Origin of the sequence: Arthrobacter sp. U41, assembly GCF_001750145.1 — a bacterium.
GTDB lineage: Bacteria > Actinomycetota > Actinomycetes > Actinomycetales > Micrococcaceae > Arthrobacter.
Map to the genome: position 1 here is coordinate 4,276,128 of NZ_CP015732.1, position 57,671 is coordinate 4,333,798.

A 57,671-nucleotide genomic window follows, 5' to 3' on the forward strand; every position below is an offset into this window, starting at 1 on the left:
CGCCTGCTTCCCCGACCGGCCGGCTGTGCCTCGGGGTCGGCGGCGACGAGATTCTCCCGGCGGGCACCCCAATGCCTCCCGGCGCAGTTCTTGCCGTCCTCGGCGGCCCGGCATCCGGGAAGACTTCGCTGTTGTCAGCCCTGCCTGGTCTTAACCCGGCCGTCAGCTGTCTCCGGGCCCCTGCGACAGGTCCGGAACGGTACTGGTCCCGGTACCACGAGGCCGCACTGGCCGGTGCACTGGATCCGGCGGCACTCCTCCTGGTGGACGACCTCGACCTTCAGCCGCCCGAAGCCAACGGCCGCCTGCTCCTGTTGAACAACCTCGGCTGGCGGGTGGTCCTAACCGCCGGCTTCGGGCCGGGCATTCGACAGCGGGTGCCGCTGGTACAGCATGCAGTAGACCAGGGACGGGCTGTCCTGATCGCGCCGCGGGGGTTAATGGATGGAGAACACTTCGGAGTCAGGTTCGAACTTGAACCGAGCCCTCCCCCGGGCCGCGCGGTCTTGATTTCGGACGGGCGGGCGCGGGCGGTGCAGCTGGCGGTCGATCCCGCCGCCGGCCGCAGCGGCAGCGGACCTAGGCCGTGAGCACCTGGCTACAGGGCGGGCGGTGCCCCGCCGGCGCGGGAAGCAAACGCAATGACACGCTTGTCGAACAGCAGAACGATGGCGAGAACCGCCGGCACGAGCATCGCCAGGCCTGCCACGGTGTATCCGCCCGTCACCGTGGGAAAGCCGATGGTGAGCACAAAGAGCTGCGCCACCAGCGCACCGGCACGCGGCCAGCGGTATCCGCGGAACAGGAAGAGGGCCACAGCATAGAGCCAGGAAGAGAACGCCAGCAGCAGGCCCAGCGTGAACACCGCGCCCCAGAAGGAGAGCACCGGGGCGCCGGTCAGCAGCTGGCTTCCGTACCAGATGGCTGCCACGAGGAGCGCCGTCGCTTCCAGTGCCACGATGACCGCAATGACCATGATTCCGGCGGGCCGGAGGGGGGCTCCGGCGGGCTTTCCCGGAGGGGGCCCTATGCCGTCGCGGTCGGGTCCGCTGGCAGCTTCGGAGGAGTTTTCAGGGTCTCTTGACACACTGGCACAATACCGGACATAGTCGTTCAGATGTGGGGACGCCGCCAGCCATTGTGATGCATCGCTCATGATCCCAAGGCATTTTGCAGCGAATTACCCCTTGTTTACGCAGCGTTAACATGACACGCTTAATCCAGATGACCGAGGGGGCCCCAGAGGGCCCCTTTCTTATGAAGCCTCTAGTGAATAATTTCACAAAGGCCATTGACGAGTGCCCAGGAAATGGAGTGACTGATCAGCATGGATTGGCGTAACCGCGCAGCGTGCCTTGACAAGGACCCGGAGCTATTCTTCCCCGTAGGAAACACCGGTCCTGCCCTTCTGCAGATCGAGGAAGCCAAGAGTGTTTGCCGTCGATGCCCAGTCGTCGACACCTGCCTCCAGTGGGCCCTCGAGTCCGGGCAGGACGCCGGCGTCTGGGGCGGCATGAGCGAGGACGAGCGCCGCGCCCTCAAACGCCGCGCAGCCCGCGCCCGCCGCGCCTCCTGACACCAATTTCCTGACGCCGGCCAAGCCGGCGATCCGCTCTCCGTGGCAGGACAGCAATGGCCGCAGACCTCCGTCTGCGGCCATTGCCCGTTAAACGCCCCCGGCTAGCGTGGGGCCAGGCTCAAAACAATCTGCACAGCGGTTCCGCCGCCCTCCCGGGCGCTCCACTGGATACTTCCTCCCAGTTCACTCGTCACCAGGGTGCGCACGATTTGCAGGCCGAGCCCCTCCACATAGGGGGTGGCCGGGATGCCGACACCGTCGTCCGCCACGGTCACGGTGAGGAGCTCATCGCCGTCCTCGCTTTCGGAGCGGTCCGCGATCAGCCACACGGTTCCGGTCCGGCCCTCCAGCCCGTGCTCGACGGCGTTCGCCACCAGTTCGTTGATCACCAGGGCCAGCGGGGTGGCAAAGTCGCTCGGCAGCTCGCCGAAGAGCCCGGAGCGCGCCGTCTTCACCTGCTGCGACGGGGAAGCCACCTCGGCGGAGAGCCGGAACTGGCGGCCGATGAGCTCATCGAAGTCAACGCTCTGGGTCAGGCCCTGCGACAGCGTCTCATGCACGAGGGCGATGGTGGCCACCCGCCGCATCGCCTGCTCGAGTCCCTGCTTGGCCTCATCGCTGACCATGCGCCGTGACTGCATCCGCAGCAGCGCAGCGACGGTCTGCAGGTTATTCTTCACCCGGTGGTGGATCTCCCGGATCGTGGCGTCCTTCGTGACGAGTTCCATCTCCCGCCGCCGCAGCTCCGAGACGTCCCGGCAGAGCACCAGGGCGCCAAAGCGCTGCTGTTCATCGCGCAGTGGAATGGCCCGCAGTGACAGGCTGACACCGCGGGACTCGATCTCACTGCGCCACGGCATCCGTCCTGTGACAACCAGCGGCAGGGTCTCATCCACGAGTCGGCGGTCCTTCAACAGGCCCGCGGTCACCTCGGCCAGGCTCCGGCCCTCCAGTGACTCGCCGTCGCCGAGCCGGCGGAACGCGGAGACGCCGTTGGGGCTCGCGTACTGGACGATGCCCTCGGCGTCGAGCCTGATCAGTCCGTCACCGACTCGGGGCGCGCCGCGGCGGGAACCGGTGGGTGAGGCGAAGTCCGGCCACAGTCCCAGCGTCCCCATCCGCAGCAGATCGTAGGCGCACTGCCGGTACGTCAGCTCCAGCCGCGACGGCATCCGGGAGCTGGAGAGGTCCATGTGGGTCGTGACGATGGCAAGTGTCCGGCCGTTGCGGACCATCGGCACGGCCTCGACCCGAAGGGCCATGTCGCTGCTCCAGTTGGTCTCGTTGGAGCGCTCGATCGTGCGGCTCTCCCACGCCTTGTCGACCAGCGGCTGCAGGTCGGACCGGATCCCCTCCCCCACAAAGTCGGCGTGAAACACCGTGTGCGTGGTGGAGGGGCGGACGTGGGCCAGCGCCACATAGCCGAACTCGGGGTGTGGAAACCACAGTGCCAGGTCCGCGAACGCCAGGTCCGCGACCATCTGCCAGTCGCCTACAAGCAGGTGCAGCCACTCGGCATCCCCCGGCCCAAAATCAGCATGCTCCCTGATGGGGTCCGTAAAGATTGCCACAGCACCTCCATTTGCGACGCCGGCAGTTCAGGTTGCCTAGCGTCGAACGATTGACCTCAAGAGCCTCAATGCTACCGACAGCGAGGCCATGTCATCGGCCTCGAGTGCGTTCACCTCGTCAAACATGCTCTTGGCCCGGTCCAGCTGCTCAACATTCTGGCCCTCCCAGGCCACCAGCCGTTCCTCCGCCGGCATTTCCGGAGACGTTGCCTCCAGCACCGCCGTCGTCATATCCGAAACGGTCGAGTAGAGATCGTCACGGAGGGCCGCCCTGGCCAGGGCCTGCCAGCGGTCCTTCCGGGGCAGCTTCGTGATGCGCTCGAGCAGGGAGTCGGCATGGAAGCGGTTGAACACTGTGTAGTAGACATGCGCGATGTTCTCCACGGGTTCCGGGCTGACGTGGACAATCTTGGCGATGTCGAGCAGCACGAAGCTCTCGAACAGCTCCGCCCAACGGTGGGCCAGGTCCTCCGGCAGTTCCCAGTTGCGCGCCTTTTCGAGCCATTCGGCCACCCGGGCACGGTCATCGCCGCGCAGGTAGTCCAGCAGCCGTGCCCGCATCGGGTCCATCAGCGGCTTGAACTCGCCAACGATCTCGGCAATGGGCCGGGAGGCGTTGCCCTGGCTCAGGACCCAGCGCACGGCCCGGTCCAGCAGCCGGCGGATGTCCAGGTGGACGGTGCTCCAGTGTTCCGTCGGGAAGGACGCGGGCAGTTCGTTGAGTTCCCCGACCATAATGTCCAGTTCGTAGACTTCACGGAGCGCCACGAAGGCCTTGGCGACAGCGGCCTCGGTGGCCGAGGTCTCCTCCATGGCACGGAAGACGAACGTGATGCCGCCCATGTTGATCATGTCGTTCGCCACGACTGTGGCGATGATTTCGCGCCGCAGCGGGTGGGTGTCGAGTTCGGCGTCGAACCTGTCCCGCAGCTGCTGCGGGAAGTAGGACCGCAGGGTGTCCCGGAACCATGGGTCCTCGGCCAAGTTGCTGTCCCGCAGTGCCGAGGCGAGTTCGATCTTGGCGTACGCTGCCAGGACCGACAGCTCCGGCGAGGTCAGGCCCTGGCCCTGGTCGAGCCGCTCGCGCAGCGTCTCCGTCGTCGGCAGCGCCTCCAGATCGCGCTTCAGATCGGCGGATTTTTCCAGCCAGTCCATCAGGCGTTCATAGCTGGGACTCCACTCGGAGACCCGCATCCGGTCATTGAGCAGCAGGATGTTCTGGTCGATATTGTCCTCCAGCACGAGCCGGCCGACTTCGTCGGTCATCGATGCCAGGAACTCCGAGCGTTCCGCAGGATCCAGCTTCCCCGCGGCCACCATCCGGTCCACGAAGATTTTGATGTTGACCTCGTGGTCCGAGCAGTCAACGCCGGCGGAGTTGTCGATCGCATCGGTGTTCAGGATGACGCCCTGGAGGGCAGCCTCAATACGGCCACGCTGGGTCATGCCCAGGTTTCCGCCTTCACCGATGACCTTCACGCGCAGGTCGCGGCCGTCGACGCGGATGGAGTCATTGGCCTTGTCACCGACCTCGGCGTTGGTTTCCGTGCTGGCCTTGACGTAGGTGCCGATTCCGCCGTTGTACAGCAGGTCGGCCGGGGCGAGCAGGATCGCGCGCAGCAGTTCCGGCGGGCTGAGCCGGGTGGTCCCGTCGGGCAGCCCCAGTGCGGACCTGACCTGCTCCGAGACCGGGATCGACTTCGCCTGACGGGCAAACACCCCGCCGCCGTCGCTGATCAGCGCCTTGTTGTAGTCGTCCCAGGAGGAACGCGGCAGCTTGAAGAGCCGCTGGCGCTCGGCGAAGGACACGGCCTCGTCCGGGGTGGGATCGAGGAAGATGTGCCGGTGGTCGAACGCCGCGAGCAGCCGGATGTGCCGGGACAGCAGCATGCCGTTGCCGAACACGTCACCTGACATGTCGCCGACGCCGACCACCGTGAACGGCTCGGACTGGGTGTCCAGGTCGAGTTCGCTGAAGTGGCGCTTGACGGACTCCCAGGCACCGCGGGCGGTGATGCCCATGGCCTTGTGGTCGTAGCCGACCGAGCCTCCGGAGGCGAAGGCATCGCCGAGCCAGAATCCGTATTCCGCGGCAAGGCCGTTGGCGATGTCGGAGAACGTGGCCGTTCCCTTATCGGCCGCGACGACGAGGTAGGAATCGTCGTCGTCGTGCCGCACGACGTCGGCCGGCGGCACCAGCTGCTCGCCGTCCTGCGCCGTGACGAGGTTGTCGGTGACGTCGAGGAGGCCGCGGATGAACGTCTTGTAGCTTTCCACGCCCTCCGCCATCCACGCGGTGCGGTCCGCTGCCGGGTCCGGGAGCTGCTTGGCGTAGAACCCGCCCTTGGCGCCGGTGGGAACAATCACGGCGTTCTTGACGGTCTGGGCCTTGACCAGGCCCAGGATTTCGGTGCGGAAGTCCTCACGCCGGTCCGACCAGCGCAGCCCGCCGCGGGCGACCTTGCCGAAGCGCAGGTGCACCCCCTCGACCCGGGGCGAGTAGACCCAGATCTCGAACATCGGCCGGGGGAACGGCAGTCCCTCAATGGCCGACGGGTTCAGCTTGAAGCTGAGGTGCGGCTTGTTCTGGTAGTAGTTGGTCCGCAGCGTCGCCTGGATCAGGTTCTTGAAGGTGCGCAGCACGCGGTCGGCATCGAGGGTCGCGACCTGTTCGATCGCTGCGTCCAGTCCGACGAGGACCTCGTCCTGCCGGCTCCGGCGTGCCTCCTCGCCGAGCGAGGGATCGAAGCGGGCCTCGAACAGGGCGCTAAGTCCGCGGTTGACATCAGGGTTGGCCAGCAGGGTGTCGGCCAGGAAGCCGTAGGAGTTGGTGTTGCCCATCTGCCGCATGTATTTGGCGTAGGCGCGCAGCACAACGATCTGGCGCCAGTGCATCCCCTCGCGCAGCACCAGCCGGTCGAAGCTGTCCGATTCCACTTCACCGGACACCGCGGCGCCAAAGGAGTCCGCGAGCAGGTGCCCCGTTTTAAGGGGGTCCACCCCTGCCGGGTACTTCAGGCCCAGGTCGTAGAGGAAGAAGTCACGGTGGTCCGCGGTTTCGATCTCGAACGGCCGTTCGTCCAGAACCTCCAGGCCCAGGTTGTGGAAGTACGGCAGGATCTGGCTGAGGCTTTTGGGCTCGAGCATGTAGAGCTTGACGCGGGCGTCCTCTTCAAGCGTCGCTCCGGCGCCGTCGGGGAGGTAGACGTGGACACCGGGATGTTCCCTGGCGGTTTCGCCGGCGGCCCCGCCGGCCGGCACGGCGCCGTACTTCTCAAAGCGGGCGATGTCTTCCAGGGCATCTTCGACCTCGTAGTCGACGCGGTAGCTGGCCGGGAAAGCCTCGGCCCACAAGGCGGCAAGTTCCTTGGCGCCGTCCTCCTTGAGTCCTCCGGCGCCGGCGGCGCGGGCGTGCAGGACCTCGGCGATGCCTTCGCTCCAGGAGCGGGCAGCGCGGACGAGGCGCTTCTCGAGGTCGTCGCTGTTGACGCCGCTGACGTCGGCGTTCTTCGGGAGCCTGATCCGGAAGAAGAGCCGGGCCAGGGCGGATTCGGTCATCCGCGCCTCGAAGTCGATGGAAACGGCGTCGAATGTCTGACGGAGTTCTTCCTCGATGCGCAGGCGAACGTTCGTGGTGTACCGGTCGCGCGGAAGGTAGACGAGCGCTGACATGAAGCGGCCGTAAATGTCCGGACGGAGGAACAGCCGGGTCCGGCGTCGTTCCTGCAGCCGCTGGATGCCGGTCGCGATGGCGGCCAGATCGGGGATTTCGATCTGGAAGAGCTCGTCGCGCGGGTAGGTTTCGAGGATACCCAGGAGGTCCTTGCCGGAGTGGGAGTCCGGCGGGAAGCCGGCCTGGCCCAGTACGGCGGCGACCTTCTCGCGGACCACCGGGATGTCGCGCACGGAGCCGGCGTAGGCCGTGGTGGCGAAGAGCCCGATGAAGCGGCGTTCGCCGTTGACGTTGCCGGCTGCATCGAAGCTCTTGACGCCGATGTAGTCCAGGTAGGCGGAGCGGTGGACGGTGGAACGGGAGTTGGCCTTGGTGATGACGAGCGCGCGCTTTTCGCGCGCTTTCTTCCGTCCGGTCTCGGTGAGGTGCTGGATCTGGTGCGGGGTGTCGGCGGCGCCGCGCAGCAGCCCGAGGCCGCTCTCTTCCCGGGGTTCCAGGACATCCTCGCCGGATTCGTTCTTGAGGTCATATTCTCGATAGCCGAGGAAGGTGAAGTTCCCGTCATCCATCCAGCGGAGCAGCTCCTGGGCCTGGCGGAGTTCGGCGATCTGCGCGGCATTGGCCAGTGTTTCCAGTTCCTGCGAGATCTGCAGCGCCCGGTTCCGCATTTTCGGCCAGTCTTCGACGGCGGCACGCACGTCGGAAAGCACCCGCCCGATGCCTTCCAGCAGCGCCGCGCGTTTCGTGTCGTCGACACGGTCGATTTCGACGGCGATCCAGGATTCCATGTGGGAGGCGTTGTCACCCTGGGCGATCAGGTGCGAAAGGTTGGGCATCGCGGCCGTGTCTCCGCTCGAGATGCCCAGGTGTGAGGGGACCCGTGCGACCCTGACGAGTTCCCCGCTCTCACGGTTGCGCGTCACCACGAACAGCGGATGCATGACCAGGTGGATGGGGGCGTTCTGCCGGACCAGTTCCGCGTTGACCGAGTCCACGAGGAAGGGCATATCGTCGGTGACGATGTAGACGACGCTGCGGTCCGCCTCGTCGGCGATGGTGATGCTGGCGATGCCGGGGAAACGGTTCGTCGCCGTCTGGCGGTGCGTCTGCGCCCGCGCAGCGAGCAACTCCTGCGGATACGCCCGCGCATCTTCTTCGGCGAGGTGCTCGTAGTAGTCCTTCAGGTAGCCTTCTTCGGCACCGATCGAAACGGGTTGATCCTCCACGCTGGACCCAGACGACATCGACAAACGCCTCCATCAAAAAGTTCATGGCCGCTTCGTTGCGGCCCTCACAGCGAGCCTAACCCTTTAGCCGGCGCTTCGCTGTGGAAGAAAAGACAGAGGATCGGCGGTTTCGCTGGACGGGTGCACAAACCAGGGCGGCGATGCCCTTCCGGAGCGCTGAATCGGGTGCTGCCTCCAACAGGAGGGATCCCGAGAGCAGGGCCGCATCGCTGGAGGCCGGATCCGCCGGGAGGAACGCCCACAGCGGGGCGGCGGGCCCGAAGCGCTCCCAGGCATCGCGCAGCTGGCGCTCCGGAGAGCGTCCCACTGCGGACTGCCGGACCTTGTTGAGCACCACCCGCGGGGAGGCGCTCGGGACGGCCGATTCCAGTTCGGCCAGGCCCCGGACCAGCCTCGGGACACCGATCGAGTCCGCCGCCCCGACGGCGAACACCGTGTCCGCCAGTTCCAGGCTCCTCAGCGTCGCGGCGTTCCGGCGCGGCGCCATGGTGTCGAAGCTCAGCTCTTCGTCGCTTTCCAGGCAGAAACCTGTGTCGATGACGGTGACCTCAACGGTTTGCCGGGCCCGGGCCAGCACCAGGGAAAGTGCCGCGGCGCGGAGTTCAGTCCAGCGGTCCGCCCGGGTGATTCCGGTCAGCACGTGGAAGGTTCCCGTTTTCGTGGCGACCGGAGCCGCGATCCTGAGCAGCGCCTCCGGGTCGAGGAGGCCCTGATCCGCCAGACGGCAGGCCTGTGCGAGCCCTGCCGATTCGTCCAGCAGGCCCAGCATGGCCGCGACGCTGGCACCGTAGCTGTCAGCGTCCACCAACAGCACCGATTTTCCCTCCGCCGCGAGCTCCGCCGCCATATTGGCCGCCAGCATGGTCCGGCCCGGTGAACCGGCAGGCCCCCAGACCGCAATAATCTGTCCCGTGCCGGACCGTTCGATCCCCTCCGCGGCACTGCCGCCGGAGGGGCCGGGCGCAGGGCCGGCCTCGGCAAAGCCGCGGTTGGCTCCCGGCCGGAGCCCCGGGTCGGCTCCTGCCAACTGCGCGACGGCCCCCGTGATGCGGCTGGCAAGGGCGGCGGCGTCGACTCCGGTCAGTTCGGCCGCCACGCCGATCCCCTGCAGCCGTGCCATTTCCTCAGGACTGTCGGTCAGGGCCAGGACGGCGACACCGACGGCGGACAGCCGGTCCACCAGCGAGGCCGTCAGCTCCCCGCTGCCTTCGGCCACGACCGCTGCGCGCGCCAGACCGCCCTGGCAGGCGGCCAGCAGTTCCGCCAGTTCGGTGCACCTCCGGACGACGGACACCGGCCCGTGGAGGCGCTCGAGCCTGCCGACCAGGTCTTCGCGCGAGTCCCCCACCGTGACGACCGGGATGCTCATCGGCCCGCACCGCCCGGATTCCAGACCACGGAGATCTTTGCCTTATTGGCCTGCGCCCCCAGCAGGTGCGGCATCTGCTCGTCCGTCACCAGGACCATCACCACGGTGGACCGGGCGGACCCCAACGCGGTGCTGCCCGGAGAGATCTGGGCGATTTCCGCGCCGGGCAGCAGCAGGGTCGGCTGACTGAATCCGTTCCGGGTATCGGGCAGTGCCACCCAGACATCCACCCGGGAGCCGGCAACTGCCTGGCCCGGCAGGACCTCATCGATGGTGACCGCGACCGGTTTCCGGTCCAGGGCGTCCAGCTGCCCGAGGCTCTCACGCGGCACCAGCTGGTCCTTGCCAATTCTCTGGACGGCAACAAGTCCGTCCTCCACACCGGCCGCGGGCGTCAGATAGTGCTGCTCGACGTCGCCCAGCCGGACCTTGACCCGGTTCAGTTTGTCCACGGACAGCTTTTCCCCCACCGCGATCGCTTCCCGCGCGGTGTAGGCCTCCGCGGTCTGGTCTGCGGCCCCAACCAAGGAGACAACACCCACCACCGACGCCAGAACCAGCAGGATGCCAACGAGGAGCCGGGGATCTTTCCAGGATGGTTTCTTCAGCCGCGCCCCGCCGGCCCCCGTGCTCATACTCATGCGCCTGCTCCCCCGTAGTCGCGGCCCGGCACTGGCCGGGCACCATCATTGTTACGCCTTCTGCCCCGGACGGGAAGACGCCGGACCAAAGAAGTACAAACTGTGGATAACAGCCTCAGATGGGGTCATCGGTGGCAAAATGGAAACATGCCCCGATTCCTGACCCTTGCCGACGTCGCAGAGCAGCTCCAGATCAACGCCCCGGCTGCTTACGCGCTCGTGCGCAGCGGTGAACTCAAGGCCATTCAGGTCGGCGGGCGCGGGCAGTGGCGCGTCGAGGAGAAGATGCTCGAGCAGTACATCGAGGAACGGTACGCCGAAGCAAGCCGGATGATCGAAGAGGCGAAGTCCAAGACCCGCTGAACCCGGCCTGCCAGGTCCACATGTGCCTGTCACTGGCGCCCCTGCACCGAAGACCGGCGCCTAGCAGCCCGGGGTCCGGGCCGACTTGATCCCGGCCAGCGCGGCAAAGGGAATGGTCGCCAGCTGCCGGACATTTGCCGCCCGGCGCTCCTCACCTTCCCCGGTGACCGCCAGGTCAAGGTAGTCTCGGCCCACCCTGTCGATCACCCCGTGGAGCGTCGATTCCCCCGCTGATCCCCCGGAAATCAGGACGCCCAGGCTGGCACGGTCCCGAGCCAGCCCGCGCAGGGCACTGGCGAGGCCAAGTCTTTGCCGGACCCTTGACGGCTCCGGGACGGCGACCCTGGAGAGACCGCGGTAACGTACCGCCGAAGCATAGGGAACCAGCACCTGGTGTCTGGATTCATCCAGCACAAGCGCCTGGCTTCCCGCATGGCTCAGGGTCCCCTCGAACGTCGATCCAGACGCGAGCTGCACCATAATCAGCAACCCCAGCGAGCCTCGCAGCCGATCAGCGAGCTCCACCGCTGCCGCCTCCGCACGCGTCCGTTCAGTGATCTCCGCATCGAGATCCAGCCGCTCGGTGGCGGCCATTTGGGTCTCCAGATCCGAAAAGAGGTCATCCCAGCGCATGGCGTCAGCGTAGGCGCGTGATCCCCCGCGGTCAATCCGCAGTCCCTCGACTACGGCCCTAGACAAAAGCCACACAATGGGATCAAACTATTTGTAAACTATCCAAAATAGATCAAACAACATCAAACACTATCAAGAGGCCTCGGATGGCCGGGAAGCGGCGGGGCGGAGATCATGGCGAACGCAGAATTCCCGAAGCGTGGTTCCCGGTCCGCGGCTACCGCCGACGCGGCCATGGCCGCCGGTATCCTGGCGCTGGGGGTGTTCCTGGCAGGAACCGGGAGCAGCATCGTCCGGCGCTGGCAGTCCTCCTCGGCACGGCACCAGTCCCTGGGGTTCGAAGACCAGCTCGGCATGGTGGCGAATACAGCCGGGCTGATCGTGATCGTGTGGTGGGCCCTGTCCCTTGTTATTGCCGTCGCGGCGGCACTGCTCGAACGCTGCGGGAAATCCCGCGCGGCATCGGCTGCAGCAAAGTTCACCCCCGCGTTCATGCGCCGCCTGGCCCTGGCCACAGTCGGACTTCAGCTGCTCGCCGCCTCGCTCGCCACAGCTTCCACCCCGCCGGACCGCCCGGGCACCGCCTCCGCCGCGCCCGAAGCCTCCGCCGCATGGACTCCGACCCCGGTCCCCGCCGCGTCCGGAGCTCCGCCACCAGCCGTCGATTCGGGGTCAGGGTCGGCGCCAGCGCACTCCGCTGCCACCCCGGCAGTCGCGGATCCGCACTGGCGGCCGCTCGGCCCCGTTGTCGAACCCGGCCCGCTGGCGGGACGCCCGTTACGACACCAGCAACCCGGGGGCCAGGCACCTGAGGTGACAGTACGTCCCGGGGATTCCCTGTGGAGCCTGTCCGCCGCCCGGCTGGGTCGTTACGCCTCCGACGTCGACATCGCCCTGGACTGGCCGCGGATCTACCAGGCCAACAGGGACGTCATTGGCGGTAACCCCCACCTGCCGCGGCCCGGGCAGGTGCTCAGGCTCCCGCCCGGACCATGACTTTGACGATCTGAATCCGCGGGCGCCGCGTGCTGCGGCGCCCGCTCCCCCGGAAAGCACCGGCACCGACACGAACCACCCGAACGCCCGCCCCGACAGCATCCGGCTCGACAGCAAGGAAAGGAAGCACCATGAGCGCCATGACCAGCCCCCGCGCAGCCGCAGAGGCCCCCGTCTCCACTGCCCCGCCACTGCGTCTGGTCCCGGGAGGCGCGGAACCGCCCGGCCGGCCGGCTGGTTCTCCTGCTCCGCCGGCGCAGCTGCTGGGGTTGGCCGACGAGGAACGGCAAATCTGTGCGATCTCCCGCAGCACCGTTCAGGCCGCCATCGAAGTACTGGCCGGCACCCGGCCTGCGCAGCAGCTAGCCCGGCGGCTCGACGAGCGCTGCCTCTGCGCACTTCAGCACCGGGCTGCCCTGACCCGGAGGGTCCCGTGCGGAGCCTCCCCGACGGCGGGACGGCTGCACCGAAACGCCTCCGTCCGCTCGGTCCGGGCCTGCCGGGTGTCTGCGGACGTCTACGAGGCCAGCGCCGTCGTGGTCGAGGAGTTGCGGGTCCGTGCGGTCGCTCTGAGGCTGGAACGCAGCAGGCTCACGTGGCGGGTGACCGTGCTGGAAATTGGCTGACGGCGACGCCTGTTGCCAGGGGAAACCTGCCGGGGGGCTGACTGACAGGAACGGCGGAAGGAGGAGAGCGAAACGACGAAAGAGGACCGGAACATGGTGTTCCGGTCCTCTTTCACTGTCCTGTTTCACGGCGGCGCCCTGAGGCCCGGCCGCGGCGGGGCAGCGGGCGGCCGATCCGCTAGCGGCGCTTCTTCTTGTTCGCCCGGCGCGGGCTGTCCTGCGCGGCGGCTTTCGCCGGGTTGCCGGACCGGGCGGAGCCCTTGGCTTCCACACGGGTGTGGGCCGAACCGTCCTCGCCGGGGGCCGTGTACTGCAGCTGGGCCGGCTTTTCAGGCGCCTCCAGCCCGGCAGCCCGGATCTGCGGCTCGTGATGTTCGGTGTGCTGGCCCGCGGCGTCGGCCACGACGACGTCCTCGGCGGGCGTCACCTCAACCTCAAGGTTGAACAGGAATCCGACGCTTTCCTCCCGGATGGCCTCCATCATGGCCTGGAACATAATAAAACCCTCGCGCTGGTATTCCACCAGGGGATCACGCTGGGCCATCGCGCGCAGGCCGATGCCTTCCTTCAGGTAGTCCATCTCATAGAGGTGTTCCTGCCATTTGCGGCCGATCACCGACAGCACAACGCGGCGCTCGAGTTCTCGCATGCTTTCGTGCCCGATGGCTTCTTCGCGCGCCTGGTAGACCAGGCGTGCGTCGGAGAGGATCTCTTCCCTTAGGAAGTCCACCGTGATCCGCGATTTTCCGCCGGCCTCGTCGATGAGGTCACGCGGGGTGACACTCACCGGGTAGAGGGTCTTGAGGTTGGACCAGAGGAGGTTGAAGTCCCAGTCGTCACCGGTGCCCTCGGCCGTGGCTGCGTCGATGAACGCGTTGATCGTATCTTCCAGGAAGAACTGGACCTTTTCGTGCAGGTCGTCGCCTTCAAGGATGCGGCGGCGGTCGCCGTAGATGGCTTCGCGCTGGCGGTTCAGGACGTCGTCGTACTTGAGGACGTTTTTCCGCTGTTCGGCATTGCGCCCCTCGACCTGGCCCTGGGCCGAGGCGATGGCCCGCGAGACGAGCTTGGATTCGAGGGCGACGTCGTCCGGCACCGCGCTGTTCATCAGCCGTTCAGCCGCGCCGGAGTTGAACAGGCGCATCAGGTCATCGGTCAGCGACAGGTAGAACCGCGACTCCCCGGGGTCGCCCTGGCGGCCCGAGCGGCCTCGCAGCTGGTTGTCGATCCGGCGTGATTCGTGCCGTTCGGTGCCCAGCACGTACAGGCCGCCGAGTTCGAGGACCTGCTCGTGCTCGTCCTTGACCGATTGTTTGGCCGCCTCGAAGGCAGCGGGCCAGGCAGCCTCGTATTCCTCGGAGTTTTCTTCCGGGTCCAGGCCGCGCTTGGCAAGTTCGGCGACGGCGGTGAACTCGGCGTTGCCGCCGAGCATGATGTCGGTACCGCGCCCGGCCATGTTGGTCGCAACCGTCACGGCACCCTTGCGCCCGGCCTGGGCAACGATCGCGGCCTCACGGGCGTGGTTCTTGGCGTTCAGGACCTCGTGCCGGACGCCTTCCTTGGCCAGCAGCCGGGAGAGATATTCGCTCTTCTCGACGCTTGTGGTGCCGACCAGGATCGGCTGGCCCTTTTCGTGCCGTTCGGCAATGTCCTTGACGACGGCGTCGAACTTCACGGCCTCGTTCTTATAGACAAGGTCCGGCTGGTCAATCCTCGTCATGTCCCGGTTGGTGGGGATGGCGACGACACCGAGTTTGTAGGTGCTCATGAACTCGGCCGCTTCGGTCTCGGCGGTACCGGTCATGCCAGAAAGCTTGTCGTACATCCGGAAGTAGTTCTGCAGCGTGACCGTGGCGAGCGTCTGGTTCTCGGCCTTGATCTCGACGCCTTCCTTCGCCTCAATTGCCTGGTGCATGCCTTCGTTGTAGCGGCGGCCCGCGAGGATGCGGCCGGTGTGCTCGTCAACGATCAGCACCTCGCCGTCGAGGATCACGTAGTCCTTGTCGCGCTTGAACAGTTCCTTGGCCTTGATGGCGTTATTTAGGAAGCCGATCAACGGGGTGTTGGCGGACTCGTAGAGATTGTGGATGCCGAGGTAGTCCTCGACCTTTTCGATGCCGGTCTCAAGCACACCGACCGTGCGCTTCTTTTCGTCGACCTCGTAGTCCTCTTCGGGCTTGAGCCGGGTGACGACCTTGGCGAACTCGCTGTACCAGCGGTTGGTGTCGCCCTGCGCCGGGCCGGAGATGATGAGCGGGGTGCGTGCCTCGTCGATGAGGATGGAGTCCACTTCGTCGACGATGGCGAAGTGGTGGCCGCGCTGAACGAGTTCGGACTTGTCCCAGGCCATGTTGTCGCGCAGGTAATCGAAGCCGAATTCGTTGTTGGTGCCGTAGGTGATATCGGCGGCGTACTGCTCGCGGCGCAGCGCGGGGTCCTGGTTGGAGAGGATGCAGCCGCTGGTCAGGCCAAGGAAGCGGTAGACACGGCCCATGAGGTCGGACTGGTATTCGGCCAGGTAGTCGTTCACCGTGATGACGTGCACGCCGTTGCCGGTGAGGGCGTTGAGGTAGGCCGGTGCGGTGGCCACGAGGGTCTTGCCTTCACCGGTTTTCATTTCGGCGATGTTGCCCAGGTGCAGCGCGGCGCCGCCCATCAGCTGGACGTCGAAGTGGCGCATGCCAAGGGTGCGGGCGGAGGCTTCGCGGACGGCGGCGAACGCTTCGGGCAGGAGGTCATCGAGCGTCTCACCGTCGAGGTGGCGTGCGCGGAGACGGTCGGTCTCTTCGCGCAGTTCAGCGTCGGTGAAGGTCTTGAAGGAGCTTTCGAGGGCATTAATGGAATCGGCATAGTTCCGCAGGTGCCTCAGGGTTTTTTTGTCACCTGTGCGGAGAAGTTTTTCGATAAGTGATGCCACGTGAAGTTGCTCCCAGTCTCAAGCTGCCGAATTCTGGCGTATTCAGTCTACGGGAGAGACGCAGGGCAGGTTACGCCCGTTCCCTCTGAGCGGATACACCGCTTCCCGGCCCGGACACAGCGTCCGCGAGCGCCGGCGCCAGGTCCCCCTTCGGGGAGACTATAACCCGGTCCAGTTCCAACCACTCTGCCATGAGCTGCAGTTCCGCGGCGAGTTCGACGGCGGTGTCGGCGGGAGCGCCGGGCTCCGCGTGGGAAGCCCGTGCCAGCAGGAGGCCGTTGGTCCGGTCGGCTTTGAGGTCGACCCGGGCCACGATCCCGTCGCGCAGCAGGAACGGCAGCACGTAATAGCCGAAGCGGCGCTTCGGCTCCGGGGTGTAGATCTCGATGCGGTAGTGGAAACCGAACAGGGACTCCAGGCGCTGGCGTTCAAAGACCAGCGAGTCGAAGGGGCTCAGCAGTGCCCGGCCGGTGGCTGCGCGCGGAAGTTTCGCCTCGGCGTGCCGGTAAACGGGCTTGTTCCAGCCGGACACCGTGACCGGCAGGAGCCTGCCCGCTTCAACGAGGTGTTCCACGGCCAGGGCCGACGCCCGCAGGGGCGTCCGGAAGTAGTCCGCAAAGCACCGCAGCGTGCCGACCCCGTGGGCCTGGGCGGCGGCGTCGATCAGCCGCACCAGCGCGGCCGCGGGGTCCGAGTTCGCGGCGCCAGGATCAGCCGCCGGCCGTTCGGGCAGGACCTTGGCGGTGAGGGTGTAGCGCCGTTCAAAGGAGTCCGTGCGGGATGCGGCCGAGATGAGGCCTGCTTCGAAGAGATGTTCCAAAACCCGCTTCACGGCGTTCCAGTTCCAGCCCCAGTTGTCCTGCTGCCGGTCCTCCACGTGCCCCAGCCGCGCGGTGAGTTCGGCGGCGGTCGTCGGCCGGCCGGCGGCGAGCTCCTCGAGTATCCGGGAGGCGACACCGCTCCGCAGCTCGGGGTCCATGGAATGCGCCCCCACCCATTTACGGCTCTGCCACAGGACCAGGTCCTCGAAATGGTCGGGACGGATGAAGCTGGCCTCGTGGGCCCAGTACTCCATCATCCGGCGCGGGTGGGTTCCTGCCATGCGCTGGAGGATGCCGCGGTCGTAGTTGCCCAGGCGGGAACGGCAGGTAGTGGCTTCGGGACAGCACATTGACGGAGTCGATCTGGACCAGCTGCAGGCGGGCAAAAGTACGGCCCACCGCCCGTGCGCTCACGGGTCCGGCGGGCCGCACCTTGTCCAATCCCTGGGCTGCCAGTGCGATCCGCCGGGCCTGCTTGAGGCTCAGCACGTCCTGCACGTCAGTCCCTTCGATGGGTGGTCAGGACCAGCTTATGCGCTGGCCGGCTCATCCTCGGAGCGGTAGGCGATGATCTTCTCTTCCAGCGGAGCCGGAACCGCACCGGGTTCGCAGGTCTGGTCCAGGGAGATCACCCCGTAGGTCCATCCGTCCCGGCGGTACACGACGGAGGGCGCCTTGGTCTCCTTGTCCACGAAGAGGTAGAAGTCGTGGCCCACGAGTTCCATGTTGTCGACCGCGTCGTCGAGCGTCAGGGATGCCGCGGGAAACACCTTGCGGCGGATCAGCACGGGCGAGTCTCCGGCCGGAATATCGTTCTCGATCTCGTACGGCGATTTTTCTGCCGGAGCTTCCTTGGGCTCCAGCCAGTGGTTCGCCTCTTCGTAAATGGGCTCGCTGGTGCTCGCGGGCTCAAGGGTAGCCGTGGCCTCGGTGACGGACTTGGGGGCGTGCCGGCCGTGGTGGACCTTCTTGCGGTCCTTCGCCCGGCGCAGGCGCTCAAGAAGCTTGTTGTACGCGAGATCGAACGCGGCGAACTTGTCGGCTGCGCTGGCTTCGGCACGAATCACGGGGCCCCGGCCCAGGACGGTCAACTCAACCGTGAGCATCTCATCGGCCTGCCGGGCCTTGGTCTCCTTGGAAACCTTAGCGTCCACCCGCTGGACCTTGTCCCCCAGCGACGCGATCTTCGAGATCTTCTCGTCGGCGTATTCGCGGAACCGGTCTGAGACCGTCAAATTGCGTCCGCTGATCATGAACTCCATGGTGCCCTCCAAATGACTTCGGTGACACGACGGCGGCACTTCCCGGGGCTGATCTGACTGACAGTCGAGCCCCTTTCCGAGCCGCTATCGACAGGTACATCTATTCTTGGTACCCATCTTCGACGTTAGTTCATAGCCCCCTCTTATTCATCCTTTTGTGGTTTATTTTTTTCGTTTACGGGCCGCTGCCCCGCCAACTCGCTGACCGCGGCGCCGTACTCGAGAGTGACCGGCGGGCGTGTCGCGGCGAGGACGACGGCGCCCCTCACCACTGCACCGGCGGCACCCAACGCCCGTGCGGCCTCGGCCAACGTGGCCCCTGTCGTGAGGACGTCGTCAATGATGATGCACGGCCGGCCGTTCACCTCCGGAGCAAACAGCCCGCGGCGGACGCGCATGGATCCCCTGACACGCTGCGCGCGGTCTCCGCGCCCCAATCCCTTTTGCCCGCCGGGTCCTCCCCGATGTCCGGTCAGACCGTATCCGGCTCCGGTCCTCGGCAGGCCCCTGCGACCGGGCAGCGCACCGGCGGTCGCCGGTTCAGCCGGGGCGGGGTCCAGCCGGACCGCTGCATCCGCCGCGACCTTCCCGGATCTCCCGAGACCGGCCCGCGTCCCCGTCTTCCGGAGGGCGTGGACAACGGAGAAGCCGTGGCCCCGGCCGGCCCCCGCCGCCCGGGGGCGTGTGAGCCAGCCGAGGAGCACATGGACCGGGCTGAAGCCGCGCTTACGGTAGGCAGCGCCGCCGGTTGGCACCGGCACGAGCAGCATCCCCGGGGTGTCCCCGGCAGCGGCAGCGATCGCCCCGGCGAGGCCCTTCGAGAGCACCTCCGCGAGTTGCCCCTGGCCGTGCTTCTTGAAGGACAGCACCGCCTGCGCCAGCTCCGCGCGGTACGCGCCGGCGGCAACGACCGGAAGGAGCACGGATCCGTTCACGTCCATCAGGGCCGGGGCCTGCGCCTCCGCCCTGAACGGTTTGTTCATCAACAGCCGGACCTGCCGTTCGCAGCCGCCGCAGAGCGCCAGGTCTTCAGCCCCGCAACAGACGCAGTCCACCGGCGCGGCGAGTGCCAGTACCTCGGCTGCGGCGGCTGCGGCCGCGTCCGCAAGCCGCGCCAGCGGCCGGCGGTAGCCACCCCGGTGTCCCGCCGCAGCGGTCGTCGCCGGAGCCAGATCAGGGTCAGGAGTGCGGTCCCGGTCACGGAATTCCCTGGATGTCCCCACAAGTCGAGGCTCCGCCTGCAGGGCAGGCAGCGGAAGTCCCCTGGTGCGCCATGTGGAAATCCGCTGCCGGCCACGCCAGGCACTGTTCCGCCCAGGCTTCGTGGACTGCTAGCCCGGATAGGACGGATGGATCGGTCCCTTGAGCTGCGGGGTCCAGCCGCTGCCGAGCCTCTGGAAGATCCCTTCCGCTGACTGGGCGTAGATTTCCTCCACGCCGTTGCCCGCGCTGAGTGCGGTGAGCCCGGGCCACGGCGTCAGCTGCTGGGGTTCGGACGAGGTGAGGGACAGCAGCTCGGGAGTGACGGATTCGCTCGGGGACCCTTTCATTACCGCGATCGTGCTGTCGTCCACCCACACACCCTGGTCCGGATCGCTCGACGCCAGCAGTGTCATCGGTACGGTCAGGTCCTTGGGGGTGCCGTCCGCTGCCCGGACAATGCCCGTCACCTGCACCTTGGTCCTGCCGTTCTGCTCCGTGAAAATCAGCGCGCGGGTACCCTCGCGTGAGACCCGGAACTCCTTGACGGACCGTCCGGCGAGCCAGGCCGGTGCCAGCGTCACCGCGGGGACGCTGGCACCTTCCGCCACTCCGACAGGCCGGTGGGCGATCATTTCCGTGGCACCGCTGGCCCCTGGGCCCGCCGTCCAGACCCAGTCGTACCGGTCGAAGGACGGGCGGGTCAGTGTGGCGCGCGTGGTCAGCGCCCGGGCAGGCTGGTCTGGCACGATGGAGTACAGCGTGCCGCGGTCCGCATTGAGGAAGGCCACGGCCGGCGAGACGGGAGACTCCGCCGGGGCCCGTGGCGCCAGTGCCGAGACCGGCTGGATGCCGGGAAGTGGCGAGATCCTGTTGTTCTCATACCGGACGAGATCGCCGTTGCTCACGGCGATCTGGTGGGCCGGGACGTTCTTGTCCCGGATCGGCGGGAGGACCGAACCGTTGTCCTCCACGCGCACCAGACCCTGGTTGGCCCTGAGTTCGACGTTGATGACGTCGGGCTGGCTGCGGAAGGTGAGGGAAAGCTGGGTCTGCATCCGAAGCCGGTCCTCGTTGGAGGCCTCCACGAGGTCCTTGGCCGTGAGGTCCACCTGGGCGGCACCGGAGACGACCGGGACCGACTCGCGGGCGAGTTTGATGCCGGAGGGGAAGGCGCTGACGACGGCACCCTTGAGATAGGGGGCCGGACCGCCCAGGAGGGCGCTGGTCATGGCCTTGACGGTCTTCTTCTTGATGAACCACCGGACATCAGGCACGGCGTAGGTGAACGTCGGGTCGTAGAAATAGATCGGGTAGGCGCCGTAGATGACCTTGAAGGTCTCTTCCGGGATCGCCGTGCCGTCGGGGAGTTCCGCAATCCGCCATTCACCGTCCACTTGGGTCAGCGCCGCGGGAATGTTCTCTTTGGTCCTCTCCGGCAGCCGGGTCGCGACCCCATCCGCGTCGACGGAGTAGGACACGTCCAGTTCGTAGTTGAAGACGTTTTCGACGCCGGTCGGCACCACGCGCGCTGAGCGGAAGACCAGCACCCGCTGGTCCGGCTTCCAGGTCACGGACGACGCCTGGGTCAGGTATTGGCGCGCGACCGCGTAGTCGTCCTCATAGCCGCTGCCGGCGAGATAGAAGTCCTCGATCACGGCTTCGGGCGCGGCCCCCTCCCGCGGCGCGGAAGGGAAGAAAACGGGGGCATTGTTGGGGTTGCCTGCGCTCTCATCGGTGCTTTTTCCCACCGGGCCCGAGCGCGGGATCTGGGCGCACGATGTCAGTAGGACCAGCAGCACCGCCAGCAGCGCGGCACCTGCACGGCTGGGTCTCCTTGAGGCACCGCTCATGACCCCTCCTTCGTTCCGGTTCCCGCTGCGCGGGGGTCCGTGGTTCCGGTGCCGGCCCGGTCTGCGGCACGCGGGACGCCGTCGGATCCGCCCGCGTCAGCCTGGCGACTGCCCGCGGCGCGGGGCGCCGGTGAGGGTTCCAGCAGCAGCATGGTCCGTTGGCCATCCGCGCCATGAAGTCCGACGTCGGCCGGCTCCAGCTGGAGGGGCGATTTCGTGATGCTCTCGCCCTGGCGCAGCGGGAGGGTGAGACGGAAGTTGGCGCCGCTGCCCTTCCTTCCCCATGCCTGGAGCCAGCCGTTGTGGAGCTTAGTGTCCTCGGCAGCGATGGACAATCCCAGGCCGCTGCCCCCCGTGGTGCGTGCCCGGGCCGGATCGGCGCGCCAGAACCGGTCGAACACGCGTGCCGCTTCCGCGGGGTCCATGCCAATGCCGTGGTCCCGGACTGCGACGGCGACAGCGTTGTCGCTCGCGGCCACAGAAATGTTCACCGGGCGGCCCTCGCCGTGTTCCAGGGCGTTCAGGACCAGGTTGCGCAGGATCCGGTCGATCCGGCGGTCGTCCATGTCCACGATGATGCTGCCCGCGGGTGCGTTGAGGGTGACCTGGGACCCGTATTCAGCGGCCACCGGTGCCACACCTTCCATCACGTGCGAAACGAGCTGCACGATGTCGCCGGGTTCGGCGTCGAGCGTGGCCACGCCTGCGTCGAAGCGCGAGATCTCCAGCAGGTCGGCCAGGAGCGACTGGAACCGCTCCACCTGGTTGTAGAGCAGCTCCGCGGAGCGCTTGTTGATCGGGTCGAAGTCCTCGCGCGCGTCGTAGAGCACTTCCGCGGCCATCCGCACGGTTGTGAGCGGGGTGCGCAGCTCGTGGGAGACATCCGAGACGAACCGCTGTTGCATCTGGGACAGGGTGGCGAGCTGGGTGATCTGCTCCTGGAGGCTGGCCGCCATGTGGTTGAAGGAGGCCCCGAGCCTGGCCACCTCGTCCTCGCCCTTGACCACCATGCGTTCCTGCAGCTGTCCCGCCGCGAGTTTCTCGGAGACGAGCGCGGCATGGCTGACCGGGCTGACGACGTTCCGGGTCACGTACCAGGCCACGGCACCAATCAGCAGCGCCAGCACCGCGCCGCCGGCCAGCAGCACGTTCTGGATCTCGTCGAGGGTCTTTTGTGCCGTGTTGAGGTCATAGATCAGGTACAGCTCGTAGACCGTGCCGTTGAAGGTGACCTTGTTGCCGACGGCAATCCCGGGCCGGTCCTCGGTGCCCACCGGGAACTCCGTGGACGCCCAAAACTGTTCCTTGCCGGAATCCTGTACGGCCTGGCGCAGTTCGGTCGGAATGACGCTGATGGTGAGCTGGTCCGATGCCCGCGATTCGACCCAGCGGTTGCGGGGTTTGGTTTGTTCCGGCATCGCTTCGAAGACGTAGCGCCGCTGGATCACGGAGCCGCGGCCCTCGACGGCGTTCAGCGTGTCGTAGACCAGCGTGATGACGCTGGACTGGTCGGTGACCTGGGCGCCGTCGAACGTGTCCTGGACCTGTTTGACGTTGTAGCGCGTCTCCGATTCGGCCTGGACGAGCCGTTCCTGGAAGAGGTTGTTGGCGATCTGGTTGGACAGGTACGCCCCGACGACGGCGAAGGAGGTGATGGCGAGCATCAGGGTCGTCAGCACGGTCCGGAACTGCAGCGACCTGCGCCATTTGCGGTGCAGTGAACGGAGCAGGTAACGGAGGCCCGGGAGCAGGCTGGCTGCGCCGATGCTGACCAGCCTCGCCACCCGGACGCCCACAATCCGGGCGCGCTTCGCCCAGAGACGGGTGCGGAAGCGCGTGGCCTGCCAGGCGGCGGCGGGGCTGTCAGGGTGCCGGGTGGCGGGGGGTGCAGCTGTTTCGGCGGTACCGTCTTCCGCCGCACCGGGTTCGGCGGTGACGGGCCCGGCATCGGCCGGCCCAGAGGTCACGGCCGCGGGGACGCCGGCGTCCGGTTCATGGGAAGCGGGCGCGCTCAGGCCCGGTTCGTGGAGGTCAACTGAGGTGCGGGCGACGTTCCCCGGAGCGCCCCGTTCCGGCGGGGGGCTCACCGGAGCTGCTCCGGGGCGGCCGTCCGACGGTTCAGGAACCTGCTTTGTAGCCGACACCACGGACCGTCAATACGACTTCGGGGGCTTCCGGGTCTCGTTCGATCTTTGACCTCAGCCGCTGGACATGGACGTTGACCAGCCGCGTATCGGCGGCGTGCCGGTAGCCCCAGACCTGCTCCAGCAGCAGTTCCCGGGTAAAAACCTGCCAGGGTTTGCGCGCCAGGGCGACCAGGAGATCGAATTCCAGCGGTGTCAGCGAGATGCGTTCGGTGCCACGGCTAACGAGGTGTCCGGCCACGTCGATCGTGACGTCGGCGATGCGCAGCGTCTCGGGCGCCTTCTGGTCGCCGGGCCGCAGCCGGGCCCGGACGCGCGCGACGAGTTCGGCCGGTTTGAACGGTTTCGGAACATAGTCATCGGCGCCGGACTCAAGGCCGCGGACCACGTCCGAGGTGTCGGCCTTGGCGGTGAGCATCACAATTGGCACGTCGGACTCGGCGCGGATCTGGCGGCAGACCTCAATTCCGTCGATGCCCGGAAGCATGAGGTCCAGCAGCACGAGGTCCGGCTTGGCGGAGCGGAAGACTTCCAGCGCCTGCCCGCCGTCCGCGCAGAAGACGGGTTCGAACCCGTCATTGCGCAACACAATACCGATCATCTCGGCCAGCGCCTCGTCATCGTCCACTACCAGAATGCGTGCCTTCATATGTATATATTCCCTTATTGCAATGGCTTTGTCGTATTCAGCGGCCCCACGGCATGGCGCCGCCGGTACCCGGGCCACAGATCGGCGCCGGGGCGCCGGCCGGTCGGTGGGACAAAGCGCCGATTGTGACGAAGCGTCAGCTATGACACAGGTCCCGCTATGACAAAGCGTCGGCTAAGACAAAACGTCGGCTATGACAAAACACCGTCCGTCCCGCATGCTGTGGACAGGAACCCGTCAAAGTCCAGGAACCCCAGGAGGATTCTGTGTCCACCCCGATCTACGAGCTTGCCCTCGGCGCTGACTTTGCCCGGCTGCAGCCGGAGCTGCAGGAGTACTTCACCCTCACCCCAGGCTCCGGCCACTACGGCGTCGGGGAGGGGGTGTTTGAGGTGGTCGGCTGCCGGCAGAGCTGGCTCCGTCCCCTGCTGCGCCTCGCCACTGGCGAGCAGGCCTTTTTCCCGGAGTACGGCGAGGGCATCCGGTTCAGGATCGAAAACCACGCCCATCTGGACCCTTTCGGCCGTTCCAGCCTCACCGCCCGGCGCGAGATCTTCTTTCCGGACACCACCCGGTTGTTCCACGACACGACGAGCTTCGATGACTCCGGCAGCCGGGCCGGTCTGCTGGACTACGTCGGGCGCTACCGGCGGCTCGTCACGGACCTCAACCTCAGCGTCACCGCCGGCGGCCGGCTGCGCGGGGTGTCGGAGGCATCGAGGCTGTTCCTTGGACCGCTGCGGATCCCCCTGCCGTCGGCCCTCGATGCGAAGGCCTACGCCGAACAGTGGTGGGCGCCCGAGGAGGGCCCGGCCGGAAAGCACCGGATCCAGGTCAAGGTGATCCAGCCGCAACTTGGTCTGGTCCTGGTCTACGCCGGGCACTTCGACTACCGGCTGGAGCCGTACCCCGGCGGGGTCACATCCCCGGGCTACCTCCCGGACCATGCCAGGCCGGACCGTTGGGAAGCGCGCAGCTGACGGCGGCGCCGACCGGAGCCGACCCGCGCTAACCGAGCGCGAGCTGGTTGAGTCCGTCTGCCGCCTGCGTCAGCCGGGTCAGCACCGCCGTCGCGGACGACGGCGAATGCCCCGCCAGCCCGTCCGAGGGCGTGACCCGCAAGCCCCCGAGAGTCACGGCGGTCAGGCCCAGCTGGCGCCACGGCCGCCAGACGGTCTCCACGACGTCAGCGACGCGGGGCAGGGGTGCCGCGGGGTTGGAGACGTCGAGCGCTCCGGCCCAGAGCCTTTTTCCGGCCTCCACCGCACCGGCGAGCTGTTCCCACTGGCGAGACGTGAGGGCGCGCAGGGGCACGGCGATACCGTCCGCACCGGCGGCCAGGATCCGGTCGAAGGGCGCCTCGACCTCCGGGACACTGACAACGACCTCGACCGCGCCGGCCGCCCGGAGGGCGTTGATGACCAGCTCCCAGGCCTCGGTGGCTTCCCGGCCCGGCACGGAGCGCAGGGTCCGGTAGCCGCTGGAGGTGGGAATGGTGCCGGCCAGCACCGAGGCGATCTCCGGTTCGTCGATCTGGACCACGATCCGTGCCCCGGGAGCCGCGGCAGCAACCCGACCCAGGTAGCCGCCGGCACCGGCGGCCAGCGATGCCGCGAGGTCCCGCCGGGCGCCATGGTCGATCAGGGCACGCTCCCCGTTGTGCAGGTGCAGGCCCGCGGCGAGGCTGAGCGGTCCGCGGAGCTGGACCTTGATGTCCTGCGCCGGGGTGTCCTCGGCGCCGATCACGTCGGCGAGGATGTTGATGTCGGTGGAGAGGGCCGAACGGGCCCGCCTCAGGTCCTGGCCGGGACGGTCCACGATCCGCCAGCCGTAGGGCTGCACGTCCACGGAGAGGTCAACCAGCAGGGACGCTGTCCGGCCGAGCGCGTCCGAGCCGACGCCCCGGTCCGGCAGCTCGGCAAGGAAGGGCAGGTGCGGGCTGCCGAGCTCTCCGCGGATGATGCGGGCAGCCTCAACCGGGTCCTCGCCGGGCCATGTGCCCAGTGCGGTGGCGGTGACCTGGACCGGCTCCGCTGCCTGTGGTGTGGACACGGCTAAGCGGTGGCGGAGACGGCCGGGCCGGCGGTGCCGGGAACTTGGCCGGCCGCCCGTGCGCGGGCGGAGTCGGCAGCCTGGGTATCGGCGGCCAGGGCCGCCTCATGGTCCTCGGCAATGGCTTCGTGGTGCCTGATGACCTCGCCAATAATGAAATTCAGGAACTTCTCAGCAAAGGCGGGGTCCAGGTGGGCCTCGGCAGCGAGCCGCCGCAGCCGTGCGATCTGTGCTGTCTCCCGGCCCGGGTCGCCGGCCGGAAGTTTGTGGGTTGCCTTGAGGAATCCGACCTTCTGCGTGGCCTTGAAGCGCTCGGCGAGAAGGTAGACGAGGGTGGCATCAATGTTGTCGATGCTGGAGCGGATCGACAACAGCTCCGCCATCACCGCGGGATCCACCTGACCGGCCAGCGAGCTGGCCCCGGGGTCATAGGAATCGGCGTCGGGATGAATGTGGTTCTGCTCGGTCATTGACCCAGTCTAGGGGCACCGGTGCCAATCACTTCCGCTGTGAAGCGCTGCCGGCACTGCGGGGACGGCCCATCCCGCGGCCCGTCCCGCGGTCCGCCCCGCGCGCTTTCCTGAACGTCTTCCTTTACCTCTTCCGTGAACGCGGAACGGGACATGCCCGCCGTTCGATGCGAACGGCGGGCATGTCCCGTTGGGTGACTGCCGGAACGGCTTAGCCTTGCAGCACGGCGCGGAATTCCTGCCGGCGCCGTGCCTGCTCGTCCGGATCCGGAACGGGCAGGGAGGCAATCAGCTTCTTTGTGTACTCGTGCTGCGGGTTGCCCATCACCTGGTTCCCGAGCCCCTGCTCCACCATTTTGCCCTTGTAGAGCACACCAACCCAGTGGGACAGAATGTCCACCACGGCGAGGTCGTGGCTGATGAACAGGGCCGCAAAGCCGAATTCGGCCTGGATGTCCTTGAACAGTTCCAGCACGACGGCTTGGACCGACACGTCCAGCGCCGACGTCGGCTCGTCGGCGATGAGCAGCTTCGGGTTCAGGATCAGCGCCCGCGCGAGGGAGGCACGCTGCCGCTGCCCGCCGGAGAGCTCATGCGGGAACCGGTCCGCGTAAGCGGCCGGCAGCTGCACGGCCTCCAACAGCTCCCGGGTCCGCTGCCTGGCCTGCGCCGGGGTCGGGTTCGTATGGATGATCAGGGGTTCGGCGATGCAGTCCCCGATGGTCAGCTGCGGGTTGAAGGACGCGGCCGGGTCCTGGAACACGAATCCGATGTCCTTGCGCAGCGGCTTGAACGTGCGTTCCTTCAGGTTGAGCATTTCATAGCCCAGCACCTTCAGGCTGCCGCCGGTGGTCCGGTTCAGGCCGGCGATGGCCCGCCCGATCGTCGTTTTGCCGGATCCAGACTCGCCGACGAGGCCGAAGACCTCGCCCTCGGACAGGGTGAAGCTGACCCCGTCCACGGCCTTGAAAGCGGGACTGCCCAGCCGGCCGGGGTACTCGATGGTCAGGTTCCTGGCCTCAACGAGAACCTTGCCGCCCTGGTGCGCCCGTTCGGTCATCCCCTCGGAGGCGGAGTTCCTGCCCAGGTGCGGGACAGCTGCCAGGAGCTTCTTGGTGTAGTCCTGCTTCGGCTCGGCAAAGAGCACCCGCGAGGGTGCCTCCTCGACGACGTCGCCCTGGTACATCACGACCACGCGGTCGGCGAGGTCCGCCACCACTCCCATGTTGTGCGTGATGAGCACAATCGAGGTGCCGTACTGGTCCCGGAGGTCCCGCAGGAGCTCCAGGATTTCCGCCTGCACGGTGACGTCCAGGGCGGTGGTGGGCTCATCGGCGACGATGAGGCCCGGGTTCAGAGCCAGGGCCGCGGCAATCACCACACGCTGTTTCTGCCCGCCGGAGAACTGGTGCGGGTAGTAATTGACCCGTGTTTCCGGGTCCGGGATGCCCACCTTGCGCAGGGCCTCAATGGCGCGTTTCTTGGCTTCCTTGGCGCTGACCCGCGAGCCTCCCCCGTGGCCGGCGTGGGAGCGGATGCCTTCGGCAATCTGCCAGCCGACAGTAAAGACCGGGTTCAGTGCGGTGGACGGTTCCTGGAAGACCATGGCCACGTCGCGGCCGCGGATCTCCCGAAGCTTCGCCGGGCTGACGCTGATGACGTTGTTGCCGTTGATCAGCACCGCCCCGGAGCTGATGGCCGTCTCCGGCAGCAGGCCCAGGATGGTCTTGGCGGTGACGGTCTTGCCGGAACCGGATTCGCCCACGATCGCCACGACCTCGCCGGGGTTGACCTGGAGGCTGACGTCCTTGACCGCGTACACGTCACCGGCATCGGTGGCGAACGTGACCCTGAGGTGGTCGATGTCGAGGACGGGGCCGGCGACGGGCCCGGGCTTGTCGATGTTGATCGTCATGAACTTCTCACTTCTGCTTCGAGTGCAGCCTGTCCGCCGGTGGCGGAATCCGGGCCGCTCTTGCCGGAGACAGCCTTCTTGCGCCCCCGCAGGCGGGGGTCGTTGAGGTCGTTGATGCTCTCGCCGACCAGCGTCAGTCCCAGGACCGTGAGCACGATCGCGAGACCCGGGTACACGCCCGTCCACCAGATCCCGGACGTGGTGTCAGCCAGGGCCTTGTTGAGGTCGAAGCCCCACTCGGCGGCCGACGTCGGCTCGATGCCGAAGCCCAGGAAGCCCAGGCCGGCGAGGGTAAGGATGGCTTCGGAGGCGTTGAGGGTGAAAATCAGGGGCAATGTGCGGGTGGCGTTTTTGAAGATGTGCAGGCGCATGATCCGGATGTTGGAGGCACCTACGACCTTGGCCGATTCCACGAAAGGTTCCGCCTTGAGCCGGATGGTCTCGGCCCGAATGACGCGGAAATACTGAGGGATGAACACGACGGTGATGGAAATCGCCGCCGCGAGGATGCCGCCCCAGAGACTGGACCGCCCGCCGCTGATGGCGATGGCCATCACGATGGCCACGAGCAGCGGCGGGAAGGCATAGATGGCATCGGCGATCACCACAAGTGTCCGGTCCAGCCAGCCGCCGATGTAGCCGCTGACCAGGCCCAGGACCACACCGATGAAGATCGACATGACCACGGCCACGATGATGACCAGGACGGCGGTCTGCGCCCCCCAGACGACGCGGGAGAAGACGTCGTAACCGCCGACGGTCGTTCCCATCAGGTGCTTTCCGCCAGGGGCTTGCTGGGCGGGGAACCCGCCGTCGGCGTCGGATATCTGGGAGAAGCCGAAGGGCGCGATCAGGGGCGCAAACAGCGCGGTCAGCAGGAAGACCGCGGTGAGGACGAGTCCGGCCACGAGCATGCCGCGCTGCAGGCCGACGCTCTTGTTGAAATGCGATATAACCGGCAGGCGCCGGAACCAGGGACCCCGGGGGTCCTTGATGGGCTCAATAACGGCTGTGGTGCTCATCTCAGTACCTCACGCGGGGGTCGATCAGCGCGGCAACAATGTCCACGAAGAAGTTGGTCACGGCCACGATCACTGCGAGCAGGACCACGATGCCCTGGACAGCTACGAAGTCGCGGGCCGTCAGGTAGGTCGCGAGCTGGAAGCCGAGGCCCTTCCATTCGAAGGTGGTTTCGGTCAGCACAGCGCCGCCCAGCAGCACGGCGATCTGGAGTCCCATCACGGTGATGATGGGAATGAGCGCCGGCTTGTAGGCGTGCTTGGTGACGAGGCGGTATTCGCTGACGCCCCGTGAGCGGCCGGCCTCGACATAGTCCTTGCCGAGCGTGCCGATCACGTTGGTCCGGACCAGGCGCAGGAAGATGCCGGCCGTCAGCAGGCCGAGGGCGAGGGCAGGCAGCACAGCGTGCGCCATGACGTCGCCAAGCGCGTCCATGTTGCCGCTGCGGACCGCATCCAGCCAGTAAATGCCCGTCGGCGCCCCGAGCGAGGTCAGGGCAAGTTCATTGCCTGGCGTTGCCCGTCCGGCAACCGGGAGCCAGCCCAGCCAGACGGAGAAGGTGAGCTTGAACAGCAGCCCGGAGAAGAAGACCGGCGTGGCGTAGCAGAGGATCGCGAAGACCCGCAGCCCCGCATCCGGGCCCTTGTCGCGCCGGTGCGCGGCGAGCAGACCCAGCGGAATCCCGACGACCAGGGCGACCAGGAGGGCGTTGATGGTCAGCTCCAGGGTGGCCGCTCCATAGGTGGCGAGCATCTCCGAGACCGGGCGGTTGTCGGACAGGGTGGTGCCGAAGTTGCCGGTGATGAGCTGGGCCAGGTACTCGAAGTACTGCACAAAAATGGGCCGGTCGTAGCCGGCGGCGGTAATCCGCTCCTGGAGCTGTTCGGGCGGTAGCCGGCCGCCCAGGGCAGCGGTAATGGGATCGCCGGTGGTCCGCATCAGGAAGAACACCATGGTGACCAGGATGAGGATCGTCGGGAAAATCAGGAAGAACCTGATCAGGATGTATCGGCCCAGTCCCCCACCGGTCGATTTCTTTTTTGTCGGCAGAAGGCCTTCGCCGTCGGTCGGCGGCGCCTCGATGAGTGTTGTCATTGGTACCTAAATGTGTGTTCCGGGGGCCTCGTGAGCTCCGGAATCTGTTGTTCTGTCTCAGCACCAGAGGCGGGACGCCGTGTGGGCGCCCCGCCTCTTTGGCTGGTCAGAACCGGATGGGGAATGGGACCTACTTGGAGATGACACCAAGGCGGGTCTTGAAGGACGCATCCAGGGTCTGGTCGACACCCTTGATGTCCTTGCCGGCGACCATAAGCTGGGCGCCCTGCAGCAGCGGCAGCGTGGACAGGTCCTTGGCGACGGCGGTCTGGGCCTCACCGAGCACCTTTTCACGCTCAGCCTTGTCGACGGTCGTGAGCTGCTTGCTGATCAGCTCCGTGACTGCGGGGTTTTCGTAGTGGTTCTTCAGGAAGTTGCCGGGAACGAAGAACGGCGTGAGGTAGTTGTCGGCGTCGGAGTAATCCGGGAACCAGCCGAGCTGGTAGACCGGGTAGGCATCCGCCGTGCGGTCCTTGGAGTAGGTGACCCACTCGGTGGACTGCAGTTCGACCTTGAAGAGGCCCGACTTCTCCAGCTGCTCCTTGATCATGGCGTACTCGTCGCCCGAGGACTTGCCGTAGTGGTCCGGGTTGTACTGAAGCTTGATGGTGACCGGGGCGGTGACGCCCGCGTCTTCGAAGGCCTTCTTGGCCTTGTCGAGGCTGGGTTTGCCGCTGCCGTCGCCGTACATTTCCTTGAGCGGCTGGATGGCGCCGACGAAGCCGTCGGGAACTACGGAGTAGGCCGGCAGGTAGGTGCCCTTGTAGACCTGGCTGGCGATCGCGTCGCGGTCGACGATGTGTGCCATCGCCTGCCGGACGGCAAGAGCCTTGGCGGGATCGGCGTCGGCGGCTTTGGCGCCGAACGGCATGGTGTCGAAGTTGAACACGACGTAGCGCAGCTCGCCACCCGGGCCCTTGTAGACCTTGACCTTGGAATCTTTTTCGAGGTCAGCGGCGTCGGTCGCGGTCAGGCTGCGGCCGGCAACGTCGATGTTGCCCTGCTGGACGTCCAGCTTGAGGTTGTTCGAATCGGCGTAGTACTTGATCGTGGCGCCGCCGTTGGCCGGCTTGCCCAGCAGGCCCTGGTAATCCGGGTTGACCTTGAGGCCGACGAGTTCGTTCTTCTTGTAGCTCTCGATCGTGTAGGGACCGGCGAACGGCTTGCCCTTGACGATGTCGTCGTCGGTCATCAGCTTGTCCGCCGGGAAGACCTCTTCGTCGATGATCGGGCCCGCGTTGGCTGCGAGGACGCCCGGGAACACCTGGTCGTTGCCGGCCTTGAGCGTGAAGACCACGGTGGAGTCGTCCTTGACGGTGACCGAATCCAGGTTGCCGAGGAGGGAGGCCGGGCCGTTGTCGTCGGCGATGCTGACGACGCGGTCGATCGAGAACTTCACGTCCGAGGACGTCAGTGCGTGGCCGTTGGCGAACTTCAGGCCGGGCTTGAGCTTGACTGTGTACTCGGTGGGGCTGGTGAAGGAGGCCGACTCGGCAATATCGGGAGTGGAGTCCGCGGTGCCCGGCTTTGAGTTGAGCAGGAACGGGTAGATCTGGTTCATCACCATAAAGGAGCCGGCGTCGTAGGAGCCGGCGGGGTCGAGGGTGACGACCTTGTCGGTCGTACCGTAGGTAATGGTGCCTCCGCCGGCCGCGCTGCCGGTCGCCGTTCCGCCGCCGGAGGGGCCGGTGCAGGCGGTCAGTGCGAAGGCGGATACCCCGGCGAGCGCGATCGCGCTCTGCAGGGCCTTTTTGTTCATTGCCATCTGTGAACTTTCTGTTCGATGAGTACTAGTGCGCAGGCCCCGGCGAACACGAGACGAACCGGGGCGACACACTGTCCTGATGGCTAGATTCAACCAGACGACCAACAGGTGAATCGTTACATCTTGTGAGATGAGACACAAAATTTACACGAACCGGCAGAACTCATCATTTTCTTCAGCAATCACGCCTGAATTCCGCAGGGGTACAGGGCGGCCCGGAGCGCGGGCGCGGGGCTCGCGGCGAAAGGAAAAAGCCGCACACCAAAGGTGTGCGGCTTTCCTCGGCGCCGGAGGCCTCCGGCGGCCGGCTGCCTAGAGTGCTGCCCGCTGCAGCGAACGCGCCGCGTCGATGGTGGCCTGGCCCAGCACACGGCTTCCCTGGTAAAGCACCACGGTCTGGCCGGGGGCCACTCCGCGAAGCGGCTCCGTCAGGGTCACGACGAGGTTGCCGTGCCCGGAGGCGCCGCCGGCACTGCCGCCGTCACCTGCCTGGGTGCGTTCCAGGTGCGCCCGGGCGGGCACGGGGTCACCGTGCGCGCGGACCTGGGCGTGGCAGTCGAATTCCTCGCCGGTGTGCACCTCGGCGATCGGCAGCCCGGCCCAGGAGACCTTGATGCCGCGGATCTCGTCGATGGCCAGGAGCGCCTCCGGCCCCACCACGACCTTGTTTTCCTTCGGCCGGATTTCCAGCACGAAGCGCGGCTTGCCGTCGGCGGCCGGGGTGCCCAGCTTCAGTCCGCGCCGCTGGCCCACCGTGAACGCATTCGCCCCGGGGTGCTGGCCGACCTTCGTACCGGACTCGTCCACGATGTCGCCGGTGGTCATCTCGATTTTCTCGGCCAGCCAGCCGGCCGTGTCACCGTCAGGGATGAAGCAGATGTCATGGCTGTCCGGCTTTTTGGCCACGGAGAGTCCGCGGCGTTCGGCCTCCGCGCGGACCTCGGCCTTGGACGGCGTGTCCGCGAGCGGGAACATCGAGTGCTTCAACTGCTCGTGCGTCAGTACGCCAAGTACGTAGCTCTGGTCCTTGGCCCAGTCCGCGGCGCGGTGCAGTTCGGGGTTGCCCTCGGCGTCGTTGATCACCTTGGCGTAATGGCCGGTGCAGACGGCGTCGAACCCGAGGGCGATCGCCTTCTCCAGCAGCGCGGCGAACTTGATCCGTTCGTTGCAGCGCATGCAGGGGTTGGGGGTGCGTCCCGCGGCGTATTCGTCGATGAAGTCCTGGACCACGTCCTCCTTGAAACGCTCCGAGAAGTCCCACACGTAATAGGGAATTCCGAGCACGTCGCAGGCCCGCCAGGCGTCGCGGGAGTCCTCGATGGTGCAGCAGCCGCGGCTGCCGGTGCGCAGGGTTCCGGGCATCCGGGACAGCGCGAGGTGGACTCCGACGACGTCGTGTCCCGCCTCGACGGCGCGGGCTGCGGCAACGGCGGAATCGACGCCGCCGCTCATGGCTGCAAGAACTCGCATACTGACTTTCGTTGGGATCGGGGTGGGCGCCGGCACCGGCGGCTGCTGGCCGCAGAGTTAGCACAATGCCTGCCGCACTATTCTATCGCCACGCCGATTCCACGCCCAAAAAGACCTTGACGGTCCCTCCGGGCGCTTCTAAAGTCAAAATGAATAGTTATAGATTCATTCCGCTGAGACGCGGCCCCGGGTTGCGCCGGCGGCCGCAGGAATCGAGCGCATCATGGCCGCCGGAAACATCGTGATCGTGGGCGGCGGACTCGCCGGCGCCACCGCCGCCAAAACCCTCCGGGCGCAAGGGCACGCCGGGCCGGTGATCCTGCTGGCAGCGGAGCGGCACCATCCGTACCTGCGGCCGCCGCTGTCCAAGGAATACCTGCTGGGCAAAGCCGACGAGGGCGCACTCCCCGTGGTTCCTGTTGACTGGTACGCGGAAAACGGCGTCGAACTGCGGCTGGGCGCCGTGGTCACGGGGATTGATCCGGGTGCCCGCACGGTCACTATCGGTGACGTCCGGAGGCTGGACTATGCCTCGCTGCTGCTGGCGACCGGGGCACGTCCCCGGCAGCTTCCGCTGCCCGGTGCCGACCTGGAGGGTGTCGGCACTTTCCGCACGGTGGACGACAGCCGGTTGCTTCGCGCCGGCCTGGCCGGCGGCGGCCGGAATGTCGTGATGATCGGCTCAGGCTGGATCGGGATGGAGTTGGCCGCGGCGGCGAGCGCCTATGGCAACTCCGTCACCCTTCTGGGCCTGGAGGAGGTGCCGCTGGCCGCTGCGGTCGGGCCCGAGCTGGGCGGCTTCTTCCGTGCGCTGCACGAGTCACACGGCGTCCGGTTCCGGCTCCCGGCCTCGGCTGCCGGGATCAGGGGGCGCTCCGGCCGGGTGACCGGCGTGGAAACGGATTCCGGGGAGATCCTGCCCGCGGATCTCGTGATCATCGCCGTGGGGGTGGTCCCTGAGGTGTCGCTGGCGGAAGCGGCGGGCATCGAACTGCGGAACGGCATCCTCACGGATGCCTCGTTGCGGACCTCAGCTCCCGGAATCTGCGCGGCCGGGGACGTCGCCAACGCCCTGCATCCCTTTACCGGCGAGCACCACCGAAGCGAGCACTGGTCCAATGCCCTCAACGGCGGCAAGGTGGCGGCCAAGGCGATGCTCGGCCTTGACGCGGCGCTGGACAGGGTTCCCTACTTCTACACTGACCAGTTCGACGTCAGCATGGAGTACTCCGGCTTCCCGACCCTCGCCGGGGAGCCGCCCACGATCCGCGGCTCGCTCGGCGGAAAGGAATTCCTCGCCTTCTGGCAGCGCGACGGCCGGGTGGTCGCGGGAATGAGCGTGAACTGGCCGGCCGCCGGCAAGCCCCAAAAGTTCATCAAGGAACTCATCACGGCGAAAGCGGCAGTGGACCCTCATGCCCTCGCCGATCCGGAGCTCCCGCTGGATCAGCTCCTGCCCGCCGCGTAGCTGCTGTTGCCGGCGTCCTGGCCCGCGCCGGCGGATTGGCGGGCAACCGTTGCGGCGGTCTGGATGGTGGACTCGTGCCCGGCCATGCCGGCCTGCCGTGCGCGGGCGTACGCGGCGGGCAGGACAGCAAGGAGCGCATCGACGTCGGCGCCGGTGGAGGTATGACCCAGGCTGAACCGCTGGGCGCCCCGGGCGGTGTCCTCGTCCAGTCCCATGGCCAGCAGCACATGGGACGGCCGGGGAACTCCCGCCGTGCAGGCCGAACCGGTGGAGGATTCCACCCCCGCAAGATCCAGCAGGAAAAGCAGCGAATCGCCCTCGCAGCCCGGAAAGGTGAAATGCGCATTGCCCGGGAGCCGTCCGGCGCCTGCAGCCCCGCGGAGCACGGCGTCGGGCACGGCAGCCAGGACGCCGTCGATCAGCCGGTCCCGGAGCGCGGAGATGCGGGCGGTTTCCTCCGGAAGTTTGGCTGCAACGGTTTCGGCCGCCGCGGCAAAGGCAGCAATGGACGCGGTGTCCAGGGTTCCGGAGCGGACATCGCGTTCCTGTCCCCCGCCGTGCTGGACCGGGGTCAGTTTCACGGCGCGGCCCAGCAGAAGGGCCCCGACGCCCACCGGGCCCCCGATCTTGTGCCCGGAGATGGACATCGCATCCAGTCCGCTGGCGCGGAAATCCACCGGCACCGAGCCAAACGCCTGGACGGCGTCGGAATGGACGGGAACGCCGGCCCGGTGCGCCAGTTCGACGATCTCCGCAACGGGCTGGATGCTGCCGACCTCATTGTTGGCCCACATCACCGTGACCAGCGCGATCGACGCCGGGTCCCGGGAGAGCTCAGCTTCCAGCGCCGCCAAGTCAACGACGCCGTCGGCGCCCACCGGCAGCCAGCAGACCTCAGCCCCCTCGTGCCGCTCGAGCCATTCGACGGTGTCCAGCACGGCGTGGTGCTCGACGGCGGAACACAGGACGCGCGTGCGGGCCGGGTCCCCGGCACGCCGGGCCCAGTACAGGCCCTTGACGGCGAGGTTGTCAGCTTCGGTCCCGCCGGAGGTGAAGATGACCTCGGAGGGGTGCGCGCCGGCCGCTGCCGCCAGCGCCTCGCGGGCGTCCTCGACGGCGCGCCGGGCGCTGCGGCCCGAGCCGTGCAGCGAGGAGGGGTTGCCGGTCCGGGCCAGTTCGCGGGTCAGCGCGGCCAGGGCCTCCGGGGCGAGGGTCGTGGTTGCGGCATGGTCAAGGTATACGGGCACAGGCTAATTCTACCCGCGGTCCTGCCGCGGCACTGGTGTAGATTCGAGCGGTGAAAGCGTCCCTCTACCTGGTCCTGGCCACCCTTTTCTGGTCCGGAAATTTCGTTGTCGGCCAGGCCGCCGTCGCCTCAATGTCCCCGCTGGACCTGACGTTCTGGCGCTGGACCTTCGCCGCCGTCCCGCTCCTGCTGCTGGCCCACTTCGTGGAGATGCCGGACTGGCGCGCGGTCCTGCGCCGCTGGCCGGTGCTCCTGCTCCTGAGTGTGCTGGGCATGAGCGGCTACACGCTCCTGCTGTACGGGGCGCTGGGCCTCACTTCCGCCGTGAACGCCGCCCTGATCACGGCAGCCAACCCGGCCCTGATTGTGGTGCTGGCCATCGTCCTGCTCGGTGAGCGGACCACCCGCCTGGGCTGGCTCGGCATCTGCCTCGGCCTGCTTGGCGTGCTGCTGGTGTTGAGCCGGGGCGAGCTGCAGCGGGTTTTCGGCCTGTCGATCAATACCGGTGAACTCATGATGGTCGGCGCGGTCATTGTCTGGGGCTGTTACACGATCATTGCCCGCAGGCTGGATGTCCCGGTCATTTCGGCCACCGCCGTTCAGGTGGCGATTGCGTCCGTCACGCTGGCCCCGTTCGCCCTCGCCCTGAATGTGCGGCTTCCGGCGACCCCGGCGGAGGGGTGGTCGCTCGCGTACATCGTGGTGTTCCCCTCCCTTGGCGCCTACCTGTTCTGGAATCTGGCCCTGAAAACCACCCCGCCGGGAACCGCCGGTAACTATCTCAATCTGATTGTGGTCTTCACGGCCCTCATTACGGTGACCCTGGGGACGCCGCTCACGCTCGTCCAGATCGTGGGCGGCGTGATGGTGATTGCCGGCGTGTTGCTGACCGGGATGAAAGTCCGCGCCAAGCCGCCGGTGCGTGCCGCCTCAACCCTGGGCTCCTGAGCCCGGGACCCTTTATCCGGGATCCTGGGGAACGTCGGGCCGGGGTTGCCCGACCGGCCTGATCCGGGCGCAGCACTGCGCCGGCCGCGCGGCTCCCTGCGCGCGGAGCTCCTCGATGGCGAGAGCCTGGACCCGGCCTGGATCGATGCCGGTCCCTTCCGCGGCGCCGGCCAGGAAGGCGCCGTTCATGGCGCAGACGACATCGGTGTGGCCTCCGGCGATCCGATGGAACGGACAGTTCAGCAGCACCAGGCCGCCCTCGGTGTCGGTCTCCGGACGGTAGCCCTCCGCTGCGAGGAACTCCGCGAACCTGGCGCCGGCAGCTGTCGCCCGGGCATCCGCCTGCGCCGCCTCGCCCGCGGCCCGTGCCGCCGCCTGCCCGCGCGCATTAGCAGTTCGTATCAGGGCGTCGCGGGCGGAACCGCCGCCGGCCGTTGATTCCTCGATCGCCGAGACCAGCAACTCGGCGGCCAGGTCGTAGTTGCGGTCCGGCACTGACGCGGCGACCTCCCGGACGGCGGCGAGGTACAGCTTGGCCGGGCGGCCCGAACCCGGTCCGCTCCTGCCGCCAAGTTTCCGGAATTCCACGCTCAACAGCCCGTCCTGCACCAGCCGGTCCAGCTGGAAGGACACCGTGCTCCTGGGCAGACCGAGCGCCCCGGCGGCGTCGTCGCGGCTGACGGCGCATCCGGCCGCGGCGACGAAATCGAACAGTTTCCGGCGGTTTTCATCCCCCAGGGAGGCGACTGCCGCGATCCTGCGGTGCCATGGCGCTCGCATCATAGAGTCAGCGTAGCTCTAAAAACAAGATTAATTGCTTAACAGCGGGTTCAGTGGTGGTCTCAGCTCGACGGCGGAACAACGGCGAGTCGGTCGGCGACGTCGGCCCGCGCGGCCGCGAGGGTGGCAGCGTCCGGGCACGAGAGGGAGATGAAGACGGAGGAGCCCGCCCTGCTGAACATCCGGGCGTAGGCGGCGGTTGCCCGCACGCCCGCAGGAGCTCCGCCCTCGAGCACGAGCACCTCCACACGCGGGGCGGGCTTGTCCGCGTCGCCGCCCCAGCGCAGGGTGCCCGTCGTGAGGTACGAGGGCAGGATGCTGGGATCCAGGTACTGGAAGAGCGCCGCGGTGGAGGCGTTGTCATCCCCGCGGACAGCGAGCGGGCCCTGGTTCGACCGTACTTTGGCCCAGACCGTGCAGCCGTCGGCCTTGAGGTATTCGCCGGCGCCGGCCACGTTCTGTTTACCCGGCTTCCATCCCGGGGCCTCGCGGAGGCCGTCGGAGAGCTGGACGGGCACGCCGGCCGCCAGGGTATCGCCGGCGGCGAAGGGCATGTCCTGTGCCGCGACGGCCGCGGCGTCGTGCCCCGGCGTGACGGTCGGGGTGGCGAGGGCCGGAGTTGCCGGTGCTGCTGTGGGCGCGGAGGGGTCCGGGATTCCGACGCTGCAGCCGGCCAGAATGGCCGCCACGGCGAGCGCCAGGACCGCGCGACACCCCTGCTGCGACGCGCGGGCGCGGCGGCAAAGGCCCGCTGATGCCTTGGCCTTAGCCCTGGCTTTGGCCCTGGCTGCCCGTTTGCTTCCCATGCCCGCTCCGCCCCAATTCGCCATCCCGGTTCCGCGTTACCGCCCGAGCCTCCGCACGATTCTAGGCTCTCGCTGCGAAAACGTTGGCGGGGTCCGTCATGCTCCAACCTCCCGGCTGTTCCTACCCCCGGCTGCCAGCCCCCTGCCGGGCCGCGGGCCGGACAAGTACGCGGACCGCCCCGGGAACCACCTCGATGGTGAGTGGGAGCGGGCCGATCCGCTCGCCGTCGGCATAGGCCACCACCTTGTCCGCCAACAGCTCGACTTTGCGGACCCGCCGGATGTGCACGGCCGGATGCCCCAGGTGGCCGCCGGAAAAGACCTTCGGAAAAACCTTCAGCAGGCCCACCCGGGAGAGCGGGCCGACAATGAAAAGGTCCAAGTAGCCGTCGTCGAGGACGGCGTCGGGCGTGACCTTCATGCCTCCGCCGATCGACTGGCCGTTGGCGACGGAAATCAGCATCGCGCTCTGCCGCCAGCTCCCGCCGTCGGCCGTCACGGTGTAGTTGATCGGCCGGAACGAGGCCAGTTCGCGGAGCATGGCAAGGTGGTAGCGGGCCCGGCCCCGGGGCCACAGCCAGGCGTTGGCCCGTTCATTGACAGCCGCGTCGAATCCGGCGGACACCACACCGGCAAACCAGCGGGACGTCCCGGCGGATGAGACGCGGCCGGCGTCGATCAGCCTCCCGCCGTCGGCCAGGGCCGCGAGCACCCCTGCACAGGCGCCGGGAATGTCATGCGCCGGCACACCGAGCGCACGCGCGACGTCGTTTCCGGTGCCGGTCGGAACAATGCCCAGCGGGATGTCACCGAACGGCGGGCCCGATGCGGCGAGCGCATTGACGCCGAGGTGGACCATTCCGTCACCGCCGACCACCACAAGGGCGTCCACCCCGGATGCCAGCGCCTTGTCCACTGCGTGCGCCAGCGCGTCATAGCTCTCCTCGCGGAGGAGGATGATGCGGGCTCCGGCCGCGCGGAACAAGTCCGCGGCCTGCCTGCCGGCGTGCCGTCCGCGGCCGAAGGAGGCCCCCGGGTTGACGGCGACGGCAATAATCATGCGCTGAATTATGCCAGCCAGCGGGAACCATCCGTGCCGGTGCGCTCGTTGTTCCCCTAGCCGGTTAAACTGGCCGGGCCGGACGTCCAGGATGGGCTGGCACCCTCAACGCAAAGGATTCTTGCTTGACGCAGGGCAACAGCTCGCATTACCAGGTCCTCCGGATCCCTGTGACGGCGACGGACAAGGAAATCAAGGTGGCCTACCGCAAGGCCGCCCGCACCGCACACCCCGACCACGGCGGCGACCCGGCTGCTTTCCGGCGCGTCACGCTCGCCTACGAGACGCTGATCGACGCCAAGAGCCGCGCGGACTACGACCGGTCCTACGGCAGCGGCCGCGGCGGATTCGACGGTCCGCCCGCCGATGAAGGGGCCCACTTTGATGCCCCGGCGGCCGGCAGCCGTGCCTCCGCCAACGTCCGGCGCCCCAACTCGCCCCGGAATACCGCGGCCGACGCCCCGGTCTACGTCCCGCCCTTCGAGCAGTACGCCCTGACCGGGGAGGTACCGCTGATCCCGGAGGACCTGGCCAGCCAGCAGGTCCATGGCCTTCCGCGCAAGCGGGGAATCTTCGGGGCGGAGGCCAGGATCCAGCGGGAAATGCGGACGGTTCAGCTCATCAGCCGGCAGATTCTCCCCGGCATCCCCGCCGCGCGGCTCATTAACGGGCTGCAGTCCCCGGCGGACAACAGCCACATCGACCATGTGGTGCTCTCCGGCTACCGCATGGCGATCATCGGCTCGATGCTGCTGCCGCCCGGCGCCTACGCCTGGAACGGCACCGCGCTAACGCACGGCGGCCGGTCAATCGCTCCGCCCCAGCTGGCCCACGTGGTGCGCCGGATGCAGGACATCTTCCCGGAACTCAACGTCACCGGCTGGACCGTGGTCCACAGCACGGACGGAAACCTGCACGAGCCGGTCATTGACCGGCACCGCCGCTCCGGCGCGCACGAGACCGTGCAGGTGGTCAATGCCGCCGGCCTGGCACGCGGTCTCAGGCAATTCCTGAGCTCCGGCCCGGCCCCCAACACGGTGATCGTTCCCGTCCTGGCCCGCCTGCTGCGCGGGATGCACTAGCAGGCTCGCTAGGATGGAGCAGTGTTCCGCATCCTCTTCCACACCCCCGAAATCCCCGGCAATACGGGCAACGCCATCCGGCTGGCTGCCATCACCGGCGCCGAGCTGCACCTGGTCGAACCCCTGGGCTTCGATTTCTCCGACGCCAAGCTGCGCCGGGCCGGCCTGGACTACCATGACCTCGCGGTCGTGACCGTGCATCAGGACCTCGACGCGGCCTGGGCCGCCCTGGCTCCCCAGCGGGTCTTTGCCTTCACCTCCGACGGCGAAACGTCCTACACCGACATCAGTTACCGGCCCGGGGACGTGCTGCTGTTCGGCCGCGAATCCGTGGGCCTGCCCGAGGAACTCAAACACGACCCCCACGTCACGTCCCGGGTCCGGCTCCCGATGCTGCCCTCGCTGCGCTCGCTGAACCTTGCGAATGCCGCCTCGATCGCGGTCTACGAGGCCTGGCGCCAGAACGGATTCGCAGGCGCCAAGCTGTAGACACCGCAATTTCTCCTTCGCCCCGCCCATCCGGTTCTCCGGCTGTGCCGAATCACTTGTGAAGCCCGGTTCTACCAACGGACGTCGGGAGCGGGGAAAGGAGCGAGGAGCGGCAGGTGAGAACAGTGCAGGTGGACAGACGTCCCGCCCGGCGGATTCCCGCAGACCCGGCCCTGGCAGCAGCCCGGCCTGACCCGCGTTCGGCGGCGGGCACCTTATGCTTGAAGGTGATGGAAACTCCCAACGCCCCGAACCCCGAGGCCGCCGCTCCCCCGGGCACTCCAGCCGACGTCAACCGCCGGCTCGGCGCCCTGCTGGAACAGGTCGCCCGCGGCGACCAGGCGGCCTTCGCAGAGTTCTACGAACTCACGTCCCGGCGCGTCTTCGGCATGGCCCGGCGCGTCCTGATCGACGTGGAACTCAGTGAGGACACCACCCAGGAGGTCTTCCTCCAGGTCTGGCAGAACGCCGCCAAGTTCAATCCCGACGCCGGCAGCCCGCTCGCCTGGCTGATGACCATCTCGCACCGCCGGGCTGTGGACAAGGTCCGCTCGTCGCAGTCCGCCACGGACCGGGAAGCGAAATACGGCGCGAGCAGCCAGGACATCGACCATGACTCCGTCTCCGACGAGGTCGGCAGCCGGCTCGAGGCCGAGGCCGTGGTCCGCTGCCTCGAGACGCTGACCGATACACAACAGGAGTCCGTGCGGCTTGCCTACTACGGCGGCCTCACCTACCGGGAAGTCGCAGAGAGGCTCAATGCTGCGGTGCCCACCATCAAGTCCCGCATCCGCGACGGACTGATCCGGCTGAAGACCTGTCTGGGGGTGAGTTGAGATGACCGACATGAACGCACAGCACAACGGCCGCGTCCCCGGCGGCTTTGCCGCCGAGATCGCCACCGACCTGGCCTCCGGGCGCGCAACTGACCTCGCCGAGGTCTATGCCCTGAACGCCGTGGACGACGCCGAGCGCGCCGCCATCGAAAGTTACCTCGCCTCGGCCCCGCAGGCCGAACACGCCGCCTTCGACGAACGCGTCCGCCAGGCCCGGGAAACGCTCGCCACCAGCTTCACCGCGGAGGAAGATCCGCCGGCGGGCCTGCTGGACCGGATCATGGCGTCCCTGCCCGCCCAGAACCTTACGGCGCCCGGCGTGCACCGGGGACAGGAGCCGCCGGCGGTGCCTCCGGTGGTGGCCCGGCCCGTCCGGGAGCCCTCCGAGCACTCCGTCACCGACGACCTCGACGCTGCCCGCAAGCGCAGGGATGAACGGCGCCGGCCGCAGGGCATGCGCAACTGGCTGGTCGGCGTCGCTGCCGCTGCCATCATCGCCCTGGGCGGAGTCGGCGTCGGCGCCTACGTGGCAAACCAGAACGATCCGCTGAACCAGGTCATGCAGGCCGGCGACGTGCAGCAGGCGACAGTCAGCGTCGCCGGCGGAGGAACGGCCACCGTGTCCGTCTCGACCTCCAGGGACGCGATCGTCGTCAAGATGAACGACGTCCCGGCGCCGCCCCCCGGCAAGGTCTACCAGATGTGGCTGATCCCCAGGGACGGCTCGGCCCCGGTGTCACAGGGCCTGATGGACGCCGAAGCGCTGTCCAAGCCGGCCGTCGTCAAGGGCATCAGCACTGCCGCGGCACTGGGCATCACGGTGGAACCCACCGGCGGCTCGGCGTCGCCGACCACGCCGACCGTCGCCGAGGCCCCGCTGGGCGCCTAGGGGCCGCTCCTGGTCCCGTCCAACACCAAAGCCGCGCAGGCATGGAACCTTGAGAAGGTTCCATGCCTGCGCGGCTTTCCGGTTGGAAGACCGCGTCTAGGGCCGGTCGGTTGTCGACGGCACGTCGGCGTTGAGCTGAAGCCGGTCGATGATTTCCTGCGCTTCGTCCGGGGGTGCCGAGCTGACGCTCAGGGTGATGTAATTTTCATCCCCGGTGGGCGCTTCGAGCGCCTCGAACTGCGACTCGAGCAGGGCGGCGGGCATAAAGTGGCCGTTCCGGGTCGCCAGCCGGTCCGAGATCCGGTCCCTGCTGCCGTCGAGGAAGACGAACACCACACCCTCGCCGCGAAGGATGTCCCGGTACCGCTTCTTCAGCGCCGAGCAGGTCACGATGCCGGGGGTACCGGACTCGGTGTGCCGCCGGATCCAGCCGGCGATGCTCTCCAGCCAGGGCCAGCGGTCCTCGTCGGTCAGGGGCTGGCCGGCGTGCATCTTCGCGACATTGGATTCGGGGTGCAGATCATCGCCTTCGGCGAAATCCCAGCCCAGCCGGCCGGCCAGCAGGCCGGCCACGGTTGACTTTCCTGATCCCGAGACGCCCATGATGACCAGCACGGGGTGCTGCGCAGTCTTCGCCATTAAAGTCTGCCTTCCTCAAATAAATATGATTTAAACTGAGGCAAGCTTAGGGGAGAGCACAGCGGTGGGCAACCTTAGAAGCCGGCGATGGTCCCGGGGCCGTTGACTGTTACGACGTGGAATGCCTCCGCGCTGCGGCCTGCAGGCAGGCCGCCGCGCTCGGCGGTCCGGAGCATCCCGCCGCGGGCGGTCCGGTCCATGGTGTCGATGTCGGGGTGCTGGCTGACGTGGATGTGGATCGCGGCCAGTTTGCCCTCGAGGTGTTCCGTGACGTCGACGAAGTGGTTTTCGCGTTCCTCCGGCCCTGCGAAGAGCCACAGCCACGGCAGTTTGTAGGCCTCCAGCCCCGCCTCGGCCAGTTCCGGGTAGGCAAACGGGTTCTCCAGCGCCGGATACACCGCCCGGGTTACCGCCTCCCCCACCGCCAGATGGTCCGGGTGGCTCTTCTGGATCCGGGTCCAGTTCCGTTCCGGATGCATGGAGAGCACGACGTCGGGCCGGAGCTGCCGGATCAGCCTCACCACTTCGCGGATCACTCCGTGCGAGGGCTCGAGGTAGCCGTCGCGCTCATGCAGGTAGTGGATGTCGGTGACCCCGACGAGGGCGGCGGCACGGCCTTGTTCTTCATTGCGCAGGCGGACGATCTCCTCGCGCTGCCCGGGGTCGAAGCCACCGGCGTCGCCGTCGGTCATGATGCAGTAGCTGACCTGCACTCCGGCAGCGGTCCAGGCGGCGATCGTGCCGGCGGCGCCGAAGTCGATGTCGTCCGGGTGGGCGGCGAAACAAAGCACCCGCTCGATCCGGTGGTGCTCTGGATCGGACGGGCTGTGCCCCTGTGTGGCGGAGGTGTTCAAGGAATCAGCCCCGGCGCTTCTTGATTTCTTCGGTGGCCTGCGGCAGGACCCGGAAGAGATCCCCCACGATGCCGAAGTCGGCGATCTCGAAGATCGGCGACTCGGCGTCCTTGTTCACGGCGACGATCACCTTGGCGGTCTGCATGCCGGCCTTTTGCTGGATGGCCCCCGAGATGCCTGCGGAGATGTACAGCTGGGGTGAAACGGTCTTGCCGGTCTGGCCGATCTGCGCGTCGTGGCCGATCCAGCCTGCGTCCGTTGCGGCGCGGGAAGCGCCGATGGCTGCGCCGAGGGCATCGGCGAGATCTTCCACCGGGCCGAAGTTGCCGTCGACGCCGCGGCCCCCGGCCACCACGATCCGGGCCTCGGCGAGGTCCGGTCGGCCGCTGGCGGGCTTGTCATTGCGGGCCGTGATCCTGGCCGATGCCGCGGTGGCAGTCTCCGGCACCTCCACGGTGACGGTTGCCGGCGCCGTGCCGGTGACGGCGGGTTCCGGGGTGACGCTGTTGGACTTGACGGTCAGGACCGCGACCGGCGTCGTGGCCCTCGCCGTGGTGGTGTAGGAACCGGCCAGCACCGACTTGTGCGCGGTTCCGTCCGGGTCCACGGCGACGACATCGGTGATGACGCCGGCACCGAGCTTGATGCCGAGTCTCGCCGCGATTTCCCTGGCCTCCGCCGAATTCTCGGTCAGGACGACGGTGGCCGCGGCGGTCTGCACCGCGGCGGCCAGGTAGGAGGCCTTGGGGCCGACCAGGTAGTCGTCGAGGTCCGCCGCGGAGGGCCGGTACAGCGCCTGGGCGCCGTAGGCGGCCAGGGTCTCCGCGACGTCCTCGTGCAGTTCGCCGTTGAAGGCGACCGCAGGCTCGCCCAGGGACCGGGCAATGGTGAGCAGTTCCAGGCTGGCCTTCTTCAGGGCCTGGCCGGGGTTGTCGATGAATACCAGTACTTTTGCCATGTCCGGGGATCCCCTTAGAGCAGCTTCTGGGCGGCCAGGAACTCAACCAGCTTGATGCCGGCGTCGCCCTCGTCGGTGATGATGGTGCCGGCGGTGCGCGCCGGGCGTGCCTCGGCCGATTCGACTTCGGTCCAGGAGCCGGGGCGTCCGACGTGCGCCGGGTCGACGCCGATGTCGGCAAGGCTCAGCGTGGTGATGGTCTTCTTTTTGGCCGCCATGATGGCCTTGAAATTCGGGTACCGGGGGTTGTTGATCTGGTCCGTGACCGAGACCAGGGCAGGCAGCGTTGCCTCGACGGTGTCGGCGTGGGCATCGCCGTCGCGGCGGGCGGTGAGCCGGGCGCCGTCGAGTTCCAGGGCGGACGCGAAAGTGACCTGCGGCAGGTCCAGGCGTTCCGCGAGCTGGGCCGGGACCAGTGAGGTCTCGCCGTCGGTGGAGGCCATGCCGGTGATGATGAGGTCTGCGGGGGTGTCCGCGCCGAGGTGGCGGATGGCGGCGGCTAGTGCCAGTGAGGTGGCGGCGGCGTCGGAACCGGCCAGGGCGTCGTCGCTGAGGTGGACGCCTTCGCTGGCGCCGATCTGCAGGGACTTCTTCACCGCGTTGAGCGCACCCGCGGGTCCCATGCTCAGCGCGATGACTTTGTTTCCGGCTGCTTCCCCGCCGCGGGCCTCGGCCAGCTGGAGGGCGGCTTCGAGGGCGTACTCGTCCAGTTCGGACAGGATGCTCTCGGAGCGGTCCAATGTGCTGCCCTCGCCGGTGAGGTGTCGGTCGAACTGAGCGTCAGGGACGTGCTTGACCAGCACGATGATTTTCAATGTCTCTTCCACTGTGTTTACAGCAGCCTTCCATGCGGGTGGACAGCCATCGGGTGGGTCGTGGCCACGGAATACCCGGGGTGCCGGGTGCTCCTAGCTAACCATATCGGGCAGTGCCGCCGCGGCCTGGGTTAACGCCTGTGTCAGGGCTGCGCAGGGCACGGCGGGCGCAGGGCACGGCGAAGGCCGGACGGGACCCGGGGGTGCCGCCCGGCCTTCCGGGGAATGCTGCGGGAGCCGCCTACTGCTCGGCGGCCGCGCCGAGGGTCACGTCAAGCTGCTGTTCCCTGCCGTCACGGAGGACGGTGACCTTGACCTGGGCCCCGGCGGGCTGCTCGCGCACGGCGGCGGTCAGCTGGTTGGGATCGGTAATGGCGAGCTCCTGGAACCTCGTGACGACGTCGCCTACCTTGACGCCGGCCCGGTCGGCAGCGGAGCCTGGCTCCACGGTGGCGACCTCAGCACCGATGGAGAATCCGGACGCCGAGGAACCCGCGGTCTTCTGCTTCACGCTCACGCCGAACTGGCCATGCGTGGCCTTGCCGGTGCTGATGATCTCCTGCGCGACGCGCTTGGCGTGGTTGATCGGGATGCTGAAGCCAACGCCGATGTTGCCGCTGCCCGCGGAGTCACCGCCGGCCGAGGCGATGGCGACATTCACGCCGATGACCTCGCCCTTGGTATTGACCAGGGCGCCGCCCGAGTTGCCCGGGTTGATGGCGGCGTCCGTCTGGATGACGTTAATCGAGATGCTGCCCTGGTTGGCCGTGCTCTGGCCCTGCCCGCCGTCCGGCGGGGCGAACTGGAATCCCTGGTCGCCGCCCTGCGGCTCATCCGCGCTTTCCTTGGGAGCTGCCGAGGAGGCAACGCTGATGGTGCGGTTCAGGGTCGACACAATGCCGTCGGTCACGGTACCCGTGAGCCCCAGGGGCGAGCCGATCGCCACGGCGGTGTCGCCGACGTTCAGTTTGCCGGAGTCGCCCAGGACTGCCGGGACCAGCCCGGAGGCGTTCTGGATCTTCACCACCGCCAGGTCGGACAGCGGATCCGTCCCTACGATCGTGGCGCTGTATACCTTGCCGTCGCTCAGGCGGACTTCGATCGAGGCGTTCGCCGCGGTGCCGTCGAGGGTGACGACGTGGGTGTTGGTGAGGACATGTCCCTCACCGTCGAGGATGATGCCGGATCCGGTCCCTCCCTCGCTGCCGCTCGTTGCCTTGATGGTCACAACGCTGGGCGTGGCCTTCACCGCCGCTGCGGTGATGGCGTTCACCTCATCCTTGTTGTTCACGATGACGGGTCCGGCCTGGGTGCTGCTAACGGACCCCACGGACGTGGTGTCCCGGTCCCCCAGCAGCTGGGTGGTCCCGGCGACCACGCCGCCGCCAACCAGGCCGGCGGCGAGGATGCTGGCCACGAGCGTGGGGACACCGAAGGCAGCCTTGCGCTTCGGGGCGTGGGCAGGGTTGGAAGCATACGGGGAAACAGGCTGGTTGCCGCCATAGCCGCCGTGCTGCGGCTGGCCGTAGGGGGGCTGGCCGTGCTGGTTCTGCGCTTGCGGCGGCTGGCCGTAGGGGGCCTGTCCGTGCTGGTTCTGCGCTTGCGGCGACTGGCCGTAGGGGGCCTGGCCGTGCTGGTTCTGCGCTTGCGGCGGCTGGCCGTAGGCCCGGTTGCTGCCGGCCTGCTGGCCGTACCCGGGGAACTGCTGCGTCTCTGGTGCCGCGGGGCGGCCATAGGACGGCTGGTGCTGCGGGTAGACCGGCTGCGGGGCGTTCTCCGCGTCCGGCCCCAACCGGAGGGTCGGGTTCTCGTGCGCTGAGTCCGGCGCGGGGGCAGCATGCGGGTGCCCTGAAGTGCCCTCGTTCGGCGTGGCCGGCTCCCGGTTCTCTGGTGACGCGCCCTGCGCTGGCTTCTCAGTCATAAGACTTCCTTTCATCCTCGTCTGTATTTAACTATGGACGATCTCACTGATACTAGAGCGCACGTTTGCTGGGAGATTGCTGAACGCCTGGGGCGCCGCTCCGGGCTTCGATCTCAACGGTGCAGCGCTTTTCGCTGGTGGCATATTCCCGCCGGTGGACGGCTAATTGGGTGCACCATAGAATCAAATGGAATCGCCACAGCGACCTGCGGCTTTACATCTGCGTGGGGGCGCTGCTGCATTCTGTGACGACCGGTTCGGCCCGAACTGGTCGCAGAAGTGCTGAAGGGTTGCACATGCGCTCTACCTATAAACGTCTCCTCACTGTGCTTGGCGTCGCCGGACTGCTGGCGTTTCCGGCCGCTCCGGCCCTCGCCGAAGATCCGGTGGCGCTTGACCCCGTCACGAAGGTCGTTGACTCCGCCGGCGTCCTGGGCGACCGGAGGGGTGAAGTCGAACAGGCCATCAAGCAGCTCGGTACCGACCATGCGATGACGTTCCACGTTGTCTATGTGAAGAAGTTCGAGAACCCCACCGACCGTGTTGAATGGGCCACCGCAGTGGCGGAAAAGGCAAGCCTTGGCCCCAACGCCATGATGCTGTCGGTTGCCACGGACACCCGCCAGTACCAGTTGAGCAAGCCCACTAACAGCAAAATCACGAACGCCCAGCGCGACTCCATCGTGACCAGCGCAGTTGACCCGAACCTGCGCAACGGAGACTACGCACAGGCCGCCGTTGATGCCGCCGCGGCCATCGGTGATGCCGCCGGCGGAGGCAAGGGCACGGTCCCGTCAGAGGGCGGCGCCGGCAATGCCGTCCTGGTCGGCGTGGGAGTTGTTGCGGCAGGCGGAGCGGGCGCTTACCTTTACCTCCGCAACCGGAGGAAGAAGGCCGCCGCGGGAGCGGTCTCGGGCACAAGTGCGCAGGGCGCCGAGCTTGATCCGCTGGCCGGGCTCACCGTCGAGGAATTGCGCCGCAAGAGCGGCTCACTGCTGATCGAGGCGGACGACGCCATCAAGTCCAGTGAGCAGGAGCTTGGCTTCGCGCAGGCACAGTACGGCGACGCCGCCGTCGGAAACTTCACAAAGGCTCTGCAGGACGCCAAGGGCCACATGACCGAGTCCTTCAAACTGCAGCAGCAGCTCGATGACCACATCCCCGATACCGAGGAGCAGCAGCGGGCCTGGCTGGGCGAGATCATCCGCCGTTCCGAGGCCGCGCTGGCCTCCCTCCAGGAGCAGAAGGCCGACTTCGATTCGCTGCGCGAGCTGGAGAAGAATGCCCCGCAGGCGCTTGCCGCGGTCAGCGCCGGCGCGGACGAGGCGGAAGCCAAGATCGCCAGCGCCGAGCAGTCGCTCATTGAACTGCGCGCCAAGTACGCCGAGAGCGCGCTCGTGCAGGTGGCCGACAACATCAACCAGGCCAAGGAACGCCTGGCCTTCGTGCAGAACGCCTCCGTCACCGCCCAGGAGAAGCTCAGCGCCGGTGAAGGCAGCCTTGCCGCCGTCGCCGTCCGGGCCGCGGAAGAGAGCCTGCACCAGACGAACGTGCTGATCGGCGCCATCACCAAGGTCGCCGGCAACCTTGACGAGGCACGCAGCGGCCTCGAGTCCGCCGTCGTTGACACCTCCCAGGACCTGGCCCAGGCCCGGGCCATGATCCAGTCCGGGGCGCACCCCGAACTTGCCGGCCCGGTCGCCGCGGTGGAAGCCTCACTGGCACGGGTCAAAACAGAAATCCAGGGCGGCAAAATCGATCCGATCGCCACCCTGGAACGGGTCGAGACGGCGCACCAGTCGCTGGATGCGGCCCTCTCGGGCATCCGGGACCAGCAGGAGCAGGCCCGCCGGGCGCAGGCCTCACTGCAGCAGAGCATCATGTCCGCGCAGGCGCAGATCAGCGCAACCTCGGACTACATCACCGCCCGCCGCGGCGGGGTGGGCACCGAGGCCCGGACCCGCCTGGCTGAGGCCCAGCGGAACCTGGACTACGCCATGTCCATTTCGCGCACCGATCCCGTCACCGCCCTGCAGTACGCCCAGCAGTCGCACGCACTGGCGGCGCAGGCGGCACAGCTGGCACAGTCCGACGTCGACCACTTCGGCGGCTACGCCAACCAGGGCTACGGCCGCGGCGGAATGTTCGGCGGCGGCGGAGGCGGCGGCCTGGGCGGGGCCATCCTCGGCGGCATCCTGATCAATTCCATCCTGCACGGCGGAGGAGGAGGCGGCGGCTGGGGCGGCGGCGGCGATTCCGGCGGGGGCGGCGATTCCGGCGGCGGCTGGGGCGGCGACTTCGGCGGCGGCGGCGACTTCTAGGCAGGCGCCCCCGCCCAAAACACGGCCAATGCACCGGCCCACACAGACTAGGCGCCGCCGGGAACGCTCCGGCCGGCGGATAGAAGCGGTACATTTCACTGTTCACCGAACTTCAGTGGGAACCACTGAGCAGGACGAAAGGTAACACCATGAAGCAGTCCATTTTCGGCCGCATGGCGCAGCTGGCGAAGGCCAACATCAATTCCCTGCTGGACCAGGCTGAGGATCCGCAGAAGATGCTGGACCAGATGGTCCGGGATTACACCAACAACATCGCCGAGGCCGAGTCCGCCGTGGCCCAGACCATCGGCAACCTGCGGATGCTCCAGGACGACTACAACGAGGACATCAAGAACGCCCAGGACTGGGGCAACAAGGCCCTCGCCGCGTCCCGCAAGGCTGACGAGTACCGGGCCAAGGGCGACACCGTCGACGCCGAGAAGTTCGACAACCTCGCCAAGGTTGCCCTTCAGCGCCAGATGTCCGCGGAAAACGAGGCAAAGTCGGCCGAGCCGAGCATCGCATCCCAGACCGAGGTCGTGGACAAGCTCAAGCACGGCCTGGGCCAGATGAAGGGCAAGCTCAACGAGCTCACCAGCAAGCGCAACGAGCTGGTGGCCCGCTCCAAGACCGCCGCGGCCCAGACCCAGGTGCACGATGCCATGAAGAGCATAGACTTCATGGATCCCACCTCCGAGGTGGGCCGCTTCGAAGAGAAGATCCGCCGCGAAGAAGCCAGGGTACGCGGCCAGCAGGAACTCGCCGCTTCCAGCCTGGACGCGCAGTTCAACTCGCTGGAGGATCTCGGCGAGCAGACGGAGATCGAGGCCCGGCTCGCCGCGCTGAAGTCCGGCGCCTCCCCCGCCGCCATCGGCGCCAGTGAAAGCCGCCGCCCCGCAGGCTCCACCGTCGAGGAAGCAGACTTCGACAAGCTCTAGGCCCTTCCCGGCGCGTTTGTGCCGGACCTGCATGCACCGGATCGGCAGAGGCCGGGCCTGGATCGTCCACCACGATCAGCGGGCCCGGCCTCCGTTGTCCCGGGCGATGCCGGGTGGTGCCGTGTGGTGCCGTCCGGCGCGGCAGTGGTGCCGCTCCGCATGTACCGTTGATCCATGTATTCGGGATCCCTGCCTTCGACCCTTCTCTGGCTCCGCGACGACCTCCGGCTGGACGACAACCCGGCCCTGAGCGAAGCGGCCTCGTTGGGGCAGCCCCTCACCGTGGTCTATGTCCTGGACGAAGCCTCCCCCGGCGTGCGGCCCCTCGGCGGCGCCGCGAAATGGTGGCTGCACCATTCCCTGACAGACCTCGCCGCCGGGCTTGAGGCCGCGGGCTCACGCCTCCTGCTGCGCCGCGGCCCGGCCGCCGGCATCATCCAGGAACTTGCCCGGGAAACCGGCGCCTCGACGCTGTTCTGGAACCGCCGCTACGGCTGCCCCGAACGCGAGGTGGACGCCGGCCTCAAAGCCTGGGCCGCGGAACAGGGCCTCCAGGCGGCCAGCTTCCAGGCCAGCCTGATGTTCGAGCCGTGGACGGTGCGGACCGGGGCCGGCGGGCCCTACAAAGTCTTCACGCCCTTCTGGCGGGCCTGCCTCGAGGGCCCCGAGCCCCGGAGGCCCCTGGACGCCCCGGAGAGCCTCCCTGCCCCGGCGGCGGGCGCGGCGGCAAAGCCTCCGGCCGGCGACGCCCTCGACAGCTGGGAGCTGCTCCCCCGCACGCCGGACTGGAGCGCCGGCCTCGCCGGCACCTGGCAGCCCGGGGAAGCCGGTGCGCAGCAGCGGCTTGAGGACTTCCTCGACGGTCCGGCGGAAGATTACGGCACCGGCCGGAACGTCCCGGGGGTCGAAGGAACCAGCAGGCTCTCCCCCCATCTGCGGTTCGGCGAAATCAGCCCTTTCCGGATCTGGCACGCACTGCGCGAACGCTTTCCGCACGCGGCGCCGGCCGACGTCGGGATCTTCCGGTCCGAACTCGGCTGGCGGGAGTTCTGCTGGCAGCTGCTCTACGAGAACCCGCACCTGGCCACCCGGAACTACCGGCCCGAGTTTGACCGCTTCGCCTGGCAGACCCCCTCCGACGCCGAACTCGCAGCCTGGCAGCAGGGCCGCACCGGCTATCCCCTCGTTGACGCCGGAATGCGCCAGCTCTGGCAGACCGGCTGGATGCACAACCGCGTCCGGATGGCCGCCGCGAGTTTCCTCGTGAAGAACCTGCTGGCCGACTGGAGGCTGGGCGAAGCCTGGTTCTGGGACACCCTGGTGGATGCGGACGCCGCGAGCAACCCGGCGAACTGGCAATGGGTGGCCGGGTCCGGTGCCGACGCCTCACCGTACTTCCGGATCTTCAACCCGGTCACCCAGAGCAAGAGGTTCGACGCCGGTGCCCGCTACCTGCGCGAATATCTCCCGGAGCTCTCCGGCCTGGACGACAAGACGATCCACGAACCGTGGAAGGCCGGCGGCCCGGCAGCGGGCTACCCGGAACCGATCGTCGGGCTGCCGGAGTCCCGTGCCCGGGCGCTGGACACCTACCAGCGGCTCAAGGATGGCTAGGGAGCCCTCAGCGGCGGGGCGCAGCGGCGGCGGCGCAGCCGCGAAGGGCCGGGGCGCCGGCAGCCGGGGTGAACCGGGTAACAAGTAAGGCCCGGATCACCAGATCCGGGCCTTACTTTTCCTCTTCAGTTGCGGGGACAGGATTTGAACCTGTGACCTCTGGGTTATGAGCCCAGCGAGCTACCGAACTGCTCCACCCCGCGTCGCAAGAACAACATTACCCTACTTTTTGCGCCGTCCGAGCCACCGTCGGGCCACCCTCCCGCCGGCGGCCTGCGCCACCCGGTGCCGGCTTAAAGCAGAAGGTCCGGAACACTGTTTCCAGTATTCCGGACCTTCCTCTTCAGTTGCGGGGACAGGATTTGAACCTGTGACCTCTGGGTTATGAGCCCAGCGAGCTACCGAACTGCTCCACCCCGCGTCGCAAGATCAACTCTACCTGCCGGTGAACTCGGGGCCAAATCGAGGGGGCGTGATATGCGTCTCCCGCCGCCGTTAGCCCGGGGCGGCCTGTCTACGAAGGACCGGAAAAGGCCGGGCCCGCGCCCCAGGGAGCGCGAACCCGGCCTCTGGCCGTGCATCAGCTGGCGGTGCCTCCGCCTGCCGGGCGTTAGCTGCTCGGTGTCGGGGCGGGGGTTGCCGCCGGCGTTGTGGCCTCCGGGGCCGGGCTGGCCGCCGGCGCAGGTGCCGGCTCTGCCGCGATCTTGGCCTCGGCATCGATGGCCCGCTGCAGGGCCGCAGAGAGTTTCCTCTGCTGCTCGCCGTAGGCTGCGAAGTCACCCTTCGCGAGGGCTTCCTGGCCGGCCTTGATGGCGGCATTCGCCTCTTCCAGGGCCGCCTTCAGCTCTGCTTTGGCGTCGGTGCCGCCTGGAGCGGCCGGTGTGCCGTCGGGCGTGGCGGGCGCCTGCCCGTTGTTGGCCGAGTCGCCGGCACTGGCTCCCGACTCACCGCCGAACAACTGGTTCAGGGCCTCGTCCAGGGTCGGGGCGAACCCGATCTTGTCACCAAACGCCACCAGGACGCGCTGCAGTGTGGGGTAGGACGTTTCACCCGTGGACCGGAGGTACACAGGCTGGACGTACACCATGCCGCCACCTACCGGCAGGGTGAGCAGGTTGCCGTTGAGGACCGCCGACGCACCCTGGCGAAGCAGGTTCAACGCCTGGGACACCGTGGGGTCCGAGTTGAACTTGTTCTGCGCCTGGCCGGGGCCGGGGACATTCGCTTCCGGCGGGATCTGCAGCAGCCTGAGCTGGCCGTAACTCTCCGCCTTCACGCCCTTTTCCTTGCCCGCGTCGGAGTCCGCGGCCAGGAAGCCGTAGAGCACGTTACGGGCGTTTCCGTTCACTACCTGCGGGATAAACGAAGAGGTCAGCTGGAAGGCCGGTTTGTCCTGATCGGGCATTTTCAGTGACATGTAGTACGGCGGCTGCTTGACGTCGTCCTGGACAGTCGGGTCATTCGGGACGCTCCAGGCGTCATTGTTGGTGTAGAAGTTGTCCGGCTGGGTGACGTGGTAACGGCCCAGGAGTTCCCGCTGGACCTTGAACAGGTCCTCCGGGTAGCGGACGTGGCTCATCAGTTCCCCGGACATTTCCGAGAACGGCTTCAGCGAGGACGGAAAGATGTTCTGCCACGCCTTCAGTACCGGGTCCTGGTCATCCCAGGCATAGAGCGTCACTTTTCCGTCGTAGGCGTCCACCGTGGCCTTGACCGAGTTGCGGATGTAGTTGACGGAGGTGTTTGGCAGGGAGACCGTCCGGCCCGCGGTCGTCTGCGAGTCGGCAGTGGCCTCGGAGAGCTGCTCCTGCTGGGAGTAGGGGTAATACGGGCTGGTGGTGTAGCCGTCCACAATCCACTTCACGCGGCCGTCGACAACGGCCGGGTAGGCGTTGCCGTCCACGGTGAGGTACGGGGCGACCTTTTCGACCCGTTCCCGGGGGTTGCGGTCGTAGAGGATCTGGGATTCGGCGTTCACACCGTCAGAGAGCAGCAGGTCCGAGGACTGGAACTTGATGGCGTAGAGGACCTTGTTGAAGAAGCTGCCCACATTCGGGCCGCCGTCGCCGGTGAAGGTGTACTGCGTCTCGCCGTCGCCTTCCTTGGCTGCGGGCCGGTCCTGCTCGCGGTTCGGAGCTCCTTCAGGGGCGCCGACGACTGAGTAGTCGGCCGAGTTCTCACCGAAGTAGATCCGCGGCTGGTAGGTCGAGTCGTTGCCGAGCACGCCGGTGGACGGGATTCCGGCCTGCAGGAAGTCAGGCTTGCCGTCGACGGTGAACTTGTTGCCCTTGGCGGCCACGACACCGTAGCCGTGGGTGTAGACAACGTGGCGGTTCAGCCAGGACTGCTGGTTGGCACTCAGCCCGTCCGGGTTGAGCTCACGGACCGCGATGACGGTGTCCTGGATCTTGCCGTCGATCTCATAGCGGTCCACGTTCAGGGCGCTGGGGAACTGGTAGTACGGCCGGTACTGCTCAAGCTGGGAGAACGCATCCGAGATCAGGTTGGGGTCCAGCAACCGGATGTTGGCGGTGGTCTCCGAATCGGGGGCGAGAGCGCCTGTGGTGGTGGTGGTGGTGGCGTTGTACCGGGTTTCCTGGATCTTATCCAGTCCGTACGCCGAGCGGGTCATTTTGATATTGCGTTCGATGAACTGCTTCTCGAGCGTCTGTTCAGAAGGCCGGACCTGGAACTGCTGGATCACCCAGGGATAGACGCCGCCGGCCAGGATCGAGGTGATGACGAGCATCGCAGTACCGATGACGGGCAGCCGCCACTTGCCGATCACGGCAGCAACGACGAACAACACCGCGACGAGGACCGCGGCCACCGCCAGGATGGATTTGGTGGGGATCACGGCGTTGACGTCCGTGTACAGCGCACCCGCCCAGCGGCCGCCGCTGTTCTGTACGGAGGCATAGCGGTCCAGCCAGAAGTTAACGCCCAGCAGCAGCAGGAAGGCCGCACCCGAGACGGCAAGATGGATCTGCGCCGCACGGCTGGTGAAGATGCCGCGTTCCATGATCCGGATGCTGCCGTAGAGGTAATGCGTCAGGATGCCCGCGATGCCTGCGACGATGATGACGCTGATCAGGAAGCCGGTGACGAAGCCCAGGAACGGCAGCGTCATCAGGTAGAAGCTGATGTCGAGGTTGAACTGCGGGTCGCTCTCGCCGAAGGGCTCCTGGTTCAGGAACAGAAGCACTCTCTGCCACTGGCTGGACGCCGCGCTTCCGGCGAACAGGCCAAAGAGGACGGGCAGGCCGATCATAACGACGCGGCGGACCGGTTCAAGCTGGACCTGGTAGCGGTTGAGGTTGTCCCGGATGTCCGAGTCCGGTGCGTACACCGGGCGCGCGTGGTAGGCGATCCGGATCGCGAAGAAGACAGCGGAGAACATCAGGGCGAAACCAAGCAGGAAGAGAACGATGCGGGCCAGGTTCTCGGTCAGGAACACTTCGAAGAAGCCCAACTGCTGGTACCAGAGGACGTCCGTCCAGACATTGGCGAAGAAGATGAAGCCGACCACGATCAAGGCCACGACAATTAACGTAGGCGTCAGTGCGCCTCGTCGTTGCTGGGGTCTTCCGGGCGGGACGGTGCTGGCGGGACGGGACAAACTCGGTACCTCATAGCTGCTCGACAGTTACTGGTCTTTAGTTATCAGTGCGGTGCTTCGTTGCTCGAACTCAGTGCTGCTGCCTTGAAGCGACCGTCGGCCCCGCCCAGCCGGGCGGCGAAGCCGTCATAGGTGCCACGAGTGGCGGCGGATCTTAGTTCCGCGGCCAGTCTAGTTGCTGGAGCAAACCGGAAGGGCCGATGTGTCGGCCCCGGACGCGGCAAGTTCGACGGCTTTCCGCGCCTCGGCCAGATTCTCGACCCGCACCACCTGCAATCCGTCGGGAATATGCCCCACGACGTCCTCGCAGTTGGCGGCCGGAGCAAGGAACAGTGTGGCGCCGCCGGACCGGGCCCCGTGCATCTTTTGGCTGATCCCCCCGATCGGGCCAATGGCGCCGTCGGGGGTAATGGTTCCGGTTCCCGCGACGTGCTTGCCGCCGGTCAGGTCGCCGGGGGTGACGGTGTCCACGATGCCCAGGGCAAACATCATCCCCGCGCTGGGACCGCCGACCTTGTCGAGGGATATCTTCACGTCGAAGGGAAACTTGAACTTGTACTGCAGCATGACCCCGAGGATGAACCGTCCGGCTGCGGTCTTTGACGGTGTGATGTTTGCCGTCACGCTGCTGCCGTCGCGGTCGACAACAACTTCCACCGGGGCGCCGTTGCCGGCCGCCAGTTCGGACTGGATGACGCCGAGCGCGGTCGCCGCCTTGCCGTTGATGGACACCAGTACGTCGTTTTCCAGGACCTTCCCGGCGGAGGCGGAGCCCTCCGGGACAGCGGCGATCTGCATCTTCTGCTCGAAGGGGATGCCAAGTTCCCTGAGGGCGGAGGCCACGGCGTTCTCCTGCGAGGACGTCATCGCGACGGCGCTCTCCTGCTGCGACTGTTCCTTCGTCACGCCGGTGGGGAAGATGAGCTCCTCCGGGTAGACGGCTTTGGCGCCGCTGAGCCAGGCCGAGAACGCCTCGACGACCGTCACCGGACCGTTGGGTCCGCCGTCGACATAGACGGTGGTGAGGTCCAGGTTGCCCTTCGCGGGGAACGTCTCA

General features: G+C 67.4%; 45 protein-coding genes, 2 tRNA genes and 1 pseudogene (2 of these 48 cut by a window edge). 15 read left to right on the forward strand and 33 right to left on the reverse strand.

From position 1 onward, the window contains the following. A protein-coding gene (locus tag ASPU41_RS19460; RefSeq protein ID WP_069952303.1) for an FtsK/SpoIIIE domain-containing protein crosses the window boundary here: on the forward strand, positions 1–590 show its final stretch. 3,400 nt of this gene lie to the left of the window's left edge; the window shows 590 of its 3,990 coding nt (coding positions 3,401–3,990); its start codon lies beyond the left edge, outside the window; it ends in the stop codon at positions 588–590. 8 nt (positions 591–598) lie between these two features. Here ASPU41_RS19460 and ASPU41_RS19465 read toward each other — a convergent pair whose 3' ends face one another. Beyond that, entirely contained in the window at positions 599–1,087 is a 489-nt protein-coding gene (locus ASPU41_RS19465; RefSeq protein WP_069952304.1) for a hypothetical protein, read from the reverse strand. Positions 1,088–1,327: 240 nt separating this feature from the next. Between ASPU41_RS19465 and ASPU41_RS22310 the strand changes: the two genes are divergently transcribed. After that, on the forward strand, positions 1,328–1,576 hold the full coding sequence (locus ASPU41_RS22310) for a WhiB family transcriptional regulator (RefSeq protein WP_003804966.1): 249 nt from the start codon (positions 1,328–1,330) through the stop codon (positions 1,574–1,576). A 104-nt stretch (positions 1,577–1,680) separates the two neighbouring features. Here ASPU41_RS22310 and ASPU41_RS19475 read toward each other — a convergent pair whose 3' ends face one another. Genes ASPU41_RS19475 through ASPU41_RS19490 form a run of 4 tightly spaced genes read right to left on the reverse strand, consistent with a single transcriptional unit; the run spans position 1,681 to position 10,080 of the window. Continuing rightward, positions 1,681–3,150: a sensor histidine kinase gene (locus ASPU41_RS19475; protein WP_069952306.1), complete on the reverse strand. Its 1,470-nt coding sequence runs from the start codon at positions 3,148–3,150 to the stop codon at positions 1,681–1,683. 36 nt (positions 3,151–3,186) lie between these two features. Further along, complete coding sequence (locus ASPU41_RS19480; RefSeq protein WP_069952307.1) at positions 3,187–8,067, reverse strand: NAD-glutamate dehydrogenase; 4,881 nt, start codon at positions 8,065–8,067, stop codon at positions 3,187–3,189. A 58-nt stretch (positions 8,068–8,125) separates the two neighbouring features. Further along, positions 8,126–9,439: an AAA family ATPase gene (locus ASPU41_RS19485; RefSeq protein WP_069952308.1), complete on the reverse strand. Its 1,314-nt coding sequence runs from the start codon at positions 9,437–9,439 to the stop codon at positions 8,126–8,128. Next, the gene (locus ASPU41_RS19490) at positions 9,436–10,080 is read right to left on the reverse strand and encodes a hypothetical protein (RefSeq protein ID WP_069952309.1); all 645 of its coding nucleotides are present in this window, start codon (positions 10,078–10,080) and stop codon (positions 9,436–9,438) included. The genes ASPU41_RS19485 and ASPU41_RS19490 overlap by 4 nt, the downstream gene beginning before the upstream one ends. A 147-nt stretch (positions 10,081–10,227) precedes the next feature. Here ASPU41_RS19490 and ASPU41_RS19495 point away from each other — a divergent pair, with 147 nt between their 5' ends. Continuing rightward, positions 10,228–10,443, forward strand: coding sequence for a helix-turn-helix domain-containing protein (locus ASPU41_RS19495; protein WP_056425852.1), 216 nt, complete (start codon positions 10,228–10,230; stop codon positions 10,441–10,443). A gap of 60 nt (positions 10,444–10,503) precedes the next feature. On the opposite strand, the gene ASPU41_RS19500 is transcribed toward ASPU41_RS19495, so the two are convergent. Next, a complete protein-coding gene (locus ASPU41_RS19500; protein WP_331712766.1) occupies positions 10,504–11,142 on the reverse strand; it encodes a hypothetical protein in 639 nt (212 codons plus the stop codon). Positions 11,143–11,250: 108 nt separating this feature from the next. Between ASPU41_RS19500 and ASPU41_RS19505 the strand changes: the two genes are divergently transcribed. Next, positions 11,251–12,072 (forward strand): LysM peptidoglycan-binding domain-containing protein, encoded by an 822-nt coding sequence (locus ASPU41_RS19505; RefSeq protein ID WP_069952310.1) that lies wholly within the window; start codon positions 11,251–11,253, stop codon positions 12,070–12,072. 131 nt (positions 12,073–12,203) lie between these two features. Beyond that, entirely contained in the window at positions 12,204–12,698 is a 495-nt protein-coding gene (locus tag ASPU41_RS19510) for an Rv3235 family protein (RefSeq protein ID WP_083266634.1), read from the forward strand. Positions 12,699–12,876: 178 nt separating this feature from the next. Here ASPU41_RS19510 and secA read toward each other — a convergent pair whose 3' ends face one another. The 7 genes and pseudogenes from secA to mtrA all read right to left on the reverse strand — a co-directional run bounded on the left by secA (position 12,877) and on the right by mtrA (position 23,544). Further along, a complete protein-coding gene (secA, locus tag ASPU41_RS19515) occupies positions 12,877–15,615 on the reverse strand; it encodes a preprotein translocase subunit SecA (RefSeq protein ID WP_069952311.1) in 2,739 nt (912 codons plus the stop codon). 42 nt (positions 15,616–15,657) lie between these two features. Further along, positions 15,658–16,934 (reverse strand): annotated as a pseudogene (locus tag ASPU41_RS19520) (winged helix-turn-helix domain-containing protein). A gap of 32 nt (positions 16,935–16,966) precedes the next feature. Then, complete coding sequence (hpf, locus tag ASPU41_RS19525) at positions 16,967–17,698, reverse strand: ribosome hibernation-promoting factor, HPF/YfiA family (RefSeq protein ID WP_069952312.1); 732 nt, start codon at positions 17,696–17,698, stop codon at positions 16,967–16,969. Positions 17,699–17,841: 143 nt separating this feature from the next. Then, on the reverse strand, positions 17,842–18,921 hold the full coding sequence (locus ASPU41_RS19530) for a ComF family protein (RefSeq protein WP_069952313.1): 1,080 nt from the start codon (positions 18,919–18,921) through the stop codon (positions 17,842–17,844). A gap of 108 nt (positions 18,922–19,029) precedes the next feature. After that, the gene (locus ASPU41_RS19535) at positions 19,030–20,751 is read right to left on the reverse strand and encodes an LpqB family beta-propeller domain-containing protein (RefSeq protein ID WP_069952314.1); all 1,722 of its coding nucleotides are present in this window, start codon (positions 20,749–20,751) and stop codon (positions 19,030–19,032) included. Continuing rightward, a complete protein-coding gene (gene mtrB, locus ASPU41_RS19540) occupies positions 20,748–22,547 on the reverse strand; it encodes an MtrAB system histidine kinase MtrB (RefSeq protein WP_231941402.1) in 1,800 nt (599 codons plus the stop codon). The genes ASPU41_RS19535 and mtrB overlap by 4 nt, the downstream gene beginning before the upstream one ends. A 322-nt stretch (positions 22,548–22,869) precedes the next feature. Continuing rightward, a complete protein-coding gene (mtrA, locus tag ASPU41_RS19545; RefSeq protein WP_024365603.1) occupies positions 22,870–23,544 on the reverse strand; it encodes an MtrAB system response regulator MtrA in 675 nt (224 codons plus the stop codon). Positions 23,545–23,810: 266 nt separating this feature from the next. On the opposite strand from mtrA, the gene ASPU41_RS19550 reads away from it, so the two are divergent. Beyond that, on the forward strand, positions 23,811–24,524 hold the full coding sequence (locus ASPU41_RS19550; protein WP_069952315.1) for a DUF4166 domain-containing protein: 714 nt from the start codon (positions 23,811–23,813) through the stop codon (positions 24,522–24,524). Between the two features lie 28 nt (positions 24,525–24,552). On the opposite strand, the gene ASPU41_RS19555 is transcribed toward ASPU41_RS19550, so the two are convergent. The 7 genes from ASPU41_RS19555 to mnmA all read right to left on the reverse strand — a co-directional run bounded on the left by ASPU41_RS19555 (position 24,553) and on the right by mnmA (position 33,331). Further along, positions 24,553–25,596, reverse strand: coding sequence for a hypothetical protein (locus ASPU41_RS19555; RefSeq protein WP_069952316.1), 1,044 nt, complete (start codon positions 25,594–25,596; stop codon positions 24,553–24,555). A 2-nt stretch (positions 25,597–25,598) separates the two neighbouring features. Next, a complete protein-coding gene (locus ASPU41_RS19560; RefSeq protein ID WP_069952317.1) occupies positions 25,599–26,066 on the reverse strand; it encodes a chorismate mutase in 468 nt (155 codons plus the stop codon). A 211-nt stretch (positions 26,067–26,277) separates the two neighbouring features. Then, positions 26,278–27,981, reverse strand: a complete 1,704-nt coding sequence (locus ASPU41_RS19565) for an ABC transporter ATP-binding protein (protein WP_069952318.1) — start codon at positions 27,979–27,981, stop codon at positions 26,278–26,280. Further along, a complete protein-coding gene (locus tag ASPU41_RS19570) occupies positions 27,978–29,003 on the reverse strand; it encodes an ABC transporter permease (protein WP_069952319.1) in 1,026 nt (341 codons plus the stop codon). The genes ASPU41_RS19565 and ASPU41_RS19570 overlap by 4 nt, the downstream gene beginning before the upstream one ends. A gap of 1 nt (position 29,004) precedes the next feature. Beyond that, the gene (locus ASPU41_RS19575) at positions 29,005–30,096 is read right to left on the reverse strand and encodes an ABC transporter permease (protein WP_069952320.1); all 1,092 of its coding nucleotides are present in this window, start codon (positions 30,094–30,096) and stop codon (positions 29,005–29,007) included. 130 nt (positions 30,097–30,226) lie between these two features. Next, positions 30,227–31,861, reverse strand: coding sequence for an ABC transporter substrate-binding protein (locus ASPU41_RS19580; protein ID WP_069952321.1), 1,635 nt, complete (start codon positions 31,859–31,861; stop codon positions 30,227–30,229). A gap of 312 nt (positions 31,862–32,173) precedes the next feature. After that, positions 32,174–33,331 (reverse strand): tRNA 2-thiouridine(34) synthase MnmA, encoded by a 1,158-nt coding sequence (mnmA, locus tag ASPU41_RS19585; RefSeq protein ID WP_083266635.1) that lies wholly within the window; start codon positions 33,329–33,331, stop codon positions 32,174–32,176. Between the two features lie 223 nt (positions 33,332–33,554). Here mnmA and ASPU41_RS19590 point away from each other — a divergent pair, with 223 nt between their 5' ends. After that, the gene (locus ASPU41_RS19590) at positions 33,555–34,799 is read left to right on the forward strand and encodes an NAD(P)/FAD-dependent oxidoreductase (RefSeq protein ID WP_069952323.1); all 1,245 of its coding nucleotides are present in this window, start codon (positions 33,555–33,557) and stop codon (positions 34,797–34,799) included. Here ASPU41_RS19590 and ASPU41_RS19595 read toward each other — a convergent pair. Continuing rightward, positions 34,778–36,046, reverse strand: a complete 1,269-nt coding sequence (locus ASPU41_RS19595; RefSeq protein ID WP_069952324.1) for a cysteine desulfurase family protein — start codon at positions 36,044–36,046, stop codon at positions 34,778–34,780. The two genes, ASPU41_RS19590 and ASPU41_RS19595, sit on opposite strands and share 22 nt — an antisense overlap. A gap of 50 nt (positions 36,047–36,096) precedes the next feature. On the opposite strand from ASPU41_RS19595, the gene ASPU41_RS19600 reads away from it, so the two are divergent. After that, complete coding sequence (locus tag ASPU41_RS19600) at positions 36,097–36,993, forward strand: DMT family transporter (RefSeq protein ID WP_069952325.1); 897 nt, start codon at positions 36,097–36,099, stop codon at positions 36,991–36,993. A gap of 12 nt (positions 36,994–37,005) precedes the next feature. Here the strand turns inward: ASPU41_RS19600 and ASPU41_RS19605 are convergent, their stop codons facing one another. From ASPU41_RS19605 to ASPU41_RS19615, 3 genes are all read right to left on the reverse strand, one after another. Continuing rightward, complete coding sequence (locus ASPU41_RS19605) at positions 37,006–37,776, reverse strand: transcriptional regulator (protein ID WP_069952326.1); 771 nt, start codon at positions 37,774–37,776, stop codon at positions 37,006–37,008. Between the two features lie 59 nt (positions 37,777–37,835). After that, the gene (locus ASPU41_RS19610) at positions 37,836–38,579 is read right to left on the reverse strand and encodes a hypothetical protein (protein WP_231941119.1); all 744 of its coding nucleotides are present in this window, start codon (positions 38,577–38,579) and stop codon (positions 37,836–37,838) included. A 121-nt stretch (positions 38,580–38,700) separates the two neighbouring features. After that, on the reverse strand, positions 38,701–39,639 hold the full coding sequence (locus ASPU41_RS19615; RefSeq protein ID WP_069952327.1) for a diacylglycerol/lipid kinase family protein: 939 nt from the start codon (positions 39,637–39,639) through the stop codon (positions 38,701–38,703). 125 nt (positions 39,640–39,764) lie between these two features. On the opposite strand from ASPU41_RS19615, the gene ASPU41_RS19620 reads away from it, so the two are divergent. The 4 genes from ASPU41_RS19620 (at position 39,765) to ASPU41_RS19635 (ending at position 42,935) form a co-directional block, all read left to right on the forward strand. Further along, positions 39,765–40,721 (forward strand): J domain-containing protein, encoded by a 957-nt coding sequence (locus ASPU41_RS19620; protein WP_069952328.1) that lies wholly within the window; start codon positions 39,765–39,767, stop codon positions 40,719–40,721. Between the two features lie 21 nt (positions 40,722–40,742). Then, the gene (locus ASPU41_RS19625; RefSeq protein ID WP_069952329.1) at positions 40,743–41,210 is read left to right on the forward strand and encodes a tRNA (cytidine(34)-2'-O)-methyltransferase; all 468 of its coding nucleotides are present in this window, start codon (positions 40,743–40,745) and stop codon (positions 41,208–41,210) included. A 230-nt stretch (positions 41,211–41,440) separates the two neighbouring features. Then, a complete protein-coding gene (sigK, locus tag ASPU41_RS19630) occupies positions 41,441–42,046 on the forward strand; it encodes an ECF RNA polymerase sigma factor SigK (protein ID WP_069952330.1) in 606 nt (201 codons plus the stop codon). Between the two features lies 1 nt (position 42,047). Beyond that, on the forward strand, positions 42,048–42,935 hold the full coding sequence (locus ASPU41_RS19635) for an anti-sigma factor (RefSeq protein ID WP_069952331.1): 888 nt from the start codon (positions 42,048–42,050) through the stop codon (positions 42,933–42,935). A 96-nt stretch (positions 42,936–43,031) separates the two neighbouring features. On the opposite strand, the gene ASPU41_RS19640 is transcribed toward ASPU41_RS19635, so the two are convergent. From ASPU41_RS19640 to ASPU41_RS19660, 5 genes are all read right to left on the reverse strand, one after another. Beyond that, positions 43,032–43,574, reverse strand: a complete 543-nt coding sequence (locus tag ASPU41_RS19640) for a gluconokinase (RefSeq protein WP_069952332.1) — start codon at positions 43,572–43,574, stop codon at positions 43,032–43,034. Between the two features lie 74 nt (positions 43,575–43,648). Beyond that, positions 43,649–44,428, reverse strand: coding sequence for a PIG-L deacetylase family protein (locus ASPU41_RS19645; RefSeq protein WP_069952333.1), 780 nt, complete (start codon positions 44,426–44,428; stop codon positions 43,649–43,651). 4 nt (positions 44,429–44,432) lie between these two features. After that, on the reverse strand, positions 44,433–45,386 hold the full coding sequence (locus tag ASPU41_RS19650) for an electron transfer flavoprotein subunit alpha/FixB family protein (RefSeq protein WP_069952334.1): 954 nt from the start codon (positions 45,384–45,386) through the stop codon (positions 44,433–44,435). A 14-nt stretch (positions 45,387–45,400) separates the two neighbouring features. Next, positions 45,401–46,213, reverse strand: coding sequence for an electron transfer flavoprotein subunit beta/FixA family protein (locus ASPU41_RS19655; protein WP_442856219.1), 813 nt, complete (start codon positions 46,211–46,213; stop codon positions 45,401–45,403). 229 nt (positions 46,214–46,442) lie between these two features. Beyond that, on the reverse strand, positions 46,443–48,122 hold the full coding sequence (locus ASPU41_RS19660; protein WP_069952336.1) for a S1C family serine protease: 1,680 nt from the start codon (positions 48,120–48,122) through the stop codon (positions 46,443–46,445). A gap of 296 nt (positions 48,123–48,418) precedes the next feature. Here ASPU41_RS19660 and ASPU41_RS19665 point away from each other — a divergent pair, with 296 nt between their 5' ends. From ASPU41_RS19665 to ASPU41_RS19675, 3 genes are all read left to right on the forward strand, one after another. Beyond that, the gene (locus ASPU41_RS19665; protein ID WP_197515716.1) at positions 48,419–50,443 is read left to right on the forward strand and encodes a TPM domain-containing protein; all 2,025 of its coding nucleotides are present in this window, start codon (positions 48,419–48,421) and stop codon (positions 50,441–50,443) included. A gap of 149 nt (positions 50,444–50,592) precedes the next feature. Next, positions 50,593–51,381, forward strand: coding sequence for a PspA/IM30 family protein (locus ASPU41_RS19670; protein ID WP_069952337.1), 789 nt, complete (start codon positions 50,593–50,595; stop codon positions 51,379–51,381). A gap of 174 nt (positions 51,382–51,555) precedes the next feature. Further along, positions 51,556–52,995 (forward strand): cryptochrome/photolyase family protein, encoded by a 1,440-nt coding sequence (locus tag ASPU41_RS19675; RefSeq protein ID WP_069952338.1) that lies wholly within the window; start codon positions 51,556–51,558, stop codon positions 52,993–52,995. A 129-nt stretch (positions 52,996–53,124) separates the two neighbouring features. Here ASPU41_RS19675 and ASPU41_RS19680 read toward each other — a convergent pair. The 4 genes from ASPU41_RS19680 to ASPU41_RS19695 form a co-directional block, all read right to left on the reverse strand. Next, a tRNA-Met gene (locus tag ASPU41_RS19680) sits at positions 53,125–53,198 on the reverse strand. A 144-nt stretch (positions 53,199–53,342) separates the two neighbouring features. Further along, positions 53,343–53,416 (reverse strand) — tRNA-Met (locus ASPU41_RS19685). Positions 53,417–53,605: 189 nt separating this feature from the next. Beyond that, complete coding sequence (locus ASPU41_RS19690; protein WP_197515717.1) at positions 53,606–56,614, reverse strand: UPF0182 family membrane protein; 3,009 nt, start codon at positions 56,612–56,614, stop codon at positions 53,606–53,608. A gap of 171 nt (positions 56,615–56,785) precedes the next feature. Further along, a protein-coding gene (locus ASPU41_RS19695; protein ID WP_069952339.1) for a YlbL family protein crosses the window boundary here: on the reverse strand, positions 56,786–57,671 show its 3' portion. The gene runs 263 nt beyond the window's last position; 886 of the gene's 1,149 nt are visible here — the last part of the coding sequence; its start codon lies beyond the right edge, outside the window; it ends in the stop codon at positions 56,786–56,788.

Coding starts and splice junctions, on each gene's coding strand:
- ASPU41_RS19635 (WP_069952331.1), top strand. CDS start 42,048: ATGACCGACATGAACGCACAGCACAACGGCCGCGTCCCCGGCGGCTTT.
- ASPU41_RS19670 (WP_069952337.1), top strand. CDS start 50,593: ATGAAGCAGTCCATTTTCGGCCGCATGGCGCAGCTGGCGAAGGCCAAC.
- ASPU41_RS19610 (WP_231941119.1), bottom strand. CDS start 38,579: ATGGGAAGCAAACGGGCAGCCAGGGCCAAAGCCAGGGCTAAGGCCAAG.
- ASPU41_RS19565 (WP_069952318.1), bottom strand. CDS start 27,981: ATGACGATCAACATCGACAAGCCCGGGCCCGTCGCCGGCCCCGTCCTC.
- ASPU41_RS19570 (WP_069952319.1), bottom strand. CDS start 29,003: ATGAGCACCACAGCCGTTATTGAGCCCATCAAGGACCCCCGGGGTCCC.
- ASPU41_RS19535 (WP_069952314.1), bottom strand. CDS start 20,751: ATGAGCGGTGCCTCAAGGAGACCCAGCCGTGCAGGTGCCGCGCTGCTG.
- mtrA (WP_024365603.1), bottom strand. CDS start 23,544: ATGAAGGCACGCATTCTGGTAGTGGACGATGACGAGGCGCTGGCCGAG.
- ASPU41_RS19605 (WP_069952326.1), bottom strand. CDS start 37,776: ATGATGCGAGCGCCATGGCACCGCAGGATCGCGGCAGTCGCCTCCCTG.
- ASPU41_RS19660 (WP_069952336.1), bottom strand. CDS start 48,122: ATGACTGAGAAGCCAGCGCAGGGCGCGTCACCAGAGAACCGGGAGCCG.
- ASPU41_RS19485 (WP_069952308.1), bottom strand. CDS start 9,439: ATGAGCATCCCGGTCGTCACGGTGGGGGACTCGCGCGAAGACCTGGTC.
- ASPU41_RS19675 (WP_069952338.1), top strand. CDS start 51,556: ATGTATTCGGGATCCCTGCCTTCGACCCTTCTCTGGCTCCGCGACGAC.
- ASPU41_RS19590 (WP_069952323.1), top strand. CDS start 33,555: ATGGCCGCCGGAAACATCGTGATCGTGGGCGGCGGACTCGCCGGCGCC.
- ASPU41_RS19580 (WP_069952321.1), bottom strand. CDS start 31,861: ATGGCAATGAACAAAAAGGCCCTGCAGAGCGCGATCGCGCTCGCCGGG.
- ASPU41_RS19510 (WP_083266634.1), top strand. CDS start 12,204: ATGAGCGCCATGACCAGCCCCCGCGCAGCCGCAGAGGCCCCCGTCTCC.
- ASPU41_RS19505 (WP_069952310.1), top strand. CDS start 11,251: ATGGCGAACGCAGAATTCCCGAAGCGTGGTTCCCGGTCCGCGGCTACC.
- ASPU41_RS19640 (WP_069952332.1), bottom strand. CDS start 43,574: ATGGCGAAGACTGCGCAGCACCCCGTGCTGGTCATCATGGGCGTCTCG.
- ASPU41_RS19560 (WP_069952317.1), bottom strand. CDS start 26,066: ATGACCGAGCAGAACCACATTCATCCCGACGCCGATTCCTATGACCCC.
- ASPU41_RS19490 (WP_069952309.1), bottom strand. CDS start 10,080: ATGAGTATGAGCACGGGGGCCGGCGGGGCGCGGCTGAAGAAACCATCC.
- ASPU41_RS19665 (WP_197515716.1), top strand. CDS start 48,419: ATGCGCTCTACCTATAAACGTCTCCTCACTGTGCTTGGCGTCGCCGGA.
- ASPU41_RS19480 (WP_069952307.1), bottom strand. CDS start 8,067: ATGTCGTCTGGGTCCAGCGTGGAGGATCAACCCGTTTCGATCGGTGCC.
- ASPU41_RS19495 (WP_056425852.1), top strand. CDS start 10,228: ATGCCCCGATTCCTGACCCTTGCCGACGTCGCAGAGCAGCTCCAGATC.
- ASPU41_RS19615 (WP_069952327.1), bottom strand. CDS start 39,639: ATGATTATTGCCGTCGCCGTCAACCCGGGGGCCTCCTTCGGCCGCGGA.
- ASPU41_RS19650 (WP_069952334.1), bottom strand. CDS start 45,386: ATGGCAAAAGTACTGGTATTCATCGACAACCCCGGCCAGGCCCTGAAG.
- sigK (WP_069952330.1), top strand. CDS start 41,441: ATGGAAACTCCCAACGCCCCGAACCCCGAGGCCGCCGCTCCCCCGGGC.
- hpf (WP_069952312.1), bottom strand. CDS start 17,698: ATGGAGTTCATGATCAGCGGACGCAATTTGACGGTCTCAGACCGGTTC.
- mnmA (WP_083266635.1), bottom strand. CDS start 33,331: ATGCGAGTTCTTGCAGCCATGAGCGGCGGCGTCGATTCCGCCGTTGCC.
- ASPU41_RS19575 (WP_069952320.1), bottom strand. CDS start 30,096: ATGACAACACTCATCGAGGCGCCGCCGACCGACGGCGAAGGCCTTCTG.
- ASPU41_RS22310 (WP_003804966.1), top strand. CDS start 1,328: ATGGATTGGCGTAACCGCGCAGCGTGCCTTGACAAGGACCCGGAGCTA.